Annotated in this window: 44 protein-coding genes; 22 read left to right on the top strand and 22 right to left on the bottom strand. The window is 73.7% G+C overall.

From position 1 onward, the window contains the following. Positions 1–133: 133 nt before the first annotated feature. The 3 genes from kdpF to IEZ31_RS48645 form a co-directional block, all read right to left on the bottom strand. Positions 134–223, bottom strand: coding sequence for a K(+)-transporting ATPase subunit F (gene kdpF / locus IEZ31_RS48635; protein WP_190256946.1), 90 nt, complete (start codon positions 221–223; stop codon positions 134–136). 72 nt (positions 224–295) lie between these two features. After that, a complete protein-coding gene (locus IEZ31_RS48640) occupies positions 296–739 on the bottom strand; it encodes a hypothetical protein (protein ID WP_190256947.1) in 444 nt (147 codons plus the stop codon). 199 nt (positions 740–938) lie between these two features. Beyond that, entirely contained in the window at positions 939–1,424 is a 486-nt protein-coding gene (locus IEZ31_RS48645) for a universal stress protein (RefSeq protein ID WP_190256948.1), read from the bottom strand. A 610-nt stretch (positions 1,425–2,034) separates the two neighbouring features. On the opposite strand from IEZ31_RS48645, the gene IEZ31_RS48650 reads away from it, so the two are divergent. The 4 genes from IEZ31_RS48650 to IEZ31_RS48665 all read left to right on the top strand — a co-directional run bounded on the left by IEZ31_RS48650 (position 2,035) and on the right by IEZ31_RS48665 (position 7,234). Beyond that, on the top strand, positions 2,035–3,570 hold the full coding sequence (locus tag IEZ31_RS48650) for a hypothetical protein (RefSeq protein WP_190256949.1): 1,536 nt from the start codon (positions 2,035–2,037) through the stop codon (positions 3,568–3,570). Continuing rightward, positions 3,567–4,517: an ARPP-1 family domain-containing protein gene (locus tag IEZ31_RS48655; protein WP_190256950.1), complete on the top strand. Its 951-nt coding sequence runs from the start codon at positions 3,567–3,569 to the stop codon at positions 4,515–4,517. The genes IEZ31_RS48650 and IEZ31_RS48655 overlap by 4 nt, the downstream gene beginning before the upstream one ends. 294 nt (positions 4,518–4,811) lie before the next feature. Beyond that, positions 4,812–6,212, top strand: a complete 1,401-nt coding sequence (locus IEZ31_RS48660; RefSeq protein WP_229837019.1) for an alkaline phosphatase PhoX — start codon at positions 4,812–4,814, stop codon at positions 6,210–6,212. Positions 6,213–6,319: 107 nt separating this feature from the next. Continuing rightward, positions 6,320–7,234, top strand: a complete 915-nt coding sequence (locus tag IEZ31_RS48665) for a diacylglycerol/lipid kinase family protein (RefSeq protein WP_229837021.1) — start codon at positions 6,320–6,322, stop codon at positions 7,232–7,234. A gap of 168 nt (positions 7,235–7,402) precedes the next feature. Here the strand turns inward: IEZ31_RS48665 and IEZ31_RS48670 are convergent, their stop codons facing one another. After that, positions 7,403–8,683, bottom strand: coding sequence for a coiled-coil domain-containing protein (locus IEZ31_RS48670; RefSeq protein WP_190256953.1), 1,281 nt, complete (start codon positions 8,681–8,683; stop codon positions 7,403–7,405). Between the two features lie 160 nt (positions 8,684–8,843). Here IEZ31_RS48670 and IEZ31_RS48675 point away from each other — a divergent pair, with 160 nt between their 5' ends. Then, positions 8,844–9,452 carry a DUF1707 SHOCT-like domain-containing protein gene (locus tag IEZ31_RS48675; RefSeq protein ID WP_190256954.1) on the top strand — a complete coding sequence of 203 codons (609 nt, stop codon included), beginning with the start codon at positions 8,844–8,846 and terminating at the stop codon, positions 9,450–9,452. A gap of 60 nt (positions 9,453–9,512) precedes the next feature. Here the strand turns inward: IEZ31_RS48675 and IEZ31_RS48680 are convergent, their stop codons facing one another. Further along, complete coding sequence (locus IEZ31_RS48680) at positions 9,513–10,010, bottom strand: YybH family protein (RefSeq protein ID WP_190256955.1); 498 nt, start codon at positions 10,008–10,010, stop codon at positions 9,513–9,515. Positions 10,011–10,062: 52 nt separating this feature from the next. Between IEZ31_RS48680 and IEZ31_RS48685 the strand changes: the two genes are divergently transcribed. Beyond that, positions 10,063–10,710, top strand: coding sequence for an SIMPL domain-containing protein (locus IEZ31_RS48685; RefSeq protein ID WP_190256956.1), 648 nt, complete (start codon positions 10,063–10,065; stop codon positions 10,708–10,710). After that, positions 10,707–11,513, top strand: coding sequence for a 5'/3'-nucleotidase SurE (gene surE, locus IEZ31_RS48690; RefSeq protein ID WP_190256957.1), 807 nt, complete (start codon positions 10,707–10,709; stop codon positions 11,511–11,513). Before IEZ31_RS48685 ends, surE begins: the two co-directional genes overlap by 4 nt. A 1-nt stretch (position 11,514) precedes the next feature. Here surE and IEZ31_RS48695 read toward each other — a convergent pair whose 3' ends face one another. From IEZ31_RS48695 to IEZ31_RS48710, 4 genes are all read right to left on the bottom strand, one after another. After that, positions 11,515–12,324, bottom strand: coding sequence for a siderophore-interacting protein (locus tag IEZ31_RS48695; RefSeq protein ID WP_190256958.1), 810 nt, complete (start codon positions 12,322–12,324; stop codon positions 11,515–11,517). 35 nt (positions 12,325–12,359) lie between these two features. Further along, on the bottom strand, positions 12,360–12,845 hold the full coding sequence (locus IEZ31_RS48700; RefSeq protein ID WP_190256959.1) for a peptidase inhibitor family I36 protein: 486 nt from the start codon (positions 12,843–12,845) through the stop codon (positions 12,360–12,362). A gap of 243 nt (positions 12,846–13,088) precedes the next feature. Then, positions 13,089–15,038, bottom strand: a complete 1,950-nt coding sequence (locus tag IEZ31_RS48705) for a hypothetical protein (protein ID WP_190256960.1) — start codon at positions 15,036–15,038, stop codon at positions 13,089–13,091. Positions 15,039–15,291: 253 nt separating this feature from the next. Beyond that, the gene (locus tag IEZ31_RS48710; protein ID WP_190256961.1) at positions 15,292–15,507 is read right to left on the bottom strand and encodes a hypothetical protein; all 216 of its coding nucleotides are present in this window, start codon (positions 15,505–15,507) and stop codon (positions 15,292–15,294) included. Between the two features lie 427 nt (positions 15,508–15,934). Between IEZ31_RS48710 and IEZ31_RS48715 the strand changes: the two genes are divergently transcribed. Next, on the top strand, positions 15,935–17,602 hold the full coding sequence (locus IEZ31_RS48715; RefSeq protein WP_229837023.1) for an MFS transporter: 1,668 nt from the start codon (positions 15,935–15,937) through the stop codon (positions 17,600–17,602). Positions 17,603–17,673: 71 nt separating this feature from the next. On the opposite strand, the gene IEZ31_RS48720 is transcribed toward IEZ31_RS48715, so the two are convergent. From IEZ31_RS48720 to IEZ31_RS48735, 4 genes are all read right to left on the bottom strand, one after another. Next, positions 17,674–18,525: a slipin family protein gene (locus IEZ31_RS48720; RefSeq protein ID WP_190256963.1), complete on the bottom strand. Its 852-nt coding sequence runs from the start codon at positions 18,523–18,525 to the stop codon at positions 17,674–17,676. Positions 18,526–18,715: 190 nt separating this feature from the next. After that, positions 18,716–20,089 carry a sugar porter family MFS transporter gene (locus IEZ31_RS48725; protein ID WP_190256964.1) on the bottom strand — a complete coding sequence of 458 codons (1,374 nt, stop codon included), beginning with the start codon at positions 20,087–20,089 and terminating at the stop codon, positions 18,716–18,718. A gap of 36 nt (positions 20,090–20,125) precedes the next feature. Then, a complete protein-coding gene (locus IEZ31_RS48730; protein ID WP_190256965.1) occupies positions 20,126–21,583 on the bottom strand; it encodes a multicopper oxidase family protein in 1,458 nt (485 codons plus the stop codon). Next, on the bottom strand, positions 21,580–22,089 hold the full coding sequence (locus tag IEZ31_RS48735; RefSeq protein WP_190256966.1) for a hypothetical protein: 510 nt from the start codon (positions 22,087–22,089) through the stop codon (positions 21,580–21,582). Before IEZ31_RS48735 ends, IEZ31_RS48730 begins: the two co-directional genes overlap by 4 nt. 132 nt (positions 22,090–22,221) lie before the next feature. Between IEZ31_RS48735 and IEZ31_RS48740 the strand changes: the two genes are divergently transcribed. Both IEZ31_RS48740 and IEZ31_RS48745 read left to right on the top strand, forming a co-directional pair. Next, positions 22,222–23,613 carry a histidine kinase gene (locus tag IEZ31_RS48740; protein WP_190256967.1) on the top strand — a complete coding sequence of 464 codons (1,392 nt, stop codon included), beginning with the start codon at positions 22,222–22,224 and terminating at the stop codon, positions 23,611–23,613. Then, the gene (locus tag IEZ31_RS48745; protein WP_190256968.1) at positions 23,610–24,263 is read left to right on the top strand and encodes a response regulator; all 654 of its coding nucleotides are present in this window, start codon (positions 23,610–23,612) and stop codon (positions 24,261–24,263) included. Before IEZ31_RS48740 ends, IEZ31_RS48745 begins: the two co-directional genes overlap by 4 nt. 406 nt (positions 24,264–24,669) lie before the next feature. On the opposite strand, the gene IEZ31_RS48750 is transcribed toward IEZ31_RS48745, so the two are convergent. Further along, entirely contained in the window at positions 24,670–25,425 is a 756-nt protein-coding gene (locus IEZ31_RS48750; protein WP_190256969.1) for an SDR family oxidoreductase, read from the bottom strand. Between the two features lie 96 nt (positions 25,426–25,521). Here IEZ31_RS48750 and IEZ31_RS48755 point away from each other — a divergent pair, with 96 nt between their 5' ends. The 6 genes from IEZ31_RS48755 (at position 25,522) to IEZ31_RS48780 (ending at position 33,230) form a co-directional block, all read left to right on the top strand. Continuing rightward, entirely contained in the window at positions 25,522–26,007 is a 486-nt protein-coding gene (locus IEZ31_RS48755; RefSeq protein ID WP_190256970.1) for an RrF2 family transcriptional regulator, read from the top strand. A 79-nt stretch (positions 26,008–26,086) separates the two neighbouring features. Continuing rightward, positions 26,087–28,939, top strand: a complete 2,853-nt coding sequence (locus tag IEZ31_RS48760) for a beta strand repeat-containing protein (RefSeq protein WP_190256971.1) — start codon at positions 26,087–26,089, stop codon at positions 28,937–28,939. Next, positions 28,929–29,510, top strand: coding sequence for a CHASE domain-containing protein (locus tag IEZ31_RS48765; RefSeq protein WP_190256972.1), 582 nt, complete (start codon positions 28,929–28,931; stop codon positions 29,508–29,510). Before IEZ31_RS48760 ends, IEZ31_RS48765 begins: the two co-directional genes overlap by 11 nt. Positions 29,511–29,579: 69 nt before the next feature. After that, positions 29,580–30,404, top strand: coding sequence for a sensor histidine kinase (locus IEZ31_RS48770; protein WP_190256973.1), 825 nt, complete (start codon positions 29,580–29,582; stop codon positions 30,402–30,404). 302 nt (positions 30,405–30,706) lie between these two features. Continuing rightward, the gene (locus IEZ31_RS48775) at positions 30,707–32,686 is read left to right on the top strand and encodes a DUF4132 domain-containing protein (protein WP_190256974.1); all 1,980 of its coding nucleotides are present in this window, start codon (positions 30,707–30,709) and stop codon (positions 32,684–32,686) included. A 73-nt stretch (positions 32,687–32,759) separates the two neighbouring features. After that, positions 32,760–33,230: a hypothetical protein gene (locus IEZ31_RS48780; RefSeq protein WP_190256975.1), complete on the top strand. Its 471-nt coding sequence runs from the start codon at positions 32,760–32,762 to the stop codon at positions 33,228–33,230. 274 nt (positions 33,231–33,504) lie between these two features. On the opposite strand, the gene IEZ31_RS48785 is transcribed toward IEZ31_RS48780, so the two are convergent. The 3 genes from IEZ31_RS48785 to IEZ31_RS48795 all read right to left on the bottom strand — a co-directional run bounded on the left by IEZ31_RS48785 (position 33,505) and on the right by IEZ31_RS48795 (position 35,649). Then, positions 33,505–33,909 carry a type II secretion system protein M gene (locus IEZ31_RS48785; RefSeq protein WP_190256976.1) on the bottom strand — a complete coding sequence of 135 codons (405 nt, stop codon included), beginning with the start codon at positions 33,907–33,909 and terminating at the stop codon, positions 33,505–33,507. A 92-nt stretch (positions 33,910–34,001) separates the two neighbouring features. Then, positions 34,002–35,129: an MAB_1171c family putative transporter gene (locus tag IEZ31_RS48790; RefSeq protein ID WP_190256977.1), complete on the bottom strand. Its 1,128-nt coding sequence runs from the start codon at positions 35,127–35,129 to the stop codon at positions 34,002–34,004. Then, positions 35,116–35,649: a hypothetical protein gene (locus IEZ31_RS48795; RefSeq protein WP_190256978.1), complete on the bottom strand. Its 534-nt coding sequence runs from the start codon at positions 35,647–35,649 to the stop codon at positions 35,116–35,118. Before IEZ31_RS48795 ends, IEZ31_RS48790 begins: the two co-directional genes overlap by 14 nt. A gap of 140 nt (positions 35,650–35,789) precedes the next feature. Here IEZ31_RS48795 and IEZ31_RS48800 point away from each other — a divergent pair, with 140 nt between their 5' ends. From IEZ31_RS48800 to IEZ31_RS48810, 3 genes are read left to right on the top strand one after another with little or no spacing between them, the layout of a single operon-like run. Then, the gene (locus tag IEZ31_RS48800; protein ID WP_190256979.1) at positions 35,790–36,167 is read left to right on the top strand and encodes a MerR family transcriptional regulator; all 378 of its coding nucleotides are present in this window, start codon (positions 35,790–35,792) and stop codon (positions 36,165–36,167) included. Beyond that, on the top strand, positions 36,164–36,478 hold the full coding sequence (trxA, locus tag IEZ31_RS48805) for a thioredoxin (protein WP_190256980.1): 315 nt from the start codon (positions 36,164–36,166) through the stop codon (positions 36,476–36,478). The genes IEZ31_RS48800 and trxA overlap by 4 nt, the downstream gene beginning before the upstream one ends. Next, positions 36,475–36,777, top strand: coding sequence for a hypothetical protein (locus tag IEZ31_RS48810; protein WP_190256981.1), 303 nt, complete (start codon positions 36,475–36,477; stop codon positions 36,775–36,777). The genes trxA and IEZ31_RS48810 overlap by 4 nt, the downstream gene beginning before the upstream one ends. Before the next feature lie 104 nt (positions 36,778–36,881). Here the strand turns inward: IEZ31_RS48810 and IEZ31_RS48815 are convergent, their stop codons facing one another. The 5 genes from IEZ31_RS48815 to IEZ31_RS48835 all read right to left on the bottom strand — a co-directional run bounded on the left by IEZ31_RS48815 (position 36,882) and on the right by IEZ31_RS48835 (position 43,079). Beyond that, positions 36,882–37,490 (bottom strand): hypothetical protein, encoded by a 609-nt coding sequence (locus tag IEZ31_RS48815; RefSeq protein ID WP_229837025.1) that lies wholly within the window; start codon positions 37,488–37,490, stop codon positions 36,882–36,884. Further along, a complete protein-coding gene (locus tag IEZ31_RS48820) occupies positions 37,487–39,205 on the bottom strand; it encodes an FAD-dependent monooxygenase (protein WP_229837026.1) in 1,719 nt (572 codons plus the stop codon). The genes IEZ31_RS48815 and IEZ31_RS48820 overlap by 4 nt, the downstream gene beginning before the upstream one ends. A 93-nt stretch (positions 39,206–39,298) precedes the next feature. Beyond that, positions 39,299–39,964 carry a 2-phosphosulfolactate phosphatase gene (locus IEZ31_RS48825; RefSeq protein WP_190256982.1) on the bottom strand — a complete coding sequence of 222 codons (666 nt, stop codon included), beginning with the start codon at positions 39,962–39,964 and terminating at the stop codon, positions 39,299–39,301. 20 nt (positions 39,965–39,984) lie between these two features. Continuing rightward, entirely contained in the window at positions 39,985–40,389 is a 405-nt protein-coding gene (locus IEZ31_RS48830; protein ID WP_190256983.1) for a hypothetical protein, read from the bottom strand. A gap of 17 nt (positions 40,390–40,406) precedes the next feature. Beyond that, entirely contained in the window at positions 40,407–43,079 is a 2,673-nt protein-coding gene (locus tag IEZ31_RS48835; protein ID WP_229837028.1) for an ATP-binding protein, read from the bottom strand. Positions 43,080–43,213: 134 nt separating this feature from the next. Here IEZ31_RS48835 and IEZ31_RS48840 point away from each other — a divergent pair, with 134 nt between their 5' ends. From IEZ31_RS48840 to IEZ31_RS48850, 3 genes are read left to right on the top strand one after another with little or no spacing between them, the layout of a single operon-like run. Next, entirely contained in the window at positions 43,214–43,549 is a 336-nt protein-coding gene (locus tag IEZ31_RS48840; protein ID WP_190256985.1) for a VOC family protein, read from the top strand. Between the two features lie 32 nt (positions 43,550–43,581). Beyond that, positions 43,582–43,995 carry an iron chaperone gene (locus tag IEZ31_RS48845; protein WP_190256986.1) on the top strand — a complete coding sequence of 138 codons (414 nt, stop codon included), beginning with the start codon at positions 43,582–43,584 and terminating at the stop codon, positions 43,993–43,995. Between the two features lie 18 nt (positions 43,996–44,013). Then, positions 44,014–44,460 (top strand): pyridoxamine 5'-phosphate oxidase family protein, encoded by a 447-nt coding sequence (locus IEZ31_RS48850; RefSeq protein WP_190256987.1) that lies wholly within the window; start codon positions 44,014–44,016, stop codon positions 44,458–44,460. Positions 44,461–44,565: the final 105 nt, after the last annotated feature.

Here is a 44,565-nt window from a genome sequence, read left to right on the forward strand (position 1 = left end):
ACCACCCGGTAGACGACACGCTCAACACGCAAATGCCGCACCGACGTGATCGCCCGAAACATGTAATCCCCGAACGGGCGGAACACAACCACCAAGGCGAGGACCAGCGAGCCGACGAACAATGCTGGGATCATCAGAACCGCTCCGGAAACAACAGCGCAGCCACCAGAAACACGGTGAGGGCCACCGCGAGCACCAAACCGACAAGATTCTCGGCGTTCACAGCTTCTCAACCGCCCGTACCGCCAGGCCGAGGAGCAGGAAGGCCGCGATCGTCAGCAGTACGAACACCAGGTCACCCACGGGGGGTCTCCTTCTTGGTCGTTGTCAGGACCGGCTTGGCCGCCAGGACGTTCACGAGCCCACCGCCGTCGATCCAGGCCCGCATGCGGGCGAGCTCCCGCCGGTGATGGACGTGTCGCGGGACTCGGGCGGCCGCCCAGCCGGCGACCGCGGCTCCTGCGAGCACGGCGAGGCGCAGCGCGTCGCTCGGCCCGTGCCAGCTGACCATGCCCAGCTCGTTGATCAGGAAACCGTTGAGCAGCAGCCACGCGATGCCCGCGGTCGCGGCGGCGGCGCCCAGGTCGCTCGTCACCCAGCCGATGACGGCGACCACCGCCGCGAGCGCCGCGAGCCGGGCCGTGTGCTCCGGCGGCGCGGTCCACCCGGCCGCGAGCAGCGCGGTCGTCACCACTCCGGCGGCGCCCAGGGCGACGCCGATGCTGGTCGGCAGCTTCATCTCGCACCCCCGGTTCTCGCACGTTCGGGGCCTTCCATCCGGCCCCGGTGCAAGTGAAGGCGCGGCCCGGGCGGCCGCCCAGATGCGTTGACGAAATCCCTACGCGTCTTGGGCGCTTCTTGACGCCGTCTTGACGCTCGCGGCGGTGTGCTTGCTCAGTGCTCGCCGCAGGGTCCGGTACGGGCGGCGCTGTGCTTGCTCAGTGCTCGCCGCAGGGTCCGGTGCGGGCGGCGCTGTGCTTGCTCAGTGCTCGCCGCAAGGTTCGGTACGGGCGGCGCCGGGCGAGCTCCGGCTCCGGCACCACGACGACGGGGCAGCGCGCGGCCCGGGTGCAGGCCCGCACCACCCAGCTGCGCCCAGCGGCCCCGAGCACGAGCAGGTCGTCGTCCCCGGCCAGGTCGAGCAGCACGTGGTCGGCCCGCCCGACCGGCGCGGCGACCAGCACCTCGACGTCGTCCGGCGCCCCTCCGACGGCGCTGGCGAAGGCGTCGACGACGTATCGTTGGGCCTCGGCCCGCAGCTCCCGCTGCCACTCGGTCACGGCCGGCCCGCGCCAGTGCGCGGGGAAGGGCCAGGCACGCACGGCGTAGAGCGGCGCCCCGATCCGCCGCGCCTCCCCGAGCCCGTACCGGACGGCCGCCAGCCCGGCCAACGACTGCGATACCCCGACCACGATCCGCCGCATGCCTCGACGGTAATGCGCCCTGCACCTCCCCGGCCGTGAAGAAATCGTCAAAATCGGCGCTCTGTCCATTGTGGAGCGCAGGGCGGTTTTGTCGTACGGGGGTTCTATGGTGGGGCCATGGTTGAGGCGGTGGTGGACTGGGATGCGCGCTTCGCGGCTTCGGTCGACGAGTGGCGGCGCCGGCGGGCCCAGCGGCGGGAGGTGCGGGCCTCGTTCGCTGAAGCCCGGCGGCGGGGGCTGGAGGAGCGGCATGCGCTGCGGCTGGCGCGGCTGGACCTGGAGGAGCGGCAGCGGGACGTGGAGGCGGCGATGGCGGCGGCTGACGCGCGGCGGGCTCGGCGGGCATCGGGGGCTCCGCCGCCGGCGGGGACGGCTGCCGTTGCCGCTGGGGCGCCGGCTGCCGCGACGGTGCCGGCGCGCGCGGGTGCGTCCGGTCCCGCGCCCGATTCCACGGCTGCCGTGCCTCCCGCTGCTGCCGTGCCTCCCGCTCCCGCCGTTCCTCCGGCTCGTGTGGTCCCTCCCGCTCCGGTGCGGCGCAGCACACCGGAAATCATTCGAGCCACTGAATATTCGGGGCCTACCCTCCTGCGTTGTGGAGGGGAGGGGAACCGTGACCGCACAGTTCTTGGAGCATCTGCAGTCGCACGGGACCGCGGTGCGTGTGCCGCGCGGCAAGGATGTGGTGTGGGACGACGAGCGTCTGCATGCGGAGGCGTGGGGCGCGGATCCGCAGCGGTATGCGCTGGCGGCCCTCATCCCGGGGACGCCGGCCGCGCAGCGGGTCCGGGTGCTGCTGCAGCTGCTGCTCGCCTCGTGGGCCGGGCTCGACGACGACGTCCGGGGCACGCTGGCGCGGGTCTGCCGGGTGCTCGCGCTCGGCCTGGCGCCGGCCGACGTGCTGACCGTGCTGCTCGCGGTGCGGCGCCGGCGGGCCAACCACGGGCACGTGACGCGCACCGCGCTCGCGCTGTTGCTGGAGCACCCGCTGGCGGCGGAACTGGTGCGGGCCCGGCGTGGTGTGGCCGTGGACTGCTTCGAGCACGCGGTGGGCCGGCGGACCGCGCGGGCCTGTGCGCGGCAGCTGGCCGAGGGGCGGCCGGTGCGGCACGCGCTGGCCTGGTTCGGGTCGGCGCCGCAGCGGGTCGGCGCGCTGTATTCGCCCGTGGCCACGACCCGGGTTGCGCCCCCGCCGGCGGCGGAGGCCGACCTGGACCTGGCCGGCGAGCGGCCGGAGACGGTGACGGCGACGAACCGCGGCGACCTCGCCGCAACGCTCGTGCACCGGTTCCGCGGCGGACCGAGCGAGGAGCTGACGCCGGCGGTGGAGCGGTACGTCGCCGAGGCCACCGAGGGCCTGCCGCGCTACGGCGGGACCGTGGCCCTGGTGCTCGACCGGTCCGCGTCGATGCGTGGCTACGGCGACCGCGAGTGGGCCGTGGCCTCCCAGGCCGAGGCGTTCCGGCTGGTGCTGGAGCGGGTGTGCGCCCGGCTCGTGGTGATCCCGGTCGGCGGTGCCGAGAGTGTGCGGGCAGCCGGAGCCACGGCGGCCGGAGTGACGGCAGCCGGAGCCACATCGGCCGGAGCCGCAGCAGACGGAGCCACATCGGCCGGAGCCGCGGCAGACGGAGCCGCGGCAGACGGAGCCGCGTCGGCCGGCCGCGCGCCGGCGGGCGGGGTCGCGCTGGCGACCGCTGGGACCGCGGGCGGTTTCGAGCCGGTGACCGCGGTGCCGGCGGGGGCGACCGACCTGGCGTCCGGGGTGCTCGACGCCGTGGGTGCCGGGGCGGACGTGATCGCGGTGGTTTCGGACGGGTACGAGAACGTGTACCCGGGGGACCTGGCCCGCGTGGTGGCCACGCTGCCGGTGGTCGGGGTCCGGACGCCGGTGGTGTTCTGCCAGGCGACGTTCGGGCACGCCGACGACCTGTCGCTGCGGCGGCCGGCGCCGCGGCTGCCGCGCAGGACGTTCTGGCACTCCGGCGACCTCGGGGCGCTCGTGATCTGGGTGCTGTCCCATGTGGACGGTGCCGAGGCGGAGCGGTGGCTCGGCGACGAGCTGCGGCGCCGGCTCGCCCTGGCCGAGCGCGAGCTGGCCGGCCCGCACCGGAACGACTCGGACCCGGGCCTGGACGGAGGAGGACGATGAGTGTGCTCGACCTGGTTCCGGCGGACGTCTCCGGCTACCGGCTGGGGCAGCCGCAGCGGGCCGGGGTGCTGACCATGGTGCCGGTGTTCGGTCCGGCGTATCCGGGCATCGTGCCGCCCCGGACCGGGCTGAAGCTCGGGCGGGTCGTCACGTACGGGTCGGTGGAGCTCACCAACCCGGCGGCGTCCGGGGTGGCGATCGTCCCGCTGCACGTGGGGTACATCCAGGACTCGGCGCAGAACCATGCGCTCTGCCGGTCGGCGTTCATCGCGGCCGGGCAGACGCTGCGCTTCGACGACGCCTGCTGCGTGCAGGAGTCGCAGGGTGGCTACCTGGCCGGGCGGGACCAGTGGTTCTTCGTCCTGCCGGTGGAGCTGCGGGGCGAGGCGCTCGCGATGCGGGGCGCGAACCGGTACAGCAAGCTGTGGGAGGACATCTCGCGGTTCAACGGCCGGCACGGGCTGCCGCGGCGGGGGCACCTGGAGCAGGTGCTGACGCGGCAGCGGGCCGGGCTCACGCAGTACCAGAGCCGCCTCGAACTGCTCGAAGGACAGCTCGGCGCCGTGTTCTTCCTCGGGGATCGGCTGGTCGGCGTGGAGATCGCGCCCGATCCGGCGTACTTCGCCGATGTGTGGATGGCGCTCGTGTGCTTCGCCTACGGGCCGGCGGCGTGGTTCGCGACGGACGCGGCGGAGACGGACGAAGAACCGTTCACCGTGGACGGTCTGGACGGGCTGCGCGGTGTGCTCGACGAGCGGCGCCGGTCGGTCGCCGCCGAGGTGCGCGAGTGGCTGGCCGAGGCCGGCTGGCGGCTCGGCGAGCCGGTCGAGGAGGACCGCTACCTCGACCTGCGACTGTCCACCGTGTCCGGCGAGCGGGCGGCCGGGCAGGTCGTGACCGACGGGCGGCGGCTCGTGTACGCGTCGCTGTTCACACTCGCCGTATAGAGCGGGTCACCTGCGGGGCGCCCAACCGGGCTCCGTACGCCGGTGGGGAACGGGATGTGGGACCGCATCAAGGCCGGGTGAGCCCTGGACCTCGCCGGAGGGGGGAAGGCGAGGTCCGGGGAACGCATGAACCTTTCCAAGGGGCGTCCCAAGGTCGCGAGGCGTTACCCGGCACGTGCCGCGGCGCCGGACATTCACCCGTGGTTCACGGCAGCGTCGGCGCGGGCGGGCACACTTCCGTACCGGAGGGGGATGTGTGGGCCGTGTGCTCACCTGACCCGAGAGGTGTTCCCTTTGTCATCCCTTTCCCGACGCGGATTCCTCGGCGCCACCGCGGCCGGCGGCCTCGGCATCGTGTTCGCCGGCAGCATCGAGGCCATCGCCGGGCCCGCGGCCGCGGCCACCCGCTCCTCGTTCGGCTACGGCCCGCTCGTCCCCGACCCGGCCGGCATCCTCGCGCTGCCGAAGGGCTTCTCGTACAAGATCGTCGCGCAGGCCGGCGTGACCGTGCTGGAGTCGGGGCAGCCGACTCCCGATGACACCGACGGGACCGGCACGTTCGCCAGCCCGACCGGCGCCACGCTGGTCAACAACCACGAGATCGGCGGCAGCGAGCCGTTCGGCGTGCCGCCGCTGCCCGGCCTGACCTACGACCCGGGTGCCCGCGGCGGCACGACCAATATCGACGTCGACGCCGACGGGACCCGGATCCGCGAGTACGTGAGCCTCGCCGGCACGCACAACAACTGCGCCGGCGGCATCACGCCCTGGGACACCTGGCTGACCTGCGAGGAGACCGAGGCGCGGGCCGGTGGCCGGCTGCAGAAGAACCACGGGTACGTCTTCGAGGTCGACCCGTTCGACCGGCAGGCCAACCAGAACCCCGTTCCGTTGAAGTTCCTCGGCCGCTATGCCCACGAGGCGGTCGCCGTCGACCCGCAGACCTTCACCATCTACGAGACCGAGGACGCCTCGGGCCCCAACGGCCTGTACTACCGGTGGACCCCGCCGGCGGGCTTCACCGGCGGCCGGGGCAGCCTGCGCACGCTGGCGACCAGCCCCGGCGGCGACACGGCCGGGACGCTGCACGCGATGGCCGCCTACCTCGGATCCAAGCACATCCCGGACCTGTCGATGGCGACCCAGCCCGGCACCCGCTACAAGGTCCGGTGGGTCGACGTGCCGGACCGCGACGCGGCCACCACCTCCGTCCGCAAGCAGCTGGCCGACGACCAGGTCACCCGCAGCCGCAAGCTGGAGGGCGCCTGGTGGGCCGACGGCGGTGCCTACTTCGTGGCCAGCTACGCGCGGGAGGCCGACGGCAGCGTCAACGAGCACGACGGCCAGGTGTGGTTCTACGACCCGGCCACCGAGTCGATCACGCTCAAGACGATCTTCGGTGTCAACCCCGACCCGGACGTCGACGCCGACAACTACGACGGACCGGACAACATCACGGTCTCGCCGTACGGCGGAGTCATCCTCGCCGAGGACGGCGACGGTGTCTCACATCTCGTCGGGATCACCGCCCAGGGCAAGGCCTACGGACTGGCCCGCAACGAACTCAACGACAGCGAGTTCGCCGGGCCGACGTTCAGCGCCGACGGCAAGATCCTGTACGTGGGCATCCAGAGCCCCGGCCACGTCTTCGCGATCACGGGACCGTGGGGCCGCCCGAGCAACGCCGACAGCTAGCGGCGACAGCTGCAGCCGAGGGGCCCGCGAACGCGCGGGCCCCTCTCCATCCCGGCGCCGGAACCCACCACGATTGATGCTCATCCGTGGTGGGTACATCCGCAGATGTGAAGTTGGCTGTCGTCGCGCATCGCAAGAAACTGCTCGGGGGCGGGCTTGACGAGCTGCGGCGGGCCATCGAGGACGCCGGGGTCGAGGCGCCGCTGTGGTACGAGGTGGGGAAGAGCCGCAAGGCGCCCAAGCGGGTGCGCAAGGCGCTCCGGCACGGGGCCGAGGTCGTCGTCGTGTGGGGCGGGGACGGGATGGTGCAGCGGTGCGCCGACGCGCTCGCCGGGACCGACGTCGTCCTCGCCATCGTGCCGGCCGGGACCGCGAACCTCTTCGCCACCGCGCTCGGCATCCCGCGGGACATCGCCTCCGCCGTCCACATCGGACTGCGTGGGCGGCGGACGCGGTACGACCTCGGGCGGCTCGGTGACGAGCACTTCGCGGTCATGGCCGGGGCCGGGTTCGACGCGGCGCTCATCGACGACGCCGACCGCCGGCTGAAGCAGCGGGCCGGCAAGCTCGCGTACCTGCGCACCGCCCTCCGCCACGTCCGCGACCGGCCCGTCGAGACCAGCGTCGAGCTCGACGGTCAGCCGTGGTTCGCCGGGCCGGCGACCTGCGTGCTGCTCGGCAACATCGGCACGATCGCGGGCGGTATCGACGCCTTCGACGACGCCAGCCCGTTCGACGGGCGGCTGGAGGTCGGCGTCGCCACCGCCCATGGTGCCCTGCAGTGGGCCCGCACGCTCGGGCGGATGGCGGCCGGGCGCACCGGGGCGTCGCCGTTCGTGCGGCTGGCGAGCGCGCGCACGGTCACGGTGCGGTTCGCCGAGCCGGTCCTGCTGGAGCTCGACGGCGGCGCCCGCAAGCCGGTCCGCAGGATCGAGGCCGAGGCGGTCCCGGCCGCCGTGACGATCGCGTGCCCCGAGCGGGCGGGTCGGCGCGAATCCGGCAACCGCCGCGACGCCTCGTAGCCGCGGGGGCGCCTGCGCCCCGCGGAGGCGACGGCGATCCGGCGGTCGTGGTCACGGCATTGCGCTGCGTGATGGCGAACGCCCCGCGTCACAGCCGTCGACGTCCGCCGGGCCGGGACGAAGCCGGCTCGGCGGACGCTCGCTCGTGGGCCTCGTGGGCCTCGTGGGCTAGGAAGCGTGCTCGGGGGCGTCGGCCGGGGCCGGGACCGTGGCCGGGTGCGGGTCGCGCGGGGCGGGCACGCCGTTCTCCGGGTGGGCGTCGGCGGCCGCGCGGACCGGGACCTTCGGATACTCCCCGGTGTCCGCGCCGCCCGCCGCGGCGGCCATGACGGCCGCGGCCGCCAGGTCGGCGACGCGCTTCGCCTCGCGCTGGACGCGGGCGCGGACCTCCTTGGCGTGCCGCTCGGCCGAGTCGGCGGCCTGGCGGGCGTGCTCGAGGCGGGTCAGCTCGCTCGCAAGGTTCTGCTTGACCTCGGTGAGCCGCTGCTGGAGCTGGGTGACCTCGCGGCTGAGCGCGGTGCCCTCCCGGCGGGCCTCGCCGAGCTGCTGCTGCGTGGCCTCGAACTCGGTCTGCAGCTGCGTGAGCGCCTTCTGGCGGGCCTGGATGTCCTGCTGGACGATGGTGAGCTGCTGCTGGGCGGTGGCGGCCTGCTCGTCGGCGCGCTTGCGCATGTCCGACGAATACTTCTGGGCCTCCGCGTGCAGCGCCGCGCTCTTCTGGTCGGCGAGGTTGCGCTGCTGGGTGATCTCGCGGTCGACCGTGGCGCGCAGCTCGGACAGCTCGCGGTCGGCGGCGCCGCGCAGCTCCTCGATCTCCCGCTGGGCGTTGGCCTTCAGCTGGGCCAGCTCCTGCGCGGCCTGCGCCCGGCCGGCCTTGACCTCCTGCAGGACCTGCTGGCGGGCGGCCTCGGCGAGCGCGTCGGCCTCGGCGCGGGTCTTCTCGAGGTGCTGGATGCTCTCCTCGTTGATCCGCTTGGCCTCCTGCTCGGAGCGCTCGTGCGCGGCCTCGCCGTCGGAGATGAGCTTGTCGGCGCGCTCCCGCGCCTCCTTGAGCAGCTTCTCGGACTCGGCCTGGTGCTCGGCCGCCTTCTGCTCGGTCTGCTCGATGATGAGCCCGGCCTGCTTCTCGGCGAGCGCGAGGATCTGGTCGACCATCGGGCCGAGGTGGCGGAACGACGCCCGGTCGACCCGGGCGGGTCGTCCGTTGGCCTCGGCCAGCTCGGCCTGGGCCTGCTTCAGCTGGGCGCTGAGCTCCTGCAGCTGGGCCGAGAGCTCCTGGGCCTGGCCGACGACCCGCTTGCGCTCCTGGGTGAGCGCCGAGACCTGCCGGTCGACCTGCATGAGGTGCGAGTCGACCTGCTTCTTGTCGTAGCCGCGGACGACGATCGAGAAGTCGGGCCGCGGGCCGGTAGCCTCGCGTTGTGTGAGCAGCTCCCCGCCGTGGGACATGGGCCATCCTCCATACGATCGGGAAGGGTCAGACGTCGGCGGTTCACATCCAAATCGCTGCGCGGTCCTGGCGCAAGTCACGTCACAGTGCGTGTCGGAGATGATAACCGTGAGTGGAGGGGGGATCCGCGGGCTCGGCACGGGAACTAGGCTGCTGGACATGGTCGATCCCAAGCAGCTGCGCGCGTCCGACGGCGACCGCGAGCGGGTGGCGGAGGTGCTGCGGGTGGCGGCGGCCGAGGGCCGTCTCGACCTCGACGAGGTCGACGAGCGGTTGCACGCGGTCTACGCGGCCCGCACCTACGCCGAGCTGGAGCCGCTCACCGCCGACCTGCCCGGGCCGTCGTCCGCGCCGGTGCGGATGGACGGCGTGCCGCCCGCGCCGGGCGAGGTGCGGTCGAGGGGGGCGGCGCTCGCCCTGATGAGCAGCTTCACCCGGCGCGGCCCGTGGATCGCGCCGCGCCGGTTCAACTGCCTGGCCTTCTGGGGCGGCGGCACGATCGACCTGCGCGAGGCGCGGATGCTGCACGGCGACATGCGCATCCGGGCGCTCGCGATCATGGGCGGCGTCACGGTCATCGTGCCCGAGGACGCCGAGGTGCACGTGACCGGCACCGGCGTGATGGGCGGTTTCGACCACAGTGCGGTCGGCGCCGGCCGCCCCGGCGCGCCCCGGATCGTCGTGACCGGCTTCGCGTTCTGGGGTGGCGTCACCGTCCGCCGCCGGTCCCGCAAGCTCAAGCGGCTCCCGGCCGGCGACGGCGACTGAACGGTCCGCCGCCGGTTGCGCAAGTTCAAGCGGCTCGCGGCCGGCGACGGCGGCTGGCGCTCAGACCCGCTCCGCCGCCACCTGGTAGTCGTGCAGCGCCACCGGGTCGTCCAGGCTGCCGTGGTGGTGGATCTGCCGCCACCGTTCGTGGCGGGGATGCCACGTGAAGTACCGGCTGGTCCGGAACTCCATCGGCACCCGCTCGCCCTCGCCGTTCGTGTAGTGGCCCAGCTCCCGGCCGGCGAACATGGCGGCTCCCGGCGACCAGTACGTGGCCGCGTCGGTGAAGGTGATCTCCAGCTGCATGCCGCTCTCGAAGAGGTGGCGGTACAGCTCGACGATCGCCGCACCCGAGCGCACGATGCCGCCGACCGGGTTGTCCACCTGGGTGAGGTCGTCGTCGGACCAGATCTGGGCGAGGACGTCGAGGTCCCCGTGGTTGAGCGCGTAGTAGAAGGTCTCCAGCGCCGCCACCGCCCCGTCGGCGGTCTCCAGCGCGGTGTCGGCCAGCCGGTTGCGGCTGTGCGGGCCGAAGTCGTAGTCGACGAGATCAGACACGCCCGGACGCTAGCCGGGCATGGGGTGACGAGCCCTCACTAGGCTGGGGCGCATGACGACGGTGGCGGTGCGTGGTGAGTCGGTGCAGGAGGTCGAGCCGGAGCTCGCCGAGTTCCGGGTGGTCGTGTCGGCCCGCGACAAGGACCGGCAGGCCACCCTGACCCGGCTGCGCGAGCGGGCCGACGCGCTGCGGCAGTTCCTCGACCGCTACGCCGAGGCCGTCGAGCGGCGCGAGACGAGCGGGCTGTACGTGCACCCGGAGACCAAGCGCGGCGAGAAGGTGACCGCGTACCAGGGCAGCGTGACGACCCTGGTCGTGGTGCACGACTTCGCCGCCCTCGGCGAGGTGATGCTCTCGATCGCCGACCAGGACCAGACCCAGATCCACGGGCCCACGTGGACGCTGCGCCCGGACAGCCCGGTGTACCGCGAGGCCCGCAGGGCGGCGATCGGCGACGCGATCGCCCGCGCGAAGGAGTACGCCGAGACGCTCGGCGCGCAGGTCACCGAGCTGCTGGAGCTCTCCGACCCGGGCGTCGGGCGCAGCTCCGAGCCGATGGCGACGTTCCAGTCCTACGGCGCCTCCTACAGCGCCAAGGCCCGCGGCGGGGCGCCCGAACTGCAGCTCGACCCGGAGCGGCAGCGCATCACCGCCGCCGTCGAGGCCCGCTTCACCATCACCGCGCCGGAGCTGGGATGACCCGCATCGTCGTCACCAACGACGACGGCGTCGCCGCGCCCGGCATCCGGGCCCTCGCGCGCGCCGCCCACGAGCTGGGCCACGACGTGGTCGTCGCCGCGCCGCGGGTCGAGGCGAGCGGCATGAGCGCCGCGCTGTCCGCGGTCACCGAGCAGGGCCGGATCGTCGTCGCGGCCACCGAGCTCGACGGGCTGCCCGGGGTGCCTGCGTACGGCATCGCCGCCTCGCCCGCGTACATCGCCGTCCTCGCCGCCCTCGGGGCGTTCGGCCCGCCGCCCGGGCTGCTGCTGTCCGGCATCAACCGGGGTGCCAACGCCGGCCACGCCGTGCTCCACTCGGGCACCGTCGGCGCCGCGCTCACCGCGGCCAACCACGGCATCAGCGCGCTCGCGGTGTCGCTCGACGTGCTCACCCCGGCCGCCGGGAGCACCGCTACCGGTGGCGCGGCCGTCGCCGACCTCGACACAGCCGACGACGAGTTCCGGCACTGGGCGACCGCCGCCGCCCTCGCCGCGCGGCTGCTGCCGTGGCTGGAGCGGGCGACCGCCGGCACCGTGCTGAACCTCAACGTGCCCGACCGGCCCTCGGCGGCGGGGCTGCGGACCGCGACCATGGCACCGTTCGGCCAGGTCCAGATGGCCCTCGCGGAGTCGGGGGACGGATTCGTCCGTACCGTCGTCGAGGCGTACGGCCCCCGCACGGTGCCCGGCAGCGACCTGGCCTGGCTCGCCGAGGGCTACGCCACGGTCACCGCGATCCGCCCGCCGGCCGAGCACTTCGGCGTCGACCTGCCCACGGAGTGACCTACCGGGCCTCCTGCTCGGCCTCGATCCGGGCGTTCCACTCGCGCTTCGACGACTGCCAGCCGTCCTCGTCGTGGCCGAGCCGCCAGTAGCCCGAGATCGACAGGCGGTCGCGCGGCACGGATCGCTCGACCCGGAGGTACCGCCGGATCTCCTTCACGAAGGCGGCCTCCCCGTGGACGAAGGCGTGCACGCCCTCCTGCCACGGCAGGGCGAGCACCGCCGGCACGAGCACGCTGCCGACCGCCCCCTCGCCGCGGTGCAGCCAGGTCACCCCCTTGAGGTCCTGCTCGTCCGCGGGCCCCTCGATCTCCACGAGCGCGGTGTGCGCGGCGGCGTCGGGCAGCCGCTCCAGCGCCGCGGCGATCGCCGGCAACGCGCTCTCGTCGCCCGCGAGCAGGTGCCAGGCGGCCGCCGGGTCGGGCACGTACCCACCGCCGGGGCCGCTGAAGTGCAGCGGGTCGCCGGGCTGCGCGCGGACCGACCAGCGGGCGGCCAGCCCGATGTCGCCGTGCAGCACGAAGTCGAGGGCCAGCTCCCGGGCGACCGGGTCCCACGAGCGGACCGTGTAGGTGCGGGTGACCGGCCACTGCTCGCGCGGCATCGTGGCGCGGACGTGCGCCGGGTCGAACGGCTCCGGATACGTCACGCCGGCCGCCGGGAACAGCAGCTTGACGTAGTGGTCGGTGAACGCCCCGGCGTCGAACTCGGCGAGCCCCTCGCCGCCGAGCACCACCCGCTGCATGTGCGGCGTCAGCCGCTCGGTGCGCACCACCCGCGCGGTGTGGACCCGCCGCTGCCGTTCCGTCATGCGTTCAGCCTACGACCCCGGCCGGGGAGCGGAGATCAGCAGGAGCGGTAGACGTAGTTTGCGCGGTTGGGCGGCACGCTGCTCAGCGCCACGCCGGCGCCGGCGGCGAACATCGCGGAGCCGGCCCGGTACGCGCCGTCGTAGAACGTCACGGTCGTGCCGGTGTTGTTGTGGACCGACTCGGTGCGATCCTGCCAGTACCACGTGGCCAGGTTCTGGTACCAGCAGTCGCTCAGCTTGCCCCGCGGGTAGCCCCAGCCCGGTCGGTCGTAGAAGCAGAACCAGCCGGAGGGGCAGTCGGGCGAGCCCTGCGCGCGGGCCGGCGCGCGGAGCGTGACGACCAGGGCGCCACCGAGGTAGCTGATCGTGTCGGGGGCGGTCGGGATGCCGCCCGGGTGTTCGCGGAGGTACCGCGTGAGCTCCGCGTGCGTCGCGGTGGTCGCGCTCGTCGCCGCGGGGATCGCGGCGCTCGCCGTGACGACGGCGATGAGTGCGGCTGCGATCAACCGATGCCGTGCCATCGATGACCCCCCATCGTGGTGTGCCGGATGACGCCACGGTAGGAAGAGAGCAATCGACGAGACCAGATGAGTATCGACGTTCTGTTGATCCGGAATGCACTCAGCGTGACTGAATCGCGCTGGAACGGGCTGACGGTCGTACAATCGAACACTCCGGCGTGTTCAATTGCGCGAATGCGGCCGGATCGGGCGTGCGCCGGGCCGTTCCGGTTGACCGGATCCCGACATTTCGCCCCCGAACGATTATCCGGTGGTGTCGGTGCGGCCGGCGCCGAGATAGAGGGTGTACCGCAGCTCGGCGGGTAACCGCACCCCGTCCCCGGGCGGGGCCGCGACGACGAGCTGGGCGGCACTGAGTAGCGCGCCGGTCGCCTCGTCGAACAGCAGCACGTCCCGCGTGGTGACGCCGTCGACGGTGAGGTCGGCGGCGACCGCGACCCCGGGCCGCGTCCCGGCCGTGTCCGTGGCGTTGCTCGTGGCGTCGTTCGTGGCGTCGTTCGTGGCGGCTTTCATGGCGGCTTGCATGGCGGCGCGGTCGGACTGCACGCCGAGCAGGCGCAGCCCGGGCAGCCGCGCGACCACGGCGAGGACGGCGAGGCGGTGCTCCCGGTCGAGGTGGTGCACGGCGTACACGTCGGCGACGCCCCGCAGCACCCCGCTCGCGCCGAGGCCGGGCTGCTGCTCCTGGAGCTGGAGCACGAGCGCCTCGGGATCGGCCGAGGGCTGCTCGATGCCGAGGAACAGCCGCCGGGCACCCCCGTCGAACCACTCGTCCGGCTCGGCCGTGACCCGCCCGCCGGCGTCGACCCGGCCGGCGCGGCGAACCCCGCGGTGTGCGGCGTCCCAGTACAGCCGCTCGTCACGCACCTCCATCGCCCCGCCCGGCCGGCCGGCGGGGCTCCACACCTGGATGTGGGTGAAGGTGTACCGCCCGTGCGCCGCCGGCTCGCCACCCCCGGCCACCCGCCGCCGGATCGCCTCGAGCGCCTCGGCGGCGGTGACCCCGTCGAGTGCCGGGTCGGCGGTGAGCGGGGCCGGCCCGGGCCCGGCGCTCTGTGCGGGGAGCCCGGTGGCGTCCGCGCCCGGCGGGGCCCCGTCGTCCCGCACGCCGTCGGCCGCGAGCAGCACCGCCACCGCCGCGAGCACCGCCAGCACCGCGGTCACCCGGGGCAGCCCGGTCGCCCGCCACCCCTGCCGATCGGCCCCCGCCCCGATCGGACCGGCCGCCTCGGCGGTGGCCGACCGGCCGGCCGCGCCCGGCACGCCCAAGTCCCGTGCCACGCCCAAGTCCCGTGCCACGCCCAAGTCCCGTGCCACGCCCAAGTCCCGTGCCACGCCCAAGTCCCACGCCGTGCCCGGTTCCCGTGTCGTGCCCTGGTCCCAAGCCGTGCCCTGGTCCCGCGCGCCCGCGCCGAGTGCTGTGCTCGCGCCGAGCGCTGCCCCCGCGCCCAGCGCTGCGCCCGGGTCCCGAGCCGTGCCCGTGCCTCGCAGGGTCCCGCCCGGCAGGCCCGCGTCCCGCGTCGCCCGCAAGGCCTGCTCCGCGTCCTCGTCACCCGCCCCACTCGCGGCGGCGGCGTCGCCGGTCGGCGCGCTGACGCCCGCCGCGCGCGTGATGCGCAGGTGGTGGCGGCTCCAGTGGCGGATCACGCCGCCGTCCGCGCCGCAGCCCAGCAGGATCCACGACAGGACGTGCTCGCTGAGGCGGGCCCAGCCGGCCTCGAACGTCTCGCGTACCACCTCGGCGGCCGGCGGCGCGGCGCCCAGGAGCTTGATCGCGAACGGCCCGCGGGCCGTCGGGATCAGCGCGGCCAGCCCCTCCGGGGTGTGCCCCGCCACCTCGACCGTCGCCAGCAGGGCCGCGAACAGCTCCGGGCCCGAGGTGCACGCGTCCAGCTCCGGGCGCAGCGGGCGGAGCGCCTCGTCCGCGCGGCGCCGGAGGGCCTCGATCCGGCGGTACTCCGGGGAGCCCTTGGCGACGTCGCACCCCTTCAGGTACCCGGCGGTGATTTTCCAGGTCGGGAGGTCCGCGCCCTTCTCGGCCGTGGACAGCGAGGCGAGCGACCGGCCGCCGACCTCGCTCACCCGGCGCAACGAGCGGTGCCCGGCCGCCGCGCGCAGCCCCCGCAGTTCCGCGGCGAAGAGCGGTGCCCGCAGCCCGGCCGTCCACGAATGCGCCGAATCATCGATCTCCATAATTGTGTGCTACCTTTTGTCGAGGGATGGTCGCCAATAAGAGTGCCCGGCGGGATCGGCCGAACGGCCGGGATCGACGGCGGGGATACCGGCAGAAACGACCGCTCGGCGGGCTGTGCCCGGCCGTGTGTGCGCGCACGATTGGTGGCGTCCGAGTCTCCCGGTTCGGCCATTCCGGCGGACGCCTTCCAACGGGTAGCGGATCGGGCGGGGGTCTCCTGTTTGCGGCGGGAGACCCCCAAACCTCGTGCCGCTACTCGGTGGCCGACAGCCGTGCGGCCAGCAGCGAGCAGCCGGTCAGCGCGGCCGGCAGCACGCCGGCGGCCAGGGCGGAGCCGCTCGCCTGCAGCACCAGCTGGGCGAAGCCGAACACCAGCGTCAGCACCGCGACCAGGGCCGCCCTCGGGCCGAGGTCGGCCGGGGGGAGTAAGGCGCCGAGCCGGCGCGACACGCGGAGTGCGGGGAACATCGGTTCTCCTGTCTACTCGGTTCGAACCTTGAGTGGGGTCGCCTTCCAACGGTTCGGCCGGGTGTGCGGAAAAACAGCCGGCCGGCGGGACGTGCCGGACGCGCCGCCCGGATTTGCGGTCCACTTACGGCAACACGTCCGGCCGAAAGTATGGCACCGGCACCCTTCGGTGTCATGGTCACGGCCAGCGATTCGAACGAATTCCCGGGTGAATGAACAATTCTTGCGCCGGCGAGGTGTTCAATCGAACGGCGACCACCCGCCGCACGCAGGAAGAATGCCGGCGGGACCCGCCGGTGAACGCCCTGCATCACATTGCGATTACGCCGCCGGAAACGAGAACAATTCGGATTGACGAACACGCTCGGTCACCGGTCATGCCCCCTGGATGAGGGCGACCCGGCCCGGCGGCGCGGACAGTGGGCGGATGGCGGACCGCGGCGGCTGGTCGGTGCTGTCGAACACGACCGTCGGCATGCTCATGGCCACCGTCAACGCGTCCATCGTGATCATCTCGCTGCCGGCGATCTTCAACGGGGTACACCTGGATCCCCTGGCGCGCGGGAACGTGGGTTACCTGCTGTGGATGCTCATGGGCTACATGCTCGTGACCGCCGTCCTCGTCGTCAGCCTGGGCCGGCTGGGCGACATCTACGGCAAGGTGCGCATCTACAACGCTGGCTTCGCGGTGTTCACGGGAGCGTCGGTGGCGCTCGCGCTCACCCCGTTCGAGGGCGAGAGCGGCGTGCTGTGGCTGATCGGCTGGCGGCTCGTCCAGGGCGTCGGCGGCGCGATGCTCATGGCCAACTCGACCGCCATCATCACCGACGCGTTCCCGCCCCGCCGGCGCGGCACCGCGCTCGGGGTGAACCAGGTCGCCGGGCTGGCCGGGACATTCATCGGGCTGGTGCTCGGCGGCATCCTGTCGGCCTGGCACTGGCAGGCCATCTTCTGGGTGAGCGTGGTGGTCGGCGCGGCCGGCACCTGGTGGTCCTACCGCAACCTGCGCGAGTGCTCGCCGCGCCGCGCCGACGTCCGGATCGACTGGGCGGGCAACCTCACCTTCGCCGCCGGCCTGACGATCCTCCTGGCCTCGGTCACCTACGGGATCCAGCCGTACCACGGCCACACCGAGGGCTGGACCAACCCCGTCGTCGCCGGCGGGCTGATCCTGGGCGCCCTGCTGCTCGCCGCCTTCTGCGTGATCGAGACCCGCGTCCGCGACCCGATGTTCAACCTGCGCCTGTTCCGGATCCAGGCGTTCTGGGCCGGGAACCTGGCGACCCTGCTCAACGCCATCGCCCGCGGCGGCCTGCAGTTCATGCTCATCATCTGGCTGCAGGGGATCTGGCTGCCGCTGCACGGGTACGACTTCGCCGAGACCCCGCTGTGGGCGGGCATCTACCTGCTGCCGCTCACCCTCGGCTTCGTCGTCGCCGGGCCGCTGTCGGGATACCTGTCCGACCGGTACGGCGCCCGCCTCTTCGCCACCGGCGGCCTGCTCGTCATGGCGGCCAGCTTCATCGGCCTGCTGCTCGTGCCGGTCGACTTCGGCTACCCGGGGTTCGCGGCGCTGCTGGCGATCAACGGCATCGGCTCCGGCCTGTTCTCCGCGCCGAACACGACGGCGGTGATGAACTCGGTCCCGGCCGCCGAGCGCGGCGCCGCTTCCGGCATCCGGGCGACGTTCCAGAACACGGGCATGGTGCTGTCGATCGGCGTGTTCTTCTCGCTGCTCGTCGCCGGCCTGTCCCGCTCGCTGCCGGTCACCCTGCGCACCGAGCTGGTCACGCTCGACGTACCGACCCCGGCCGCCGACGCGGTGGCCGCGGTACCACCGGTGGAGCTCATGTTCTCCGCGTTCCTGGGCGTCAACCCGCTCGGCACCCTGCTCAACGCGGCCGGCGTCCTCGACACCCTGCCGACGGTGACGGTGCACGCGCTGACCGACCGGACGTTCCTGCCGCGGTTGCTGTCCGGCCCGTTCCACGACGGCCTGGTCGTGGTCTTCACCCTGGCCGCGGCGTTGTCCGTGGCCGCCGCGGTCGTCTCCCTGCTCCGCGGCGGCGTCTACATCCACGACGAGGATCAGTAGCCGGCGGGTAGGCGCCGCCGGGTTCGTGCGCGACCGGCCGGCGCCCCGGGGAGGCGCCGGCCGGCGAGCGTTCACTGGCCGCCGACGTCGTCCAGGTGCTTGTCGAAGCCGATGTACAGCCGGGCGCCCGGGTTGGCGCTCAGCGCGCCCAGGGTCTCCAGCTCGCGCAGGCGGAGCAGGGCCGGGTGCTGCGCGTAGGCCGCGGCGGCCGCCGAGCGGCGGTTCAGGGCGTCGACCTCGGCGTCGGCCCGGATGCGCTGCGCGTCCGCGTCGGCCTGCGCCGCCAGGCGGGTGGTGTCGGCGCGGGCCTGGGCGGCGACCCGGTCGGCGTCGGCGCGGGCCGTCGCCTCCAGGGCCTCGCGCTCGGCCTTCGTACGCGCCTCGACCAGCTGCGCCTCGGCGAGCCGCTCGGCGGCGAGCACCCGGTTCATGATGTCCTGCAGGTTGCCGGGGAACGCCAGGTCCTTGACGTCGGCGCGGAGGATCTCCACGCCGTAGCCGGTGGCGATCGACTCGACGTCGCGCAGGATGTCCTCGCTGAGCTGGTTGCGGTTGGTGAGGATCGCCTCGAGGGTCATCGACGCCAGCGAGCGGCGCGCGGCCAGCTGGACGTCGCTGTAGAGGCGGTCCTCGTACGCCTCGACGCGCTCGACCGCGGCGACCGGGTCCGTCACGCGGTACTGCGTGATGATGCTGACCCGTACCGCCACCTTGTCGGCCGTCAGGATCTCCTGGCCCTTGATGGTGAACTCGCGCTGCCGCAGGTCGACGTGCACGATCTCGACGCGCGGGCCGGGGGCGCGCAGGAACCGCCGGACCGGCGGCACCTCGTAGCGGCCCGGCTCCAGCAGGGCGTCGAACCGTCCGTCGACGTACCGCAGGCCGCGGTGCGTGCTGCGCACGATGACGTGATGCCGGCTCATTGGGGCACACCTCCGGAGGAAGGAAAGGGTGGCCCCGTAGCGGATCCGATGTGAAGGGATCGGTCGCCGGGAAGGCAGACGACGAGCTTGGTGTGATCGCCAGTGCGTCGCCCGCGTGGGCGCTTGGCTTCTGAAGCCGCCGGGGCCGCCCATGACGATCCCAGCCGGGGCGACGAAGGACAATCGATATTCAGCCGCGCAAGGCCTGCTCGATGTCCTCCAGGCTGCGGCCCTTCGTCTCCGGCAGGTTGCGGTACAGGTACAGGAACCCGAGGACGCCGAAGACCCCGTAGATCCAGAACAGCCCCGTCGCGGTGAACACCGAGATCGTGGTCAGCACCGTCAGCGAGATGACGAAGTCGAGCGACCAGTGGGTGACCGTGCCCGCGCCGGCCGCCTTGCCGCGCACCGCGGTCGGGAAGATCTCGCTGTTGATGAGCCAGATGCCGACGCCCAGGCTGCCGGCGAACGCGGCGATGTACACGCACAGCACGACCACGAGCGCGATGCCGGTCATGCCGGTCTGGCTCGGCAGCAGGTACAGCCCGCCGAGGACGGCCAGGCACACCACGACCACGGCGGTGCCCCACAGCAGCAGCGGGCGGCGCCCCACGCGGTCGATCGCCAGCAGCGCGGCGATCGTCACGAGCATGTTCACCAGCCCGATGCCGACGGTCGACAGCAGCGCCGCCGAGTCGCCGAACCCGGCCCGCGTCAGCAGCGTCGGCGTGTAGTAGATGACGGCGTTGACCCCGACGAGCTGGTTCGTCGCCGCGACCGCCACCCCGAGCAGCACGGCCGGGCGCAGCTTGCGGGTGAACACGTCGCGGAACGACAGGTCGCGCTCGGCCGCGCTGATCGCCCGGATCTCGGCCAGCTCCTCGTCGGCCTCGCGCGGTCCGCGGGAGCGCAGCATGACGGCGCGGGCCTCGTCGTCGCGGCCACGGGTCAGCAACCACCGCGGGCTCTCGGCCAGGGTCAGCAGGCCCAGCAGCATCGCGGCCGCCGGGACCACGGCCAGTCCCAGCATCCACCGCCAGCCGGCGGAGCTGGAGAACGCGAAGCCCACGAGGTACGACACGAAAATGCCCACCGTGATCATCAGCTGCTGCAGGGACACCAACCGGCCGCGCACCTGCCGGGGCGCCATCTCGGCGATGTAGGTCGGCACCACCAGCGACGATGTGCCGATCGCCATGCCCAGCAGGAACCGGGCGGCGACGAGCACCCCGGCTCCCGGGGTGAACGCCGACGCGAGCGCGCCGACGCAGAACACCGCCGCCGACACGATGAGCATCCGGCGGCGGCCGAACCGGTCCACGAGCGGCCCGCCGCCCACGACGCCGACGATCGCGCCGAGCAGCAGCGCGGCCACGACCACCTCCTGCATCGTGCTGGACAGGCCGAACGCGACGCTCAGGTACAGCAGGGCCGCCGAGATGACGCCGGTGTCGTACCCGAACAGGAAGCCGCCGAGCGCGGCGACGAGCGCCGGGCCCAGGATCGACCAGTTGACGCTGACGGCGGTGCCACGGACGCGGCCCGCGGCGGGGTAGCCGGCCATGGCGACGGGCTACCCCGCCCGCCGGGGCCCATGCGGTCACTCCACCCTGAAGTCCGCCATCATCGCCATGTCCTCGTGCTCCAGGTTGTGGCAGTGCAGTAAGAACAGCCCCGTGTGGTCGGTGAAGCGCACCGCCACCTCGACCGCCTCCGCCGGCCGCACGTCCACGGTGTCCTTCCACCCCATGTCGTACCGCGCGACGTCGTGCCCGTTGCGCGACAGCACCTGGAAGGGGTCGAGGTGCAGGTGCACCGGATGGTGGAAGTCGGTGAGGAACCGCCACCGCTCCACCTCGCCGAGCCGCGGGTTCGCCAGCGCGTGGCCCGGCCGGTAGGCCTCGTCGTTGATCGTCCACGTGCCGTCGGTCGACTGGCGGAACCGGAAGGTGCGGGTGCGCTTCGGCGGCCCGAGCGGCTCCAGGGTGCGGCTCAGCACCGCCGGCACCGCGCTGTCGTCCGCCTGCCGCGCGCCGGTGACGTCGAACCGCATCACGTCGAGCCCCGCGAGGCGGTCGACCAGCCGCACCGTCGTGCCGGGCCGCCACCGCGCGAAGTCGACCACCACGTCGAACCGCTCGGCGGGGGCCGCGTCGATCGCGTCGTGGGTGAGCGGTGCGGCGAGCAGCCCTCCGTCGCTGCCCACCTGCGTGAACGCGGCGCCGCCGGGCGGCTGCGGGTCGAGCGCCAGGCGGTAGCGGCGGGCGTTCGACGCGTTGAGGAGCCGCAGCCGGTACCGCACCGGCGCCACCTCCAGGACCGGCCAGGGCGCGCCGTTGACCAGCACGACGTCGCCGAGGACACCCTCGACGTGGTCGGCGGCGTAGCGGAACGACCCGTCCTCGGCGAAGCTGCGGTCGGTGATCATCAGGGGTACGTCGTGATCGCCTTCGGGCAGCGGGAGCGCGTCCTCCTCGTCGTCGCGGACCAGGTGGAAGCCCGCCAGCCCGCGCCAGACCGCCGGGGCGGTGGCGCCCATGCGGTGGTCGTGATACCAGAGCGTGGCGGCGCGCTGCCCCATCGGGTACCGGTACGCGCGCTCGCCGGTCGCGACGGCGCCCATCATCATGTCGCCGTGGTGCTGGTGCCCCGGTTGACCGTTCGCGGGCAGCAGGAGATCGATCGGGTAGCCGTCGCTCTCCGCCGGGGTGTGGCCGCCGTGCAGGTGGACGACGGTCGGCTCGGGCAGCTCGTTGCGGTGCGTGACGACGGTCTCCGTCCCGCGCCGCGACACGATGGTCGGGCCGGGGAACGTGCCGTCGTACGTCCAGGCGCGGGTCTTGAGCCCGGGCAGGATGTCGAGGTCGGCCTCGCGCTGCACGATCGTGATGGCCGTGCCCTCCCGGGTCGCGGGGATCGGCAGGCGGGCCCGGAACTTCGGTGGGAGCGGGGCCGTGCTGCGCAGGAGGCGGCCGGGGGAGGCGGGGCGCAGCAGGGCCCAGCCGGCGCCGGCCGCGACCGCCGCGGCGCCGAGGCCGAGGAAGGCGCGGCGCTTCATGCCGTGGCCTGCCCGGCGGCCGGGACTCCGGCGGTGCTCGCCGTCGCGATGGCGCTGGGCGTGTCGGCTCTGCTGGGCGTCCCGGCGGTGCCCGGCGTCTCGGCCCTGCTCGGCATCCCGGCGGTGCTCGGTGTGTCCGGTGTCTCTGTGGCCTTGGGGTTGCTCCATGCCCACGCCGCGAGGCGGAGGGTGCCGATCACCATGAACACGCCGATCGGCACGTGCAGGCCCAGGATCCGCAGCATGCCGAGGGCGCCCTGGGCGGCCAGCGCGAAGGGCAGGACAAGGCCGCCGACGAGGATCATCCGGGGCCGGTCGCGGCGGCCGGGCAGCAGGACCACCACGGCCTGCAGCAGGGCCACGGCGACCATCGTGATGCCGGTCAGGCTGTGCCAGCGCAGCGGTGGGTAGTGGCCGCTGAGGAAGCTGCCCGCGAAGCCGACCTGGGCGACGGCCAGGACGGCGAGCACGGCGGTCGTGCCGCGCAGCAACGTGTGCGATCTCATGCCCAACACCCTGCCGGGCCGGCCGCGCCCGCACATCGGACCAGGGTTGTCAGCGACTACCACGCTGGTCGTACTGCGCATCTCCACCCTGGGTCCGACGTGGCTCGCGGCGCGATCGCCTATTTTCGACGCATGGTTCGTGGTTGGCGGCGGCTGCCGCCGTGGGGACGCGACGCGGCGCTGGCCGTGGCCGTCGCGCTGGTCGCGCTGGCCGGCGGGATCGCCGCGCCGCCCGCCCGCCTGCCGTTCGACGCCGGCGCGGCGCTCCTGCTGCTCGGTGGGGCGCTGCCGCTCGCGGTGCGCGCCCGGTTCCCGCGGCTGGTGCTGTGGACGGGCGCGGTGTGCCTGCTCGTCTATCTCATCGCCGGCTATCCCGGCGTCGCGCCGGCCGTGCCGGTGATGGTCGCGCTCTACACGGTGGTGCGCGGCGGTCGCCGGTGGACGGCCGGCGTGACGATCGCGGCCATCCTGGTCGTGGGCTTCGCGGGGGAGCTGCTGCGCAGCGCCGGCCACCCGCCGCCCGACCTGTTCCAGCGCTGGTTCCTGCAGATCGGCTGGATGGTCGCGGCGAGCGTGCTCGGCGAGGTGTTCCGGCAGCACCGCGCCTATCTCGACCAGGTCGAGCGGCGGGCCGCCGACGCCGAGCGCACCCGGGAGGAGACCGCGCGGCGCCGCGCCGACGAGGAGCGCCTGCGCATCGCTCGCGAACTGCACGACTCGCTGACGCACAGCATCTCCATCATCAAGGTGCAGGCCGGGGTGGCCGTGCACCTGGCCCGCCGGCGCGACGAGCCGGTCCCGGCCGCCCTGGTCGCGATCCAGCAGGCCAGCGGCGAGGCCATGCGGGAGCTGCGGGACACCCTCGAGGTGCTGCGCAGCGACGCGGCCGAGCCGGGCCGCGAGTCCGGGCTGGCCCGCCTCGACGCGCTGGTCGAGGGCGCCCGCCGGGCCGGCCTGCCGGTGACCGTCCACGTCGACGGCGAGCCGAGAGAGCTGCCCGCCCCGGTCGACGGCGCCGCGTATCGCATCGTCCAGGAGGCCCTCACCAACGTCTCCCGGCACGCCGGCCCGGCGACGGCGGCGGTCCACCTCGGCTACGGCGAGGACGCCCTCACGGTCCGAGTCGACGACACCGGCCGCGGCGTGACCCCGGCCGCCGAGCCCGCCGTCGCCCCGCGCGCCGGCCGCGGAGTCGTCGCGGACACCGAGCCGAGCGTCGCGTTGGGTGCCGGCCGCGGGGTCGTCGCGGACACCGAGCCGGGCGTCGCGTTGAATGCCGGCCGCGGAGCTGTCCCGGATGCCGGCCGCCGCGTTGCCGCCGATACCGGCCGCGGCGCCGCCCTGCCCACCGGCCAGACCTCGGCCCGGGGCACCGGCCGTGGCACGGTCGCGTCGCCGAAGCGCGGCCTCGGCCTCACCGGCATGCACGAGCGGGTGGCCGCGCTCGGTGGTTCGCTGCACGCGGGGCCCCGGCCCGGGGGCGGGTTCACGGTGAGCGCGACGCTGCCGGTGGCCGCGTCGTGATCAGGGTGCTGCTCGTCGACGACCAGGCGCTGATCCGGGCCGGGTTCCGGGCGCTGCTCGACGGCGAGGACGAGTTCGAGGTGGTGGGCGAGGCGGCCGACGGCGAGCGCGGGGTCGAGCTCGCCGCCGAGCTGCGGCCCGACGTCGCGCTCGTCGACATCCAGATGCCCCGGCTCGACGGCATCGAGGCCACCCGCCGCATCGCCGCCGACCCGGCGCTGACGGAGACGCACGTGGTGATCCTGACGAACTACGGGCTGGATGAGTACGTGTATGCGGCGCTGCGGGCGGGCGCCGCCGGGTTCCTCGTCAAGGACACCGAGCCGGAGGACCTGCTGCACGGGGTGCGGGTGGCCGCCCGCGGCGATGCGCTGCTGTCGCCGGCGATCACCCGGCGGCTGATCGGCGAGTTCGTCGCCCGGCCGCCCCGCGCGCCGCTGACCGCCGCGCTGGACTCGCTGACCAACCGGGAGCGCGAGGTCGTCGCGCTCGCCGCGCGCGGGTTGTCCAACGACGAGATCGCCGGGCGCATGGTCATCAGCCTGGCCACCGCCAAGACCCACGTGAGCCGGGCGATGACCAAGCTGCACGCGCGGGACCGGGCCCAGCTCGTGGTGTTCGCGTACGAGTCGGGCCTCGTGATCCCGTAGGTCGCGCCCGCGGCCGGTCCGGCCGCCGGCCGGGGACGGGCACGTGGCCTGTCTTGCCGCCTTGCCGGCCCGAGGGAGCGGACCCGGATTCCGTCCGAGGCTGCGTCCGTTGCAGGACACGTTCGTGAACGTGACGGCGCCGCTGCTCGCTCGCGCCGCCATGCCGGCCGGGTCGGGTCCGGGTTCCGCCCGTGGCCTGTCCTGCCGCGCATGCCGGGTCGGGGCGCGCCGGCCGGCTTCTTTCCGGCGCCGGCCGGGTCGGGTCCGGTTCCGTCCGTGGCCCGTCCTGCCGGGCGTGCCGGGCGTGCCGGGCGTGCCGGGTCGGGGCGCGCCGGCCGGCGCCGGGTTGGACGGGTTCGGTTCCGTCCGTCCCGGCTCGGCGGGATCGGCGGCGCGGGAGCGCGGCTCAGCCGCGGGCGGCCAGCCACTGGGCGAACGTGATGGTGCCGAGGCGGGCCGGGCCCGTGGGGACGATCGTGGTGTCGCCCAGCCGCGTGCCGAAGTAGCGGGCCTGCGGGTCGATGCGCACCTCGCGCAGCGCCGCCTCGCCCTCCGTCGCCTCCAGCCAGCGGCGCACGAAGTCGGCGTGGGAGAAGCGCTCCGGGCCGGCCAGGTCGACCGTGCCGTTGAGCGGCGGCTCCGGGGCCACGTCGGCCAGGGTGGCCGACACCTCCTCGGCGGCGATGGGCTGCATCGCGCCGGGGGAGAGGTGGTAGCCGTCGGGCGTGCGGGCCGACTGGGCGATCGGGCCCGCGAACTCGAAGAACTGGGTCGCCCGCACGATCGTGTAGGGGATGCCGGAGTCCTTGACGAGCGACTCCTGGGCCGCCTTGGCCCGCAGGTAGCCGCTGTCGGGCGCCCGGTCGGTGCCGACGATCGACAGCGCGACGTGGTGGCCGACGCCCGCCTCGGCCTCGGCGGCGAGCAGGTTCTTGCCCGAGGTCTGGAAGAACTCCATGACCGCGTTGTCCTCGAACGACGGCGAGTTGGCCACGTCGACCACGACGTCGGCGCCGGCCAGCGCCTCGGCCAGGCCCTCGCCGGTGATGGTGTTGACGCCGGTGGCCGGCGAGGCGGGCACGGCCTCGTGGCCCTTGGCCTGCAGCAGCTGGACGAGCTTGGAGCCGATGAGTCCGGTACCGCCGATGACGACGATCTTCACGATGTCCTCCAGAAGCTTGCCTCAGGAACTCGGATAACTGTTGTCCGGGTCGACTGTACTCGGACAACCTCTGTCCGAGTCAAGTACGATGTGACGATGAAGATGTCCGGCGGGGTCGAGTGGTCGCTGCACTGTTGCGTGGTGCTCACCGCCGCGGAGCATCCGGTGCCGGCCGCCCGCCTCGCCGAGCTGCACGACGTCTCGCCCAGCTACCTGGCCAAGCAGCTCCAGGCGCTGTCGCGGGCCGGGCTGGTCCAGTCGGTCCAGGGGCACGCCGGCGGCTACGCACTTACCCGCGCGCCGGAGCAAATCACCGTCCTGGACGTGGTCCAGGCGGTCGACGGGGTGGCGTCCGCGTTCGTCTGCACGGAGATCCGCCAGCGGGGTCCGCTCGCCACCCCGGCCGAGGCGTGCTCCGCCCCCTGTGCGATCTCGCGGGCGATGGCGGCGGCCGACGAGGCCTGGCGCGCCGCCCTGCGCGGCGTGACGATCGCCGACCTGGCCCGCGGCGTGACGGGCGACTACGGCCCCGGCGTGTTCGCCGGCATCCGCGAGTGGCTCGGGAGCGATCGCCCGATTTAGCGTACGCATCCGACTACGGAACGTTAGTTTCCCTCGTACGCCCCGGCCTGGACCGGCCGGGCGACGGACGGGGGACCGGATGGCTCGCAGAGGGTACGTCGCACGGCACCGGCAGGGCATGCGCCTCACGCTGGCGCGGGTCGCGCTGCCGTTCCTGATCGCCGGGGGCGCCGGCCTCGCTCCAGGCGCGGCGCTCGCGGCCCCCGCCGGGCCGGTGAACATCCTGGCCACGCCGCAGACGATCACGTTCCCGGCCCTCCCGGACACGCCGTGGAACGGGACGGCCCCCGTGCCGGCGGCCACCTCCGACTCGAACCTGCCGGTGACGTACTCCAGCCTGAACACCGGCGTCTGCACGATCGCCGGGAGCGCGATCACCCTCGTGGCGATGGGCACCTGCACGATCGCCGCCGACCAGGCCGGCGACGGCGCGTACGACCCGGCGTCCCAGGAGACCCGCAGCTTCGAGGTCACCCAGAAGACCCAGGCCATCACCTTCGCCGGGCCGGGCAACACGCAGCTGTCGCAGACGCCGGCGCTGAGCGCGACCGCGGACTCCGCGCTGACCGTGGACTTCGCCAGCACGACGCCGAGCACGTGCACGGTCAGCGGAACCACGCTGACCCCGGTGACGGTCGGCTCGTGCACGGTCACCGCCGACCAGGCCGGCGACACCGACTGGGCGGCCGCGCCGCAGGTGAGCCGGACCTTCCAGATCACCAAGAACGCGCAGACCATCACGCCCAACACGCCCGGGACGACGGCGATCACCGCCGGTACCGTCAACCTCACCGCGACCGCGTCGTCCGGGCTGACCGTGGCGTACACCGCGGTCACCCCGAGCGTGTGCACCCTCGCCGACTCGACGCTCACCCTGGTCGCCGGCGGCACCTGCACCGTCGACGCCGATCAGGCCGGCAACGCCACCTTCGCCGCGGCGCCCCAGGTCGCGATCTCCTTCTCGGTGACGAAGGAGGCCCAGAGCATCACCTTCGCCGACCCGGCCGACACCACGCTGGACGCCTCGCCGGTCGCCCTCACCGCCGGCGCCACCTCGACCCTGCCGGTGACGTTCACCAGCGGCTCGCCGTCGGTCTGCACCGTCTCCGTCGCGTCGGTCACCCTGCTCACCGCCGGCACCTGCCTCATCCACGCCGACCAGGCCGGCAACGGCCACTGGGCGGCCGCCACCCGGACCGACCAGTCCTTCGCGGTCGCCAAGGGGGCGCAGACCGTCACGTTCACCCAGCCGGCCGACCGGGCCCTCGACGCCGCGCCGCTCACCGTCGCGCCGACGGCGACGTCGGGGCTGACGGTCACCCTCGCCAGCACCACGACCGGCGTGTGCACGGTCAGCGCCTTCACCATCACCGCCGTCGCCGCCGGGACGTGCACCGTCGAGGCCGGACAGGCCGGCAACGCCGACTGGAACGCGGCGACCACCGTGTCGCGGTCGTTCACCGTCACCAAGGGCGCGCAGGCCATCACCTTCACCGCCCCGAGCGGCAAGGTGCTCGCCGACAGCCCGGTGACCGTGTCGGCGACCGCCTCGTCCGGCCTCGCCGTGACGTTCTCCAGCAAGACCGCCGACGTGTGCACCGTGTCCGGCACGACCGTGACGCTGGTGAAGACGGGCACCTGCACGCTCACCGCGAGCCAGCCCGGCGACGCCGACTGGAACGCGGCCGCCGCCGTCGACCGCGGGTTCACCGTCGCCGGCAACGGCCAGACCATCACCTTCGGGGCGCTGACCGACAAGGCGCTCGACACCGGTACCGTCGCCGTCTCCGCAACCGCGAGCTCCACCCTGCCGGTCGTGTTCACCAGCGCCACCCCGCTCGTCTGCACCGTCTCCGGCACGACCGTCACGCTGGTGAGGACCGGCACCTGCACGGTGAGCGCCGACCAGGCCGGCGACGCCGACTACGCCGCCGCGCCACAGGTGCAGCGCAGCTTCACGGTGACCACCGGCAGCCAGACCGTCACGTTCGCGACGATCGCCGACCGCACCTTCGACGCCGCGCCGCTCACCGTCGCGCCGACCGCGTCCTCGGGCCTGACGGTCGCGCTGACCAGCGCCACGCCGGCCGTCTGCACGGTCGCCGGCCGCACCGTCACCGCCGTCGCCGCCGGCACCTGCACGGTCAACGCCGACCAGGCCGGCAACACCGACTGGAACGCGGCGACGACCGTCGCGCGGTCGTTCGAGATCACCAAGGGCGCGCAGGCCATCACCTTCACGCCGCCGGCCTCGACGGCGCTGTCCGACGGCCCGGTCACCGTCGCCGCCACCGCCGGCTCCGGGCTGACCGTCGCCTTCACCAGCACCACGACCGACGTGTGCACGGTCAGCGGGACGTCCGTGACGCTCGTGAAGGTCGGCACCTGCGGCCTGAGCGCCGCGCAGGCCGGCAACGCGAACTGGACCGCTGCCACCCCGGTGGCCAGGCAGTTCAGCGTGATCCAGGACCCGGTGCCGGTCACCGTGCCGGCCGACGGGCCGCCGGCCGGCGACGGCACGCTCGGCAACTCGAACGGCTCCACCGCGGTGCCGGGCGGCACGGTCACGCTGAGCGGCAGCGGCTACAAGGCGAACACGACCATCACGCTCGTCGTGTACTCCACGCCGGTCGAGCTCGGCACCACCACGACCGACAGCGGCGGAGCGTTCAGCGTCACCGTGCCGCTCCCGGCAAGCCTCGCCTCGGGCACCCACACGCTCGTCGCGGCCGGGCTCGCGCCGGACAACACGCTGCGGTACCTCTCCGTGCCCGTCGCCGTCGCGAGCGAGGACCTCGCCGTCACCGGCGCCGCCACCGGGGCGCTCGGCGTCATCGGCGCGTGGGCGGTCGTCATCGGCGCCGTCCTGCGGCTGCTCGGCGGGCGCCGCACGTGGCTGCGCTCGGTCTACCGCCCCCGGCATGCCGCTTAGGGGTTCCGGATTCGTCGCCGCGGTGACGGCGCTCGTCGCCGCGGTGGGGCTGGGAGTGTCCGCCGCCGCGACCGCGGTGGCCGGGCGGCAGGCGGCCGACGCGCGGCAGCAGTTCGCCGAGCGCTCGGCCCTCGCCGCGGCCGCGACCGCCGGCGTCGCCGGCCGGTACACGGACACCGTCGCCGCGCTCGCCGCGGCGCTCGGCGCCTACGAACCGCTGACCCGCACCAAGTTCGAGCAGGCGGTCGCCCCGATCGAGCGGATGGAACTGGCCGGCGCGACCAACGTGGTGTACGTCGCCACCGCCTCCGACGCGCAGATCCCGGCCGCCCAGGCGCTGTGGCGCGACCGCGGCGCCGAGGGCCTCACGCTGCGGGCCAGCGGCGCGGGGGAGCACCACTTCGTGGTGTTCAACCACATCCTCGACGGGCGGTCCGAGCCCCGCATCGGCATCGACACCCGCCAGTCGGCAGAGGTGACGGCAGCGGTACTGCGGTCGCGCGCCACCGGCAGCGTGAGCGCCTCCGACCCGTACCACTTCATCATCGACCAGCAGCTGCCCCACGCTTAGCAGCAGCTCGGCTCCGTCCTGACGGCGCCCGTCCTCGGCCCGGCGCGGGACTTCCGCGGCTGGATCCTCATGGGCCTGCGGGCCCAGGACTTCCTCGGCGACACCCCGTACCGCGACCCGTCGGGCGCGGCCGTCGGGGCGGTGGCGTCGTGGTACGACATCACCGCCCTCCGCGAGCAGGAGGCCGACCTGCGCTCGTTCGCCGCGGTGGCCGCCCACGATCTGAAGTCCCCGCTGGCGGCGGTGGCCGGCTACGCCGAGCTGCTGGCCGAGCCGGAGGCGCCGCCGTTCCCGGCGGCGCGCATCCGCGCGGGCGTCGAGCGGATGCGCCGCCTGATCGACGACCTGCTCACGTACGCGACGGCGCGCGACGCCGCCCTCCAGCCGGTGCCGATCGACCTGCGCGCGGTGGTGGACGAGACGGTCTCCCGCCACTTGGAACACGCCGCGGCCCGCCCCGACGCCGTGACCCCTGCGGTGTTCGTGGGCCCCCTGCCGGCGGTGCACGCGGATCCGGTACTGCTGCGGCAACTCCTGCAGAATCTCATCGGCAACGCCGTCAAGTACACGCCCCCGGGCCAGACCCCGCGCCTCGACATCACCGCGTCGACCGGGGACGGCCACGTCTGCCTGACCATCGCCGACCGCGGCATCGGCATCCCGGAGGGCCAGCACCGGGCCATCTTCGAGAGCTTCCACCGAGCCCACCGCGACTCGCCGTTCCCCGGCACGGGCCTGGGCCTGGCCATCTGCCAGCGCATCGCGACCCGCCACGGCGGCGCGATCACGGCCACGGACAACCCGGGCGGCGGCGCCCGCTTCCACATCACGCTGCCGACGCCCCCGGCAACCACGACCCCAACCCAGCCGACGGGCCGCTCCAGGGTCCACTGAGCCTTTCCGGGTAACGGCGGGTGACGTTGGGTAGTCGCCGGCGGTTCCGCGGTGGTGACACGCCGAATCCGTTGTGGTGCAAGGAAAAGACGCGGCACTCGGTCCTGCCGGTACGGACCCGGCATCACCACCGGCGATACTCACGCGACCTAGGGTGCCGATCACCCCGGCAAGCACCGTCCTCGAACGCGGTACCAACGGACACGAATAGGATGCAGCTTCGGCGCACGCCTCGGTTGCCGGATGAGTTCGGGGACGAGGTTGATGTCCGAACTCATCCGTGACCTGCGTGAGGTGACTGCGTGACCACGACGGACCTGCCGCCGACGACCGACCCGGCGGCCACTGGGCCCGACGGGCTGCCGGATGTGCTCGTCACCCCGCCGTGGTCCCGCCGCCGCGAGCCGGTCGTGGTGCCCGGCCTGACCCGCTCCGCGCCGCTGGCGTCCGACGGCACGCCGGGAGCCGACGCGCTGCACGCCGTGCCGGACCTCGTCGCGTTGTCGCGGGAGATGGTCACCGAGACGACGCTGCGGCTGCTGCCGTTCACCGGCCCGGAGCTGGCTGACCTGATGATGGAGCTGCGGGTGAAGTCCCGGTCGGCGTGGACCCGCGACCTCGCGCGGCAGTGGCTGTCCCGCCACCCGGCCGCCGCCGCCCGCGATCTCGTGCCGCCGGCCCTGGAGGAGCCCGGCCCGCGCCGCGAACTCGCCGAGCACGCACTGCTGGCGCTGGCCACGGACGGTCACCGGGATCTGGTGCTCGCCGCCGCCGACGACTACGGTTCGGCGGCCGGCGCCGCGATCCGGGCGATGTTCGACACGGACCCGCTCGAGCTGCTGCCCTCGACGCTGCCGAAGATCCCGCGCTGGGTCGGCGTGCCGACGCTGCCGACGATCCGGCTGCGGGACGGCGTGCGGACCCTGCCGGTCGAGTCGGCGCAGCACGTGGTCACCATGCTCTCGCTGTCCCAGCCCGCCCTGCCGTATGCGGGTCTGGAGATCGTGAAGGACGTCTGCGACCCCGGCTCGCTGGCCGCCTTCGGCCGGGCCCTCCTGCTGCGCTGGGTCGACGCCAACTGTCCGTCGGCCGGCCGATGGGCGCTCGACATGCAGGGCCTCATCGGCGACGACGAGACGGCCCGCAGGCTGGGTCCGCTGATCCGCTCCTGGCCCGGTTACCAGGACCACACCCGGGCCGCGCGCGGCCTCGACGTGCTCACCGCGATCGGCACCGACGTGGCGCTCATGCATATCCAGGGCGTCGCCGACAAAGCCGCCAAGCACAGCACCCGCCGGCTCGCCAGGGAGCGGCTGGAGACCCTGGCCCGGGACACCGGCCTCACCCTGGAGCAGCTCGCGGACCGCCTCGTGCCCGACCTCGGTCTCGACACCGACGGCAGCCTCGGCCTCGACTACGGGCCGCGTCGGTTCATCGTCGGCTTCGACGAGCACCTCATGCCCTATGTCACCGACGCCGCCGGTGCCCGCCGCGCCGCGCTGCCCAGGCCCGGAGTGAAGGACGACCCGGTCGCCGCGCCCGCCGCGCACCAGCGGTTCCTCGGGTTGAAGAAGGACGTGCGGACCGTGGCGGCCGACCAGATCCGCCGCCTCGAGCGCGCCATGGCCGACCAGCGCCGGTGGAGCAGTGCGGAGTTCCACCGGTACCTGGTGGGACATCCGCTGCTGTGGCACGTCGCGCGCCGGCTGCTCTGGGTGACGTCCGAGGGCCCCGACGGTGGCGAGGCGTGCTTCCGGGTGGCCGAGGACCGCACGTACGCCGACGTGGAAGACGAGCCGATCGTCGTCACCGCGACCGCAACGGTGTGGCTCGCGCACCCGCTCCGGCTCGGCGACCGGCTGGCGGCGTGGGCGGAGGTGTTCGCCGACTACGAGATCCTGCAGCCGTTCGCGCAGCTGGGTCGCGACGTCCACGTGCTGACCGACAACGAGCGCACCGCCCACAGCCTCGACCGGCAGGACGGCCGCACCGTCCACGTCGGACGGCTCCTCGGGCTGGTGCGCCGCGGCTGGCGGATGGGCAAGGCCGGCGACGGCGGCATGCTGTGCACGCTGGAGCGCGACCTGCCCGGCGGCCTCGTCGCCTCGATCGACCTCGACCCCGGCATGTTCATCGGCGACGTCACCGCCGAACAGCAGCAGACGCTCGGCAACGTGTGGCTGCCCACCCACGCCGACGGCAAGCCCGTCCCCGGCTTCGGCGCTATCGACCCGGTCGCCGTGTCGGAGCTCATCCATGATCTGCAGGAAGTCAGTCAGTGAGTCATTCCGTGCAACGTCGCAAGCTCCGCACCCGTCCGGAGTACTGTTGCGCTGACTTGGCATGCTCGCGGGCATGCATGAGCTCGGCCGGCTCGCCGGTTACTTCGCCGCCCACCAGATCCGGAACATCCGGAACCTCTCCGACGGCGAGACCCTCTTCCCGATGCTCGGCTACGAGCACGCCGACCACGGGCGGGGCGCGACCTGCTTCGTCGGCGAGATCGGCCGGGACGTCCTCACCGCCAACGAGCACGGCGCGCAACGGGCAGTGTTCGTCGTCGACGGCTACGTCACCCTCGACGCCGGCAAGTTCGACGCGCTCATCATCGAAGCCGTCGAGTACGGACCCGGCGAGGCGTCACTGACGATCGCCGTGCCGTACCGGCCGCCAGCGAGCCCAGGCGGCTTCGCCGTCCACCGGCCGAAGTTCTTCCAGCTCACCGGCGTCGACCGGGCCGGGCTCGGCGAGGCGTTCCTCGCCGGCGTCGACAGCCACCACCAGGCCGCCGCAGTCTGGCACACCCACCTCGACGACTCGGTCTAGCCGCTCACGCGTCCGTGGCCGCAGCCACTCCTCCAGCCCACCCACGTATTGCGCCGCCCCACACTCCCGGCGCCCTGGACGAGCTGCTGCGACAAAATCCGCCAGCGGCCCAACCCGCCCCGCCGGGACCGCACCTGTCCCCGCGTCATCAAACGCGCCCGACACAACTCCTACCGGATCGAACGCCCCACCGACCGGATCACCCGCCACCCCGGACCGGCCACACGCTCGGCGGAACGGCAACCCTCCGGTCATCCCACACTCTCGGCCACCGTCAGGCGGGTGGGAGGCCCTCGATCTTGCGGGCCTGCTCGATCATGCCCTGGATGGCCTGGAGGCTCGGCGCGGACAGGCCCGCGGCCCGTAGGGCGACCGTGCGCACGGCGTTGTCGCGGAGGGCGGCCAGCAGCTCCAGCTGCTCGTCGATGCGTCGAGCGGCCTCGTCGTCCAGGAAGTAGGCCGGGTTGACGCCGAAGAACTCCGCGAGCGCCTCCAGGTGGCGCTTCGTGGGGTTGTCGCGGGCTCCCTTGCGTAACTGCCAGATGTAGGTGTGGGAGATCATCACGCCGCGGTCGCGGATGGCGGTCGCGACCTCCTCGTACGTGTACTCGGCGCGGCCGGCCGGGTGCACGGTGCGAAACAGGCGGTCCAGCTTGGCCGCCAGCGTCATGTCGGTCATGGCATCAACCCTTGACAATCCCACCCTCGCGGTGGAAGCCTCCATCATAAGCTGAGATTTACGGGGGCGGGGGACCCATAAACTTCAGTTGCTCACCGGGGGCGGTCGGGCGGGTCGTTGTGGCCGGGGGATGCAACGGGGGTGGCCACAACGCTTCGCGCGGCCGGCGGGGCCGGTTGAGGTGCGACCGGCGGGGCCGTGATCGGCTGCGTCGCGGTGCGCTGCGCGCGTCGCGACGCCAGCAGTTCGCGGACCTCGCCGTCCACGTCTTGTCTGCCCATCTCGGTGGGTGGGCCGTCGGCGCCGCCGGCCAGCTGCCACTGGGCGTCACGGATCTCGATGATCCGGCGATACAGGCGCAGCTCCACGCTGCCGAACGCGAACAGCTCTTCGACGCGGCCGGGACGCTCGCCCAGCACGACGCCGGGGACCGCCGTCGTCAGCTCATGCCACATTGGTCTCAGCCGCTGCAGTGCGAGGTAGTGCGACAGCCAGCGGCGCACCCCGCCGAAGGCCGGCACCGCCGCGCCTGCGCCGAACAGCAGCAGCATCGACGCCAGGAGGAGGCGGGAGATCGAGGTGAGCAGCGGGCTGTCCCAGATCGACCAGCCGGCCGCGTTGGTGAGCTGGAACGCGATCCGGTTGAGCATGAACAGCAGGCCGACGATGGCGCCGGCGCTCAGCAGCCGCAGCCCGGTGCGCAGCGCACCCGGCGCCGCCCGCCGGCCGCCCGGCCGGAACAGCGCGATCGCGCACGCCAGGCCCACGGCCAGGCCGAGCTGGGTCAGGCAGGCGTAGGCGGTGACGATCGGCGTGCCCGCCTGCTCGTAGACGAAGTCCCACCGCTCCATCCGGCGCGGCGCCAGCAGGAACAGCACCACCATCGCCACCGACATGGCCGCCAGCAGCGCGTAGGTCCAGGCGCGCAGCCGTCGGTGCCGCTCGGGCTCGGGCGACATCAGGCCGACGATGTGCACCATGCCGGCCGAGGCGCCGACGGTCGCGAGGTTCTTCAGCGGCACCGAAATGTCGGCCACGTGCAGGACCTGGTCGGTCCAGTAGGAGAGCTCGCGGCGGTTGATCGTGAAGGAGATCGTGATCAGCAGGGCGACCAGCCGCACCGCGCGGCCCAGCCGGGTCTGCCTCCGCGTGAACCGCCAGATCGTGAAGCCCCACAGCAGGGCCAGGACGGTCAGCTCCAGGTAGTCAACGGGGTCCACGGCGCTCCGTCCGCCGGGCATCCTCGGCCAGCGCCTCGTGCAGCCGGCCGAGCAGCGGGTCGTCGGGCCGGCGAACGTAGTCGTTCAGCGCCCGCTCGTTGATCATCGTCGCGATCATCTCGGCGATCTGCTCCTGGGGTGCCGTGTAGGACGAGCGGTGCAGGACGCGGGCCACCGTCGCCGGGTCGAGGTCGGGCAGCAGCAGCGCGGTCGCGTCGTCGGGCTCCAGCCCGGGCGCGACGTGGTCGCACAGCACGTGCCCGATCTCGTGCAGGATGATGTGCTGCTGGTGGATGCGCCCGGTGCCGGCGGCGTAGAAGACGTGGTCGGCCTGCTCGGTCGCGAGCCACACCCCGCAGGGCGCGCCCTCGGTGTGCGGGGCGGGCAGCGGGTGCAGGTGCATGGGCCGCCCTCGCCGGGCCGCGATGTCGGCGACGAAGGTGTCGAGGTCGAACGGCTGCGGCACGTCGAAGCCGGCCAGCAGCCGCCGGCACTCGCGCTCCAGCTTCTTCAGACGCATCGGTCCTCCCCCGACAATCAGCCTAGTCGCTGTCCGCCGTCGGTCGGACTCGCAAGGTGTGTCGATGACCCGGCGTGAGACAGCGACGACCGTCCGCTGGCGCTGGCCTTGACACCGGCGTCAGGGTCTACGGTTGGCCCATGCGCATCGGGGAGCTGGCGGAGCGGGCCGGGACGAGCGCCCGGTCGCTGCGCTACTACGAGCAGCACGGGCTGATCCAGGCCCGGCGGACCACGAACGGCTACCGGGAGTACGACGAACGCGACCTGCGGCTCGTGCGCGAGATCCGGTCGCTGCTCGACATCGGCTTCAACCTGGAGGACACCCGCCCGTTCGTCGAGTGCCTGCGCTCCGGCCGCGCGTCCGGCGCCGAGTGCCCGGCGTCGATCGAGGTGCTGAGCCGCAAGCTCGCCGACCTGGACGGCTGCATCGCCCGGCTGCAGGCCGCCCGCGACCTCGTGCGCCACGAACTGGCCCAGGCCATGGAGGAGCGGGCCGTGGAGGAGGAGGAACGATGAAGGCCGTGACCGACGAGACCTTCGCGGCGGAGGTGCTCGCCAGCGACGTGCCGGTCCTGGTGGACTTCTGGGCCGAGTGGTGTCCCCCGTGTCACCGGATCGCGCCGGTGCTGGCCGAGCTGTCCCACGAGTACGAGGGCCGCGCGAAGATCGTCAAGCTCGACGCCGACCACAACCCGGAGACGGTCCGCCGCTACGGGGTCCTGTCGATGCCGACCCTGACGGTCTTCCGCGGCGGCGAGGTGGTCTCCCAGGTGGTCGGCGCCCGCCCGAAGTCGAAACTCAAGGAACAGCTCGACGCGGCGCTATGAGCATCGTCGCGGGCTGGGTGTTCGAGGAGAACCTGGTCCGGTTCCTGGAGCACGTGAGCCTCTACACCGGCTACGCGTACGACCACCTGGACGAGGTGGCGCTGACCGGCGTCCTGGAGGACACGAACGACGACGACCCGCCCGACGCCTGGTTCACCTACCCGCTGTCGGGCACGCCGCCCTTGACGGTTTCCCTCGCCCGGTCCGACGGCGGCGGCGGCGTGGTGAGCATCCGGGTGGCGGGCGGTTTCGACGCGGTCCTGGCCGCCAGAATCGAGACGCTCTTCGACCTGCTCTAGCAGCGGATGAGCTACCTGAACGGGCCGCCGGGACGACACGATGGCCGCCGGATTGTCCCGGCGGCCATCGGTCACGGTACGGCGGCGGCACCCCCCAGGCGACGCTATACCGTGCGACGGAGACGGTCGGTCAGCACGGTCGCGGCCCGGACCGCGGCCAGGCGGCCGTGCATCAGGACCATCAGGTCCTCGACTGCGCACGCCGGCGGCGTGTAGTCCAGGGCGGCGGCCAGGTGCGGGTGGCGCTTCGCCCACGCGGCCAGGGAGCGGGACATGGCCTCCTCCATCGCGTGCGGCGGGCGCGGCGCGGCGGCGAAGGCGGCCAGGAGACGCTCCCGATACGGCCAGTAGGACCAGACCTTCGTCTCGTCCACCAGCTGGGCGACGGCGTCGTTGCGCTGGTAGACGAGCGCGAGCTGGATCGAGTCCACGCGGCCGTCGCGGATCAGGTCGTCGATCAGCGGGTGGCGGGCGTGCGCGCCGGCGACTTCGTAGAAGGTGCTGCGGCTGCCGCGCGGCTGCGCCGCGTCGACGATGCTCTTCCACGTCAGTGGGGCACCAGGAGCGGACTCGACCAACCCGGCCACGGCCAGGAAGTAGATCGTCTTGGTGCGCCAATGGCTGCGCTTCGCCGACGGGTTGCTGGAGAGCCGCCGGTGCCACCGTCCGATGACGGTGTTGCCGAGTTCCGGAGTGGTGATCGCGAGTGTCATCGGTCGGGCCCCTTGTCGATGGCGCTTACGTGGATCGAGCGTCTCCTGACGGACGGACGAGGGCATGACGTATTCACGTGGTCTTCCCGTGGCGCAGGGGCGCCGGGCTGCGAAGATCCCCCGGCGATGCCCCCGACGACGTGGGCGAGGACCGCGTCCCAGTCGTCCGGCGGCGCGGCTGCGCGCCAGGCGACGTGCTGGTCAGGCCGCACGAGGACGAGCGGACGATCCCAGCTGCGCAGTACCGCCGGATCCCCCGACGGCAGGTGGGTCATGGGAATGCCGCGGCGGCGGGCTCGCTCGACCAGTCCCGCGCCCGACCCCTCGTCGGTCAGGTCGACCAGCGTCAACGCCGGCCCCAGCCGGTCGAACAGCTGGGATCCGTCGGCCAGACGGACGGACGGGGCCCGTCCACCCGGCCACGTGGTGGGCGTGATGCGATGGCCGTTGCGGGAGGGGGGCGTCCCCCGGTCGTGCCAGATGACCGCCGACGATGCGTACCTCCCGGCGAACTGGATGCCCATCGGGTCGAGCCGGTGCGTCTCCTGGTGCAGCACGCCCGCCAGGAACTCGCGCGACGCCCCGGCCTCGGCGAGCCGCCCGAAGCGGCGCCGGGTCTCCAGCGCGCGGGCCAGCAGCTCGCGGTCCATGAGGGCGCGCGGCCGGCGCTCCAGCTCGTAGCTGGCCAGCAGGCCGGGCCCGCCCCACCCGTGGAGCACGGCGGCGAGCTTCCAGCCGAGGTCGACGGCGTCGCCGATGCTCGTGTCGGCGTTGTCGGTGACCGGGTGGAACCGGTGGGCGGCCTCGCCGACCAGGAAGACGGGGCCGCGACGGTACTGTCCGGCGACCGCGAGCGAATCGTCCCACTGCGTGACCCCGAGAACCTCCGGCTTGGCGAGGGCGGCGCCGAGCCGGCTGCGTAACATCGCCACCGGGTCGGTGGTGAGCGGCTCGTCGGCGCCGACCGGCAGTTGCCCGACCCAGCCGTTGCGCTCGTCGCGCGCCACGAGCGTCAGCCCGCCGACGACGATCGTCGACAGCGCCCGGCCGCGCGGATGCAGATGCGGGTCCTCGCTGCGGAAGTACACCGAGCAGTGCGGCGCCGGCGACCCCAGCTGCTCCATCGGCACGTCGAGGCAGCGCCGCACGGTGCTCTGCGCGCCGTCGCAGCCGGCGACGTACCGCGCCTCGACGGTGTGCCGGACCCCGCCGCGCACCTCGAGCATGCTCGCGCCCACGCCGTCCTCGTCGATGCGCAGGCCAGTGAATGTCCACCCCTCGCGCAGGTCGATGAGCGGATGGTCGCGGACCGCGTCGCGCAGCCGCTTGGCCAGCCGCGCCCCCGGCACCCGCAGGTGCAGCTCGGCGGGCGCGCTGCCGTCGTTGACCTGCGCGTACCGACCGCGGAGCTGGTTCACCGACGGGTAGTGCGAGACGAGCACGGGCGGCTGGTCGAGCCCCTGCCGCCACTCGTAGTCGCTGGGGGAGTCGGGATCGACCCCGAGCTCCCGGATCGCCGCGGCGAGCCCGAGCCGCCGCAGCAGCTCCATGCTCCGCCCGGTGAGCAGGTCGAGGTCGGGATGCTTGGGCTCGGTGAGCGACCGCTCGACGACCACACAGCTCACGCCGTGGTGCGCCAGCTCCAGCGCGAGAACCGCCCCGACGACGCCGGCCCCGACGACGAGCACCTCGGTCCGCAGTGACGACGCTGCCACGGGCTACCCCCAATCCCCGAACGACACAGCCTCATGCTGGTCCGCCGCGGGGGCACCGCACATCACGGCAATACGTGGTTTCCGGGGCTGCGCTCAGCTCCGCACCATGGTCAGCGCCACGTGGTCCGGGCGGATGTCGCCGACCATCGCGAACCCGGACCGGTCGACGTCACAGCAGAACGGCAGGTCCCGGGACAGGTCGACGCGTTCGGCGGCGGGCAGCCCGGCGGCGCTGCGGGCGTGCTCGGCGGCGCCGGCCATGATGCCGGCGACGAGGTCCGCCGGGCGCGGCGCCGACCCGTCGAGCAGGGCACGCAGGTGCTCCGCACAGGCCCGGTCCTCCTCCGTCAACCCCGTGCAGACCAGCGTGCACGGCGTCGCCGGGTGGTGTTTCGTGATCCATCGAGCGGTGGACCCGGCGTTGCGCGCCGAGGCCGCGAGCAGCGCCGCCGGCGCGGGGTACCGGACGAGCCCGCGCGTGCCGTTCGAGGTGGACTGGATCAGCTCCCGGCCGCCGACCTCAGCGACCGACATCTCGAACGGCGAGTTGCCGAAGTCGAAGTCCGCCGGCGTGAGCCCGCCGTTCTCGCCGCCGAGGAGACGGCTGGGGTGCCGCCGCCGCAGCGCCCGGCCGGCCTCGGCGGACGGCACGCAGGCGATGCCGGGCACGCCCCGCTCGAAGGCGACCGCGGCGGTGGTGAAGGCCCGGATGACATCGATGACGACGACAACCGTCCCCGCCGGCACCTCGGCGTCCATCCCGACGATCTGCCCGGGCACTACGCCGGCCGCCCGGCCCGCACCGCCGTGACGACCGCACCGAGCCCGGCGACCAGCCCGGCCAGGACGAGCGAGGCGGCGGAGAAGCCGACCTTCCCGGTGTTCGAGAACGCGAGGACGAGGGTGTACCCCGAGCAGACCGCGGCCGGCGCCAGCAGCGCGAGCGCGACGAGCCGGCCCTGCACGACCCAGCGCAGCAGGAGCACCGCGAGGACGAGGTACCCGATCCCGGTGAGCACCGCCAGCCACCCGGCCAGCGCCCCGAGGGCGGTCGGGTCGACCCCGTAGTGATCGAGCTGGTCCCGGGCGTCGAAGACGCGGAACCCGAGCCACTCGAAGAGCAGCCCGGCGATGGCGGCCGTCCATACGGCCCGCGCGCCGGGGGCGTTCACCGATGACGTCATATCGACGATCGTAGGTGCTAAGCCCTGTTTCGTAGCAGGGTTGCGGTGCGGTCGCGCTGGTAGGCGCAGCCGGCCGCTTCGAAGCGGGCCGCCGTCGCCAGCACCCCGTCCCGGTCGCCGTCCAGCAGGGCCTCCGCCCGATCGAGCTGCGCACCGGCGATCGGGTTGCCCGCCACCACCGCGCGGGCGGCGGCGATGAACGAGCGCGCCGCGGGATGGCCGGACAGCACGGCCGCCTCGGCGCGCAGCGCCACGTACCAGTGCAGCCAGATCCACGTCACCCACTTCCACACCTCCTCCGGCTCCGGCGCCAGCCGGTCCAGCGCCTCCGCCGCCCGGCCATGGTGGAGGAGGAACATGGCGTCGAAGACCGCCCCGTAGCCCGTGCTGCGCTCCGGGGTGGCGCCGAGCTCGTCCGCGATCGACAGCCACGGATCGCGGGAAGCGCCACGCAGGCCGTGCACCATCGCCACGGCCGCCGCCGTCGCGGCCAGGCGGGGAGCGCGCAGCCGGCCCGTCCGCTCCCACGCCTCCAGGAAGCGGGCGGCCGTCTCGTCGTCCACCGAGCCGGCCAGGGCGTCCGTCATGAGCAGCCAGGACAGGCCGTAGTGGCCCACCTCGGCCAGCAGCGGCAGGTCGGCCAGCCGGCGCGACCACCGCCGGGCCGTCGGCAGGTCACCGATGCCCAGCGCCGTGTCGATGCCGGAGACCAGCGCGTCGGTCAGCTCGTGCATGCTCGCCGGCGTCGCCGGCACCGACGACAGCAGCTCGATCCGGCCGCGCGCCGTCGCCGCCGCGCCGAAGCTGTCGCCGGCCCAGCTCTGGGCGCCGGCCAGGCCGTCCAGGGCTGCCGAGACGGCGAGGGGGTCGGCCGCCCCGCGGGCCAGGTCGACCGCCCGCGTGGCCGCGACCAGCGTCGCAGCGGCCGCGTTCGACGACGGGCCCTGGTCGGAGCCGAACGTGTCGGCCTGCACCGCGGCCTCGGCGAGGGCCACCGCGGGGTCGTCGCCGGCCAGCGACCGGGCCGCGGACAGCAGCGCCGCCGGCTCGTCGGCCGGGGGGAGGTGTGTGAACGCGCCCGAGAAGCGGTACGCGGTGATGGCGGCCGTGGCCAGGTCGGCGGCGGCGCCCGAGAGCGCGGCGGCGGCGCGGTGCAGGCGGTACATGTCGTCGCCGAGCAGCCGGCAGCCCGCCACGGCCGCCGCCGAGCGCAGCGCCGCCGCCGCGGCCACCGGGTCGTCGGTGAGGGCGGCCGCCTGCTCGTACCGCTGCTGCGACTCGCCGACCAGGTTGCGGCTGAAGGCCAGCCCGGCCAGCGCCGCCGCCAGCCGGTGGGCGGGCGGGCCGGACGCCGAGCCCAGGGCCGCCCGCAGGTCGTCGGCCACCGCGTCGAACCGGGCCCGCCACGGCCCGTCGGCCGGGCCGTCGCGCAACGAACGGGCGCTCGCGAGGCACCAGTCCAGATGGCGGCCCTGCACCGAAGACAGCTCGTCGGCCGCCGACAGCTGCGACAACCCGTACTGCCGGATCGTCGCCAGCGCCCGGTAGCGCGTCCCGCCCGTCGCCGGGGCCGCCGCCAGCAGGCTCTGCTCGGTGAGCCGGGACAGCCCGTCCACCACCGCGGCCGGCGACAGCGGCGCGAACCCGGCGACCTGCCCGGCGGCGTCGGCGGTGAACGGCGCCGCGAACACCGAGACGCGCCGCAGCAGCGTCTGCTCGTCGGGCTCCAGCAGGGCGTTGGACCAGTCCAGCATCGCCCGCACCGAGCGCTGCCGCCCGTTGGCCCGCGCCCCGCCGGTCAGCAGGCGCAGCTGGTCGGGCAGCACCGCGGCGAGCCCGTCGAGGCCGAGCGTCGGCAGCCGGGCGGCCGCGAGCTCGATCGCGAGGGCCACCCCGTCGAGCTGCCGGCAGATCTCGGCGGCCTGGTCGCGCTGCTCGGGCGGCACCGGCCAGCCCGCGGCCGCCGCGCGGTCGGCGAACAGGTCCACGGCGTCGGAGTCCAGTGCCATCGGCGGTACCGGATGAATCCGCTCGAAGGGCACCATCAGCCGCGCCCGGCTCGTGGCCAGCACCGTCAGCCGCGGGCATCCGGCCAGCAGCCGCTCCAGGAACGGCGCGACCCCGTCCCGGACGTGCTCACAGTTGTCGAGGACCAGCAGCGCGTGCCGGTCGGCCAGCGCGGCGACCACCGACTCGTCGATGCCGCGGCCCTGCTGCTCGCCGATGCCCACGGCGGCGGCCACGGCGGCGCCGACCATCGCCGGGTCGCTGATCGGCACCAGGTCGACGAACCACACGCCGTCGGCGAAGTCGCCAGCCGCGTCGGCGGCCACGGCGAGGGCCAGCCGGGTCTTGCCGACCCCGCCCGGGCCGACCGCGCTCACCTGCCGGTGCGCGGCGACCGCCGCGGCCAGCTCGGCCCGCTCCCGGGCCCGGCCGACGAACGCGGTCACCGGCGCGGGCAGCCCGGAGGCGGCCCGCCCGCCGCGCGCGGCCCGGCTCCACTCGGCCGCGACCTGGGCGAGCGCCCGGCGGTCCGCCGCGCCGAGCTTGCGCAGCAGCGACGCCACGTGGGTCTCCACGGTGCGGACCGAGATGTACAGCCGGGCGCCGATCTCCGCGTTGCTGAGGTGCACGCCGACCAGGGCCAGCACCTCGGCCTCCCGCCCCGAGATCCCCGCCTGCGCCACCACGGGCTCCATCCTGCCCCAGGGCCCGCGGGCCACTCAGTGGTGGGCTCCGTGGTCGCCACGGATGTGGGCGGGGCCGCCCCGGCGCGAGGCTGTGTGTCATGAACGCAACGCCGGACACCGGAGGAGAAATCATGATCAAGACCGTGCTGCACCCCGTGTCGGACCTGGCCGCGGCCAAGCGGGTGTACGCCGCCCTGCTCGGCGCCGAACCGCAGACCGACAGCAGCTTCTACGTCGGCTTCGAGGCCGGCGGCCAGCAGATCGGCCTGGTGCCGGGCGGCGGCCCGCAGGCCATGACGTCGCCGGTCGCGTACTGGCACGTCCCGGACATCGAGGCGAAGCTCGCCGAGGTCGTCGCGGCCGGCGCCGTCGTCAAGGAGGGCGTCAAGGACGTCGGCGGCGGCCGGCTGGTGGCCACCGTCACCGACCCCGACGGCAACGTCCTCGGCCTGCTCCAGGACAACTGACCGGAACCGGAAAAAAGGGGAGGATAACGCACATGAGCAGTGTGTTCTCGGCCGAGGAGCGGGCCGCCATGAAGGAGCACGCCCAGGAACTGAGGAAGCCGCGCAAGGGCAAGGCGGACGCCGAGGCCGACGTGCTCGCCAAGATCGCACAGATGCGCGACGACGACCGGATCCTCGGCGAGCGGATTCACGCCATCGTCAAGGCCGGCGCGCCGGACCTGGCGCCGAAGCTGTGGTACGGCATGCCCGCCTACGCCAGGGACGGCAAGATCGTCTGCTTCTTCCAGAGCGCGCAGAAGTTCAACGCCCGGTATGCGACCCTCGGCTTCAGCGACCAGGCGAACCTCGACGACGGCGCCATGTGGCCGAGCGCGTTCGCCCTGAAGTCCCTCACCGCCGCCGACGAGGCCCGCATCGCCGCGCTCGTCAAGCAGGCCGCGAACTAGGTTGAAAGGGAACCAACCATGACACCGCCGCCGCCCCGGACCGTCGGCCAGCGCCGCACGGACACCCTGCACCGGCTCGACCACGACGTCGACGTCTGGGTGGCCACCGCCGACGCCGCGGGCGCTCCCCATCTGGTACCGCTGTCGTTCCTCTGGGACGGCGAGACGCTGCTCATCTCGACCGTCGCGACCAGCCCGACGGCCCGCAACCTGCGGGCCGGCGGGCGGGTCCGGCTGACCGCCGGCCCGACCCGCGACGTGGTGCTTGTCGAGGGCTCCGCGGAGCTCGTCGACGACCTCACCGCCGAGGTGGGCGACGCGTTCGCGGTCAAGACCGGCTTCGACCCCCGGGAGCTGCGCGACTACGCGTATTTCCGCATCCGCCCGGAGCGCATCCAGGCCTGGCGGGAGGCCAACGAGCTGGCCGGCCGCGACCTGATGGTGGGCGGTGCGTGGCGGGGCTAGATCCTTGGGTTTGAGAATCTGGACAGGAGTGCTCGCCGACACCCCATGGCCGGAACGCAAGATCGACCAGGTGATGCCGCTGATCCGTAAGGCCGCCGCCACCGG

This window comes from Dactylosporangium sucinum, from assembly GCF_014647515.1.
GTDB lineage: Bacteria > Actinomycetota > Actinomycetes > Mycobacteriales > Micromonosporaceae > Dactylosporangium > Dactylosporangium sucinum.

Coding starts and splice junctions, on each gene's coding strand:
- IEZ31_RS48640 (WP_190256947.1), bottom strand. CDS start 739: ATGAAGCTGCCGACCAGCATCGGCGTCGCCCTGGGCGCCGCCGGAGTG.
- IEZ31_RS48645 (WP_190256948.1), bottom strand. CDS start 1,424: ATGCGGCGGATCGTGGTCGGGGTATCGCAGTCGTTGGCCGGGCTGGCG.
- IEZ31_RS48655 (WP_190256950.1), top strand. CDS start 3,567: ATGAGTGTGCTCGACCTGGTTCCGGCGGACGTCTCCGGCTACCGGCTG.
- IEZ31_RS48670 (WP_190256953.1), bottom strand. CDS start 8,683: ATGTCCCACGGCGGGGAGCTGCTCACACAACGCGAGGCTACCGGCCCG.
- IEZ31_RS48675 (WP_190256954.1), top strand. CDS start 8,844: ATGGTCGATCCCAAGCAGCTGCGCGCGTCCGACGGCGACCGCGAGCGG.
- IEZ31_RS48685 (WP_190256956.1), top strand. CDS start 10,063: ATGACGACGGTGGCGGTGCGTGGTGAGTCGGTGCAGGAGGTCGAGCCG.
- surE (WP_190256957.1), top strand. CDS start 10,707: ATGACCCGCATCGTCGTCACCAACGACGACGGCGTCGCCGCGCCCGGC.
- IEZ31_RS48695 (WP_190256958.1), bottom strand. CDS start 12,324: ATGACGGAACGGCAGCGGCGGGTCCACACCGCGCGGGTGGTGCGCACC.
- IEZ31_RS48700 (WP_190256959.1), bottom strand. CDS start 12,845: ATGGCACGGCATCGGTTGATCGCAGCCGCACTCATCGCCGTCGTCACG.
- IEZ31_RS48705 (WP_190256960.1), bottom strand. CDS start 15,038: ATGGAGATCGATGATTCGGCGCATTCGTGGACGGCCGGGCTGCGGGCA.
- IEZ31_RS48710 (WP_190256961.1), bottom strand. CDS start 15,507: ATGTTCCCCGCACTCCGCGTGTCGCGCCGGCTCGGCGCCTTACTCCCC.
- IEZ31_RS48715 (WP_229837023.1), top strand. CDS start 15,935: ATGGCGGACCGCGGCGGCTGGTCGGTGCTGTCGAACACGACCGTCGGC.
- IEZ31_RS48720 (WP_190256963.1), bottom strand. CDS start 18,525: ATGAGCCGGCATCACGTCATCGTGCGCAGCACGCACCGCGGCCTGCGG.
- IEZ31_RS48725 (WP_190256964.1), bottom strand. CDS start 20,089: ATGGCCGGCTACCCCGCCGCGGGCCGCGTCCGTGGCACCGCCGTCAGC.
- IEZ31_RS48730 (WP_190256965.1), bottom strand. CDS start 21,583: ATGAAGCGCCGCGCCTTCCTCGGCCTCGGCGCCGCGGCGGTCGCGGCC.
- IEZ31_RS48735 (WP_190256966.1), bottom strand. CDS start 22,089: ATGAGATCGCACACGTTGCTGCGCGGCACGACCGCCGTGCTCGCCGTC.
- IEZ31_RS48740 (WP_190256967.1), top strand. CDS start 22,222: ATGGTTCGTGGTTGGCGGCGGCTGCCGCCGTGGGGACGCGACGCGGCG.
- IEZ31_RS48755 (WP_190256970.1), top strand. CDS start 25,522: ATGAAGATGTCCGGCGGGGTCGAGTGGTCGCTGCACTGTTGCGTGGTG.
- IEZ31_RS48760 (WP_190256971.1), top strand. CDS start 26,087: ATGGCTCGCAGAGGGTACGTCGCACGGCACCGGCAGGGCATGCGCCTC.
- IEZ31_RS48765 (WP_190256972.1), top strand. CDS start 28,929: ATGCCGCTTAGGGGTTCCGGATTCGTCGCCGCGGTGACGGCGCTCGTC.
- IEZ31_RS48770 (WP_190256973.1), top strand. CDS start 29,580: ATGGGCCTGCGGGCCCAGGACTTCCTCGGCGACACCCCGTACCGCGAC.
- IEZ31_RS48780 (WP_190256975.1), top strand. CDS start 32,760: ATGCATGAGCTCGGCCGGCTCGCCGGTTACTTCGCCGCCCACCAGATC.
- IEZ31_RS48785 (WP_190256976.1), bottom strand. CDS start 33,909: ATGACCGACATGACGCTGGCGGCCAAGCTGGACCGCCTGTTTCGCACC.
- IEZ31_RS48795 (WP_190256978.1), bottom strand. CDS start 35,649: ATGCGTCTGAAGAAGCTGGAGCGCGAGTGCCGGCGGCTGCTGGCCGGC.
- IEZ31_RS48800 (WP_190256979.1), top strand. CDS start 35,790: ATGCGCATCGGGGAGCTGGCGGAGCGGGCCGGGACGAGCGCCCGGTCG.
- trxA (WP_190256980.1), top strand. CDS start 36,164: ATGAAGGCCGTGACCGACGAGACCTTCGCGGCGGAGGTGCTCGCCAGC.
- IEZ31_RS48810 (WP_190256981.1), top strand. CDS start 36,475: ATGAGCATCGTCGCGGGCTGGGTGTTCGAGGAGAACCTGGTCCGGTTC.
- IEZ31_RS48815 (WP_229837025.1), bottom strand. CDS start 37,490: ATGACACTCGCGATCACCACTCCGGAACTCGGCAACACCGTCATCGGA.
- IEZ31_RS48825 (WP_190256982.1), bottom strand. CDS start 39,964: ATGGACGCCGAGGTGCCGGCGGGGACGGTTGTCGTCGTCATCGATGTC.
- IEZ31_RS48830 (WP_190256983.1), bottom strand. CDS start 40,389: ATGACGTCATCGGTGAACGCCCCCGGCGCGCGGGCCGTATGGACGGCC.
- IEZ31_RS48840 (WP_190256985.1), top strand. CDS start 43,214: ATGATCAAGACCGTGCTGCACCCCGTGTCGGACCTGGCCGCGGCCAAG.
- IEZ31_RS48845 (WP_190256986.1), top strand. CDS start 43,582: ATGAGCAGTGTGTTCTCGGCCGAGGAGCGGGCCGCCATGAAGGAGCAC.
- IEZ31_RS48850 (WP_190256987.1), top strand. CDS start 44,014: ATGACACCGCCGCCGCCCCGGACCGTCGGCCAGCGCCGCACGGACACC.